Source organism: Bradyrhizobium sp. SZCCHNR1015, from assembly GCF_032489875.1.
In the GTDB taxonomy this organism is placed as follows: Bacteria; Pseudomonadota; Alphaproteobacteria; order Rhizobiales; family Xanthobacteraceae; genus Bradyrhizobium.
This window is the reverse complement of sequence record NZ_JAUEYW010000001.1, coordinates 681,286-737,609: the sequence shown is the minus strand read 5'-3', so window position 1 is coordinate 737,609 and position 56,324 is coordinate 681,286. Positions and strand designations below refer to the sequence as shown.

Sequence of the window (56,324 nt, the reverse complement as noted above, 5' to 3'; positions counted from 1 at the left end):
GCACGATGGCGCCGATCCCGTCCTCGCGCAGCGCCGCCCGGCATTCGCCGAGCAGCGTGCCGCGCACATTGGCCTCGGGCTTGTCGAGATCGAGCACGGCGACGTCGACCGCGCGCACCTTGCGGCAATGCTGCTCCATGCCGTAGTTGCGCACGAGGTGCTCCGCGATCACCTTGGTGCGCGACAGCGTGGTCACGATGCTGAAATGGGTGGCGACGAAGCTCGCCGCATGCATCGCGGCTTCCGCGATGCCGAGCACCGGCACGCCCGACAATTCGCGCGCGGCGAGCAGGCCGGGATCGCCGAAGCAGGCGATCACATGGGCGTGGCAGCCCTCGGCGTCGCCGGCTTCGACCTCCTTGAGCATGCCGACCGCGGCAATCGCCTCGTCGTAGTGCCCCTCGATCGAGGCGGCGCCGAACCGCGCGGTGCGGCCGACGATCCGCGTCGACGGGCTTGCGCTGGCCTGGGCCGCCTTGGCGATCAATTCGGTCATCGTCACCGTCATGTTCGGGTTGATGACGTTGATCACGGTCTCGCTGTGGCTCATCGTCGCGTCCGTCCGTTGTCGCATCCTGCCGTGTTCTAGCCGAGTTCCGCAGGCACGGTCGAGGGCCGTTCGCGACGCGGGAACGCGCAGACGTGAACGGGATTGAGCTTGCGAATTCTGCGATCGGATCCAGCTTGGAGTCCATTCCAGCCCGAGAGTCCCATGCTCCGTGTCGTCGTGCTCGTCCTGTTGATGGTGGCCGCTCCGGCCACCGCCGACGCGCGCCGCCAGCAGATCAATCCGGTGCCGTTCGCGCACACACCGTGCAGCGTGCTCGACGAGGGACCGTGCACGCCGTCGTTCTGCAGCGTCTACGGGCCGTGGCCGTGCATTCCCGAGATGAACTATCCCTATGGCCAGAACCTGCAACTGACCATCGAGAGCCGGCCCGCCAAGGACCAGGAAGCCAAATATCAGAAGCCGGATCACGATCTCGACACGATCGGCGATCTGTTCGCAGCGCTACGTGCATGCTGGACGCCGCCGCCGGAGGACAACGCCCGCGCCGGGATGCAGATGACGGTGCGCTTCAGCTTCAAGCGGACCGGCGAGATGATCGCGCCGCCGCGCGTGACCTTCGCAACATCAGGCGCCCCGGCCGACACGCGTGCGACCTATCTGAAGACGATCAATGCCTCGCTCGACGGCTGCCTGCCGCTGAAGTTCACAAAAGGGCTGGGCGGCGCGCTCGCCGGCCGGCCGATCGCGATCCGCTATGTCGAGAATCGTGATCTGAAGAACACGTCGGAGCGGTGATGGCTTCGCCCGCTGGGCACGACCTCTCGACCGCCCCGTGTCTCGCGCCCATCGTCATTCCAAGGCGACGCGTTAGCGTCGAACCCGGAATTTCGCGATTGCCTGCAAGAACGCAAGCCAATCTCGAGATTCCGGGTTCGGCTCTGCGAGCCGCCCCGGAATGACGGCTGAGGCGCTTGGCGCCTCACCTCGAAAATGCAGGCCACGTTGCGAGGCCGCCCCCGGAAATGATACCGGTGCCCACGCACAGGTCGCGTGCAAGCGAAGGGGGATGCCGTGGGACTTCTGGTGATGGTGGTGGGGCTGGTGCTGTTTCTCGGCGCCCATGTGTTCACGACCCGGCGCGAGGCGCGCGCGCAGGTCATCGCGCGGCTGGGCGAGGGCACGTACAAGCTGGTCTACACGGTCGTGGCCCTTGCCGGCCTCGTCCTGATCGTGTGGGGCTTTGCCGATTACCGCAGCGGCGGCTGGATCCAGGTCTGGACGCCGCCGAAGGCGCTCAAGCACATCAATCTCGCGCTGATGCTGCCGGCCGTCATCATGGTGGTCGCCGCCTACATCCGCGGCCGCATCTACACCGTGCTGAAGCACCCCATGCTGGCGGGCGTGAAGCTGTGGGCGTTCGGGCATCTGCTCGCCAATGGCGACCTCGGCGGCATCATCCTGTTCGGCTCGATCCTGGCCTGGGCGGTGTTCGACCGCATTTCGCTGAAGCGGCGCGCTGACGCCGGCGGCCCACCGATCCCGGTCGGCGGCGTCGGCAACGACGTGATCGCGGTGGTGGTCGGCATCGTCGTCTATCTGGCGCTGGCCTTCGCGTTCCATCCCGTCGTGCTCGGCATTCCGGTCATTGGGGGGTAGCGATGTCGGTGCAGTCGGCGGTCCGCCGAAAGACGGCTCCCGAGATCCGCGCCCGCAAGGGCGGCGAGCCGATCGTGATGCTGACGTCCTACCACGCCCATACCGCGGCGCTGGTCGATCGCCATTGCGATGTGATCCTGGTCGGCGATTCCCTTGGAAACGTGATGCACGGTTTCGAGACCACCGTGCCGGTGACCCTGGAGATGATGATCCTGCAGGGCCGCGCCGTGATGCGTGGTTCGCGCCAGGCGCTGGTGGTGGTCGACATGCCGTTCGGCTGCTACGAGGCGTCGAAGGAGCAGGCGTTTCATGCGGCGGTGCGGATCCTCAAGGAGACGCAATGCGGCGCGGTCAAGCTCGAGGGTGGGGCGCGGATGGCCGAGACGGTCGCCTTCCTCAGCGAGCGCGGCATCCCGGTGATGGGCCATGTCGGCCTGACGCCGCAATCGATCAACACGCTCGGCTCGTTCCGGGCGCAGGGCCGCGACGAGGCGGATTGGGCCGCGATCGAGAACGACGCTGCGGCGATCGCACAGGCCGGTGCGTTCTCAGTGGTGATCGAGGCCGTGGCCGAGCCGCTGGCGCGCAAGATCACGCAGCAGATCGCGATCCCCACCATCGGCATCGGCGCCAGCGCCGCCTGCGACGGCCAGGTGCTGGTGCTGGAGGACATGCTCGGCCTGTCGCCACGCGCGCCGAAATTCGTCCGCCGCTACGGCAATCTCGGTCCGGCGATCGACGAGGCGGTCGAGCGCTACGCGGCCGACGTGCGTAGCCGTGTGTTTCCGGCGGCGGAACATGTCTACGGCATGAAGTCCAAGACCTGACGGGCGCCTCTCGCTTGGTCGTCGCGTTGCAGCCGTGATGCGCGCGGCGGCACTGCGCTATCTCCGGCGCTGCCGGAGATAGCCAAGCGCATCGCCCGATGGTTATGCTTGGCTGGTCCGCATCGCGGCAAACAACGACAAAAAAGCCAAGCTCGGGGAAATGCCATGGACTGGTCGACCTATGTGACGCCGCCGATGCGGCGCGAAGCCCGTTTTGGCGATCGCGTGGTGCCGCTGTTCACGGAGCGGCCGGCGAACATCTGGGCCATGGTCGAGGAGGCCGCGGCGCGCAACGGCGACGGCGAGGCGCTGGTCTGCGGGGCCGTGCGGCTGTCATGGCGCGAGGTCGCCGAGGCCGCCGCGCGGATCGCCGGCGGGCTGCAGGCGAGGGGCCTGCGCCAGGGCGATCGGCTGGCGCTGCTGCTCGGCAACCGCATCGAGTTCGTGCTCACGCTGTTCGCTGCCGCCAAGCTCGGGCTGATCACGGTGCTGCTGTCGACGCGGCAGCAGACCCCGGAAATCGCCTATGTGCTGAAGGATTGCGGCGCCAAGCTGCTGCTGCACGAGGCGGCACTGGCGGACCGGTTGCCGGCTGCTGCAGAGACGCCGGAGCTGGCGGGGCGCATTGCCGTCGATGATCGTCCGGCGCGATCGGATTTTGCAGCGCTGGCCGATCATGCCGCGCACGAGGCTCGGGTCGAGGTGGCGGAAGAGGACACCGCGATGATCCTCTACACCTCCGGCACCACCGGTCGGCCGAAAGGCGCGATGCTCGCCCATTGCAACATCATCCACTCCTCGATGATCTACGAGGCCTGCCTGGGGCTGACGCCAGCCGACCGCTCGATCGCCGCGGTGCCGCTCGGCCATGTCACCGGCGTCGTCGCCAACATCACCAGCATGGCGCGCTGCGCCGGCACCTTGATCATCATGCCGGAGTTCAAGGCCGGCGAGTATCTGAAGCTCGCCGCGCGCGAGCGCGTGACCTACACGGTCATGGTCCCGGCGATGTACAATCTCTGCCTGCTGCAGCGCGACTTCGACAGCCACGATCTCTCGTCGTGGCGGATCGGCGGCTTCGGCGGCGCGCCGATGCCGGTCGCGACCATCGAGCGGCTGGCCGCCAAGATCCCGGGTCTGCGGCTGGTCAATGCCTATGGCTCGACCGAGACCACCTCGCCGGCAACGTTGATGCCCTCGGATCTGACCGCGCGCCATATCGACAGCGTCGGGCTGCCGTGTCCAGGGGCCAGCATCCTGGTCATGGACGGGGAGGGGCGGGAGCTGCCGCGCGGCGAGATCGGGGAGATCTGGATCGGCGGCGGCCAGGTCATCAGGGGCTACTGGAACAATCCCAAGGCCACGGCCGAGAGCTTCACCGCCGGCTATTGGCATTCCGGCGATCTCGGCTCCGTCGACGCCGACAATTTCGTCCGGGTGTTCGACCGGCAGAAGGACATGATCAACCGTGGCGGGCTGAAGATCTACTCGGCCGAGGTCGAATCGGTGTTGGCGAGCCATCCGGCGGTGGTCGAGAGCGCGATCGTCGCCCGGCCATGTCCCGTGCTCGGCGAGCGCGTGCACGCGGTGGTCGTGACCCGCGAGCCGATCAGCGCCGAGGCGCTGCGCAGCTGGTGTGCCGAGCGGGTCTCGGATTACAAGGTTCCGGAAACCCTGACCGTGACCGCGGACCCCCTGCCGCGCAACGCCAACGGCAAGGTGATGAAACGGCAGTTGCGCGAAGCCTTGACGGCGTGATAGCCGCGTTCGGACCCTGTGGCAGAACCGGGGAGTAACGCCTTGATTCGGCTGGACTCGCCTTGCCACCGCCATGCCGATGCGGTATCGGCGCCGGCGCGTGGGCAACGGGCCGCTCGCGCGGCCCTTCGAAGCCATGCGCGCGCGTTCGCAGCGAACCTGACTGGATGTCCTTAGGTGTCTGATTTTATTGATGAAGTAGACGAGGAGGTCCGCCGGGAACAGCTCAAGAAGCTGTGGGACCGCTACTCGATCTTGATCATCGCCCTGGCCGTGCTGATCATCGCCGGCGTTGGCGGCTGGCGCGGCTACCAATACCTGGAAGGCCAGAAGGCGGCCGAGGCGGGCTCGGCCTTCAACAAGGCCCTCGAGCTCTCCGAGCAGAACAAGCATGCCGAGGCGGAAAAGGCCTTTGCGGATGTCGCGGCCACGGCCCCATCGGGATACCGCACGTTGGCCCGCTTCCATCAGGCCGCAGAGGCCGCCATGCGCGACAAGGCGGCGGCCGTGAAGCTCTATGACGAGCTTGCTGCCGACCGCAGCATCGGGGCCGAGCAGCAGTCGATGGCGCGGCTGCGCGCGGCAGGCCTGCTGGCCGATACGGCGCCTTACGCGGACCTCAAGCAGCGCCTCGAAGGCGAAACGGCGCCTGGTGCGCCGTTCCGCCACGCGGCCCGCGAATTGCTGGCGCTGTCGGCGTGGAAGGCCAACGATGCCGCCGCGACCCGTCAATGGCTCGACATGATTGCGCTGGATGGTGAGACCCCGCCGGGCCTGCGCTCGCGCGCCGAAGCGCTGCAGGCGCTGTTGCCTGCAGTCGCCAAGAGCTGATCGCGGATCGCGCGACGGCGAAACCGAGTTGATTGGAACGACGATCATGCGCCGCGCCCAACGTGCCATTGCCCTCACGGTCCTCATTGCGCTTTCCGGCGTGCTGGGCGGCTGCGCGAGCGGGGGAAGCTTCGACCCCTCGGACATGCTCGACTTCCTCGACACCAAGAAGAAGCTGCCGGGCGACCGCAAGCCGGTGTTCCCGGAGGGCGTGCCGGGTCTCGAGCAGGGCGTGCCGAAGGAGCTCTACAAGGGCGCGCAGCAGCAGCCGATGACCGATCCAGGCGCCCAGGAGGCGATGCCGGCGCCCCCGGCCGAGGAGCCCAAGGGCAAGAAGGGCGCCAAGGGCCGGCAGCAGGCCGCCGTGAGCAACCCGACCACGGCCGATCCGCAGGACGGCGAGGCCGCTGCGGTCGAGCAGGGCGCCGCCGGCGTTCCGCCGGCGCCGAAGCCGAAGAAGATCGTGCGCCGCCGCACCACCGCACCGCCGGCGGATGACACGGCCCCGGCGCAGCCGCCGGCCGCCCAGAGCTCGGGCGGCGGCTTCCCGGCGCCGATGCCGAGCGGCTCCTTCAGCCGTTAATCTCAGTCGCGAATCGACTGATCGCCCGTTCGGTTTTGCGGCCGAATGCGCTAAAGCTGCGCGCTCACGCGCACGGATCATCATGCCTTTCACCATCGCCATCATCGGCCGGCCCAATGTCGGCAAGTCGACCCTGTTCAACCGTCTGGTCGGGCAGAAGCTGGCGCTCGTCGACGACATGCCGGGGGTCACGCGCGACCGCCGCGAGGGCGAAGCGAAGCTCGGCGATCTCCATTTCACGATCATCGACACGGCCGGCCTCGACGAGGGCCCGAAGGGCTCGCTGACCGCGCGCATGCAGGAGCAGACCGAGACCGCGATCGCGCTCGCCGATGCGCTGTTCTTCGTCATCGATGCCCGCATCGGCCTGACGCCCGCCGACCGCGCCTTCGCCGATTTCGCCCGCCGCGCCGACAAGCCGGTGCTGCTGCTCGCCAACAAGAGCGAGGGCAAGCATGGCGAGCTCGGCGCCATGGAGTCGTATGCGCTCGGTCTCGGCGATCCCATCCAGATCTCGGCCGAGCACGGCGAGGGCATGGGCGAGCTCTACGACGCCGTTAGCAAGCTCGTGCCGCCCACGGACAACGAGGACGACGAGCGCGAGGAGACCGACGAGGAGCGTGCCGCACGTCCGATCCGCGTCGCGATCGTCGGCCGTCCCAATGCCGGCAAGTCGACGCTGATCAATCATCTGCTCGGCGAGGAGCGGCTGCTGACCAGCCCCGAGGCCGGGACGACGCGCGATTCGATCGCGGTCGAGATTGAATGGAAGGGCCGCGGCTTCCGCATCTACGACACCGCAGGCCTGCGCCGGCGCTCGCGCATCGAGGAGAAGCTCGAGAAGCTGTCGGTGGCGGACGCGCTGCGGGCGGTGCGCTTCGCCGAGGTGGTCGTGCTGATGATGGATGCGCAGAACCGCTTCGAGGAGCAGGATCTGCGCATCGCCGACCTGATCGAGCGCGAGGGTCGCGCGCTCGTCATCGCGGTCAACAAATGGGACCTGATGGAGGCCAAGCCCGGCCAGATCTCGATGCTGCGCCGCGACGCCGACCATTGGCTGCCGCAGGTCGCGGGCGCGCCGATCGTGGCGGTGTCGGGCCTGATGGGCGAGGGCATCGACCGGCTGATGCAGGCGATCGTCGAGGCCTACGCGGTCTGGAACCGGCGCGTGCCGACCGCGGCGCTGAACCGCTGGTTCGAGGGGGCGATCGCCGACAATCCGCCGCCGGCGGTGTCGGGCCGCCGGCTCAAGCTGAACTACATCACCCAGACCAAGGCGCGGCCGCCGAGCTTCGTGCTGTTCTGCTCGCGCGCCGACGCGATCCCGCAATCCTACTTGCGGTATCTCATCAACTCGATGCGCGAGACCTTCGAGCTGCCGGGCACGCCGGTGCGCATCACCCTGCGCGAGAAGGCCAACCCGTTCGCGCACAAGCGCAAGCGGCCGAACTGATCAGTCGCGGGAGCGGAAGCGGTCCGGCCATGGAAGCAAGCCCGCCGAGCGTCGCGACCGAAAATGCGCCGGCCCCGCGCCGCGGCGCAGTCGCCTTCATCTTCGTCACCATCCTGCTCGACATGCTCGCGCTCGGGCTGATCATGCCGATCCTGCCGAAGCTGATCGAGAGCTTCGTCGGCAACGACACCGCGCAGGCGGCACGCATCTTCGGGCTGTTCGGCACCGCGTGGGCGCTGATGCAGTTCGTGTTTTCGCCGGTGCTCGGCAGCCTGTCCGACCGCTTCGGCCGGCGGCCGGTGATCCTGCTGTCGAACTTTGGCCTCGCCGCCGACTATGTGCTGATGGCGCTGGCGCCCTCGCTCGCCTGGCTGTTCGTCGGCCGGCTGATCTCCGGCGTCACCTCGGCGAGCATCTCGACCGCCTTCGCCTATATCGCCGACCTGACGCCGCCGGACCGCCGCGCCGCGATCTTCGGCCGCATCGGCGCGGCGTTCGGCGCGGGCTTCGTGCTCGGGCCTGCCACCGGCGGGCTGTTGGGCGACATCGATCCGCGGCTGCCGTTCTGGGCGGCCGCGGGGCTCAGCTTCGCCAACGCGCTCTACGGCTTCCTGGTGCTGCCGGAGTCGCTGAGGCCGGAGCGGCGCAGTCCATTCCGGTGGCGAACGGCCAATCCGCTCGGGGCGCTGCGGCTGCTGGCATCGGACCGCATCCTGGCCGGACTGTCGACCGTGAACTTCATCACCCAGCTCGCCCATGTCGTGCTGCCGTCGACCTTCGTACTGTACGCGACCTATCGCTACGGCTGGGACACGCGCACCGTCGGCCTCACATTGGCGATGGTCGGCGTCTGCGCGATGATCGTGCAGGGCGGCGCGGTCGGGCTGATCGTGCGCGTGTTCGGCGAGCGCGGCGCGCTGATGCTGGGGCTATCCGCGGGGCTGGTCGGCTTCTTCATTTTCGGCGTGGCGCCGACCGGACCGCTGAGCTGGCTGGGCATTCCCGTGATGGCGCTGTGGGGCGTCTCGGGCGCGGCGCTGCAGGCGCTGATGACCCGGCTGGTGGCGCCGGACAAGCAGGGCCAGCTCCAGGGCGCGACATCGAGCGTGCAGAGCGTGGCCCAGCTCACGGGGCCGTTCCTGTTCACGCTGAGCTTCGCCTATTTCATCGGGGCCACCGCGCCCGTGCATCTGCCCGGCGCGCCGTTCCTGCTGGCCTCGGGGCTGATGATCGTCGCGATCGTGATCGCGCTGCGGACGCTCGCGAAAGCGAAGGCCGCCTCCTGACATCATCCCGATGCGCGCGACGGCGCATCGGAAATGGGCGTGAGTCCGGACTGATGCTGGCGCGCCAGCCCGGACCGATGCGGGACGATTACTTCTTCACCAGCGGGCACTCGCTGGCCTCGAGCGGCTTGGCGGCGTCCTCGGCCGGGATCGTCGCGATCAGCTTGTAGTAGTCCCACGGATATTTGGACTCTTCCGGCTTCTTGACCTCGAACAGATAGGCCGGGATCAGGCGGCGTCCGTCGGCGCGCAGCGGGCCCTTGCCGAACAGCGGATCGTCGGTCGGGATCTCCTTCATCTTGGCCACGACCTTGGCGCCGTCATGCGGATTGCCGCCCATCGCGTCCAGCGCCTTGAGGTAATGCAGCGTGCCGGCATAGACGCCGGCGACCGTCATCGACGGCATCGTGCCCTTTGGCGACACCTTCTGGAAACGCTTGGACCATTCGCGGGTCTTGTCGTTGAGATCCCAGTAGAACGACTCGGTGAAGGTCAGGCCCTGCGCCACCTTCAGGCCCAGCGCATGCACGTCGTTGACGAACAGCAGCAGCGCGGCGAGCTTCTGGCCACCCTGGACGATACCGAATTCGGCGGCCTGCTTGATCGCGTTGGTGGTGTCGCCGCCGGCATTGGCAAGGCCGATGACCTTGGCCTTGGACGACTGCGCCTGCAGCAGGAAGGAGGAGAAGTCGGCGGTGTTGAGCGGGTGCTTGACGGAGCCGAGCACCTTGCCGCCATTGGCGGTGACGACCGCCGAGGTGTCGCGCTCCAGCGCATGGCCGAACGCGTAGTCGGCGGTGAGGAAGAACCAGCTGTCGCCGCCGGCCTTGGTCAGCGCCTTGCCGGTGCCGTTCGCCAGCATGTAGGTGTCGTAGGTGTAGGAGATGGTGTTGGCGTTGCAGGCCTTGCCGGTGAGGTCGGCGCTCGCGCCGCCGGAATTGATCAGGACCGAGTTCTTCTCCTTGACCAGATTGGAGATGGCCAGAGCAACGCCGGAATTCGGCGTGTCCATGATCACGTCGACCTTCTGGGTGTCGATCCACTGCCGGCCGATATTGACGCCGATGTCGGGCTTGTTCTGGTGGTCGCCGCTGATGACCTCGATGGTCCAGCCCTTGGCCTTCATGCCGGAATCTTCGACCGCCATGTTGACGGCTGCGACCGAGTTCGGTCCGCCGATGTCGGCATAGAGGCTGGACATGTCGTTGAGCACGCCGATCTTGACGACCTTGTCGTCGGCGAAGGCGGAGCCGGCAAAGCTGAGCGTGGTGGCGGCAAGCAGCGCGGCCATCCGCCGCGCCTGAGACGTCGTCATCAAAGTCCTCCCTGGTGTCGTGTCACGGCGAGGCTTCTTGGGCGCCCCTTGCCGTCTGTCTCCCTGGATAGCCGGTCTTGTGAGTTGCGGCAATGTGCCAAAAGGCGCGAGGCGCGCCCAAGGTTTGTGCGTTTCGCTTGAGCGTTAACGCTGGGCGTACAGGCCCTGCAAGAATACCGTTGCTCATCACGAGGCCCGTGACCGACGCCTTCCATGATCAGGTCATGCTCGGCTGAGCACGGCGCGGTAGCTCATGAGGGCTCGACGATGGGCGTCGAGCCGCGGGCCTTTCTGGTCTTGTCGCCGACCGGCGAGGGGGCTGCGGGCGGCCGCAGGAAGCGCGTCAGCATGATGCGCAGATGTGCGGTGCTCTTCTTGATGTCGACGTTCGGATTCCGGATCGGCAGCGCGCGTGCGCCGTCGACGATCGCGAACAGAATATTGGCGGTCGATTCGGGATCAAGGCGGGGATCGACGTCGCCGCGCAGCTGCGCCTTGATGAGAAAATCGACCAGCAGCGCCCGCATCGCGCGCGCATGGGCGTGGACGATGGCGGCAAAATCGGCATTGCGGCAGGCCTCGGCCAACGCCTCGGCGCTGAGGACCTGGGCCTGCGGCTGATGAATGCTGGTGCTCTCGAGCTCCTGCACCAGGGCGTCGATCACGTCGGGTGAGGCCAGGATCGCCTGGAGGCGCGCTGCGGCGTGGCTCAGGTTCTGGTCGACCAGCGCCTGGATCATCGCCTCCTTGCTGGGGAAGTAGTGGTAGAGGTGGCCTGGGCTGATCTTGGCGGCGGCGCAGATGTCGGTGGTGCTGGCGCCGTGAAAACCGTTCCGGACGAAGCACGACAACGCCGCCTGGAGAATCTCCCGGCGCTTCTGCTCGTGCTTGACCGGATCGACCTTTCTCATCACGCGCCTCTCATCACACGTCCTGTCGGGCCAACTCTCGCCACATTCGCCGTTTCCGCCAACTGCTTGTAATATAAAATAATATTTCGCGCCGCTCTAATCTAGAGAATTTGATCTAGTTTAGTTGGACAAGCGTTTCGGCTTGTGAGACTTAATTAGAGTGAGCTATCTATCAATGGGTCTCGCCGGTAAGATGCGCCTCGCCCCGCTGAAGTCGACGGCCCTGATTTCCCTGGCGCTGGCAACGGCCGGCTGCGCCACCGCTCCGCTGGAGCGGGCCGGCTCGCTCAAGAATTACGATCGTCTCGCCGACGCCAATGGCCTGGTGACGCGCGCGCAGATCAAGGCGAACAAGAAGGAGCTGCTCGAGGCCAGGACGATCCGGATCGAGCCGACCGCGTTTCCACCGCGTCCCGACATCGCCTTCGACGAGAACGAGCGCAAGCTGGTCGCCAACGCCATCAGCCGGGAAATGTGCCTGCGGCTCAGCGAGCGCTTCCGCATCGTTGCGCTCGGCGAGGAGGCGGATCTGACGATCAAGGCGACCGTCACTCACGCCACGGCGACCAACGCGACCGCCTCGGCCGCCTCGCAGGCGGCGTCGATCGCCAAGAGCGTCGCGCTGCCGGGCGTCCCGGTGCCGGTGCCACGGTTGCCGGTCGGGCTCGGCACGCTGTCCGTCGAGGCCGAGGCGCGCGATTTCGCCGGCTTCCAGAAGGCCGCGATGGTGTGGGCGCGCGGCGCCTCCTCGGTGTCGACCGCCCGCATGGCCAATGACGGCGACGCCTACGACCTCGCTTCGGAGTTCGGCGCCGATTTCGCCAGGCTGGTATCGACCGGCGAGTCGCCGTTCTCCGGCGTCCCGTCGCTGGCCTCGCTGCCTTCGGTGTCGAGCGTGCCCGCCAAGCTCGGCGGCGCTCCCAAATATGCCGCATGTGAGCAGTACGGACGCTTCCCCGGCCTGAAGGGCTTCGTCGGTGCCGGTCTGGGCCTGCCGCCGGGCTGGACCGACAAGGGGGCCGACGAGGTCAAGCCCGGCGTGCCGCCGCCGGCGCCGGAGATCGCAAGCGTGGAGCAGCAAGCGTCGCGATGAAGTCTGCCGCCTCCTTCCGCGCGATGGTTCCGCGTATCCTGCTCGCATGCGCCGCGTCGCTGCTGCTGGCGGCGTGCGCAGCCGTCATGCCGCGCAACGCGCTGCCGGAAGCGGCTGCCGTCAGCGCCGACCCGGTCGGCTTCCGCAACGTGCGCTACTGGGGTGACGAGCCGGCGCCGCGCTTTGCCGAGGCCGCGATGTCGCGCGCCTCGGCCGAAATCCCGATCTCGCGTCCGCTGAATTTCCTCGCGATCTCCGGTGGCGCCGAGAACGGTGCATTCGGCGCCGGGCTGCTGGCCGGCTGGGGCGAGTCCGGCAACCGGCCGTCGTTCGACATGGTGACGGGCGTCAGTTCCGGCGCGCTGATCGCGCCGTTCGTCTTCCTGGGGCGCGAGCACGATGACAAGCTGCGCGAGATCTTCACCGCCTACGAGCGTAAGGACATCTTCACGGTCAACATTCCCGGCCTGCTGCAGGGCTCGGCGCTGGCCGACAACACGCCGCTGTCGCGGCTGATCGAGAAATATGTCGATCGCGAGTTCCTGCGCGATGTCGCGCGCGAGAGCAGCAAGGGCAGGGTGCTGCTGGTCGGCACCACCAATCTCGACGCGCAGCGGCCGGTGCTGTGGGACATGGGCCGCATCGCTGCCGCCGACACGCCCGAGGCGATCGCGCTGTTCCGCCAGGTGCTGCTGGCGTCCGCGACCGTGCCGGGCGCTTTCGCCCCGGTTCGCATCAAGGTGCGGATCGGCGACAAGGATTACGACGAGCTGCATGTCGATGGCGGCGTCACCCGGCAGGTCTTCATCGGCCCGTCGGTGCTGCGTCTCGTCTCCGGCCGCGGCCCGCGCCGGAGCGTGAGCGGCGCGCATCTCTACGTCATCCGCAATGCCCGCATCGATCCGCAATGGGACAGCGTCGGCGCCGACGTGCTCTCGGTGACCCAGCGCTCGCTGTCGACCCTGATCAAGAACCAGGGCATCGGTGACATCTACCGCATCTACTCGGTGGCGAAATTCAACGGCATCGACTTCAACTTGGCCAGCGTGCCGGCCGATTTCCAGGCCAAGGCCGACGGCCCGTTCGATCGCACCTACATGACCGCGCTGTTCGATCGCGGTTACGACATGGGCCGTCGGGGCTATCCCTGGGTGAAGAGCCTGCCCGGGCTGCAATCCAACGAGCATGGCATCACGGCGCAGGGGACCACGCGCACCATGGCAGCGGCCGCGCGATGAGCTTCCGCCGGACCTGCTTACGATTGACGCGGCCCATGCCCTGGCGTTCAGTGCTCGGGAGCGCGGCGCTGTTGACGTCCGTGCTGCTCGGCGGCTGCGCGACCTCGGGCACGACGCCATCGTCCGACACGGCGCAGTACGGCAACACGTACAACTATCTCCCGGTGAACGACGTGCCGCATGACGAGCAGCGTCCGGTGCTGTCGGTGGAGCAGCAGGAAAAGCTGCGCAAGGAGCTGACGGCGGTGCGCGATCGTCAGGTGCCGGCCGCGGCGAAGCCCGTCCCCGCGAAGCCCGCTGCCGCAAAGCCTGCGGCGGCGAGTCCTGCTCCGAAATAGCTGCCGACGCAGATCGGCTCACAAGTGGTCGGGGCACGAACGGGTTGACGCGTCGTGCGTGAGAGGCGTGGTGCCGACCACGTCCGCCGCTGTCGTCCCGGCGAACGCCGGGACGGATACCGCGTGATGCGTGTTGGGAAAGACGGTCTGCGTCGTCATCGTCGCCCACCACGACCGCCGGTGGCTATCGGTCCGGCGTTCGCCGTACGGTGAGGGGAGCAACGATCTCACGCCGGCGGCTGAAAGCTCTTCAGCGTGCGGGTCTTGTACTCGTACAGTTTGCCGGTCTCGGTCCAGGACGGCAGGCACATCGGCACGATGAAGTCGGCGACCTGCTCGGGCGTCTCGAGCGTCATCGGGTCTTCGCCGGGGAAGACCGTGGCGCGCATGCGGGTGCGGATCGGGCCCGGGCTGAACAGGTTGACGCGCAGCGGCGTGCGCTCGGTCTCGTGCGCCCACACCCGCGCCAGCGTCTCCAGCGCGGCCTTGGTGACGGCGTAGGGGCCGAGATAGGCCTGGGCCTTGTGGGCGGCGCCTGAGGTGAGGAACACGGCGCGGCCGGCGTCGGAGGCCTTCAGCAGCGGCTCCATGCAGCGGATCAGCTGGAAGTTGGCTGAGAGGTTGACGGCGACGACGTCGTTCCACGGCTTCAGGTCGATATGGCCGAGCGGCGAGGACGGGCCGGGCACGGCGGCATTGCCGACGAGGATGTCGAGCTTGCCATGGCGCTCATGCAGCGCGGCGCCAAGACGGGCGATGCCGTCGCTGTCGGTCATGCTGAGCGGCACCAGGGTGGCGCCGTTGCCGGTCTCTTTCCGGATCTCGTCGTCGAGCTCCTCCAGCCCGCCCTGGGTGCGGGCGACCGCGACAACATGCGCGCCGGCGCGCGCCAGCGCGCGGGCGGTCGCATGGCCGATGCCGCGCGAGGCGCCGGTGACGAGGGCAATCCGGTTGGCGAGGGGAAGGGTGGTCATGGCCGCTATTCTCTCAGACGTCGTCCGGGCCAGGCGCACGATTGCGCGCCCGGAGCCGGGACCCGTACTCCTCGGCGGTTATGAGGGAGTTGGACCGTCGTGGCTAGTCCTAGCCGCCCAACGATCGCTGGTGGCTATGGTCCTGGCATTCGCAGAGACGACGGGCAACCGCGCATCGCCCCGGAACGACGGCGTGTGGAAAGAGCCTCAGCTCGCTTCCGCCAGCAGCGAGAGCTGCTGCTGGGGCGGCTCGACGAGTGACTGGTCGGTGAGATGGGTCGGATAGCTGCCGGTGAAGCAGTGGTCGGCATATTTCGGCGCTGCCGGGTCGCGGGCGGGCTCACCCATCGCGCGATACATGCCGTCGATCGACAGGAAGGCGAGCGAGTCCGCGCCGATCAGCTGGCGCATCTCCTCGAGCGAATGCGTCGCCGCGAGCAGGCCGCCGCGATCCGGCAGGTCGATGCCGTAATAGTCGGGGTAGAGGATCGGCGGCGAGGCCAGGCGGAAATGCACCTCGGTGGCGCCGGCGTCGCGCATCATGCGCACGATCTTGCGCGAGGTGGTGCCGCGCACGAGCGAGTCGTCGATCAGGATGATGCGTTTGCCTTCGATCGCGGCGCGGTTGGCCGAGTGCTTCATGCGCACGCCGGATTCGCGGATCGCCTGGGTCGGCTGGATGAAGGTGCGGCCGACATAGTGATTGCGGATGATGCCGAGCTCGAACGGCACGCCGGAATGCTGGCTGTAGCCGATCGCCGCCGGCACGCCGGAATCCGGCACCGGCACGACGACGTCGACCTCGGGATGGCTCTCGCGCGCGAGCTGGGCGCCGAACGCCTTGCGCACCTCGTAGACCGAGCGGCCGCCGACGACGGAATCGGGACGGGCGAAGTAGATGTATTCGAACACGCAGGGACGTGCCGGCTTCGGCGGGAACGGCTTGTGGCTGTGCGCGCCGGTCTCGTCGAAGATCACGACCTCGCCGGGTTCGATGTCGCGAATGTAGCGCGCGCCGATCATGTCGAGCGCACAGGTCTCCGAGGCCAGGATCGGGCAGCCTTCGAGCTCGCCATAGACCAACGGACGGATGCCCAGGGGATCGCGGGCGCCGATCAGCTTCTTGTTGGTCATGCAGACCAGCGAGTAGGCGCCTTCGAGCGCGCGCAGCGCCTCGATGAAGCGGTCGATGAAATTGGTGCGGCGGGAATGCGCCACCAGATGCAGGATCACCTCGGTGTCGCTGGTCGACTGCATGATGGCGCCGGCGCGCACCAGCTCGCGGCGGAGCGTGAGCCCGTTGGTGAGGTTGCCGTTGTGGCCGACCGCGAAGCCGCCGGCATTGAGCTCGGCGAACAGCGGCTGCACGTTGCGCAGGATCGTGGCGCCGGTGGTGGCATAGCGGACATGGCCGACCGCGGCGTTGCCGGGCAGGCGCTCGATCACCTCGCGGCGGGAGAAGGTGTCGCCGACCAGGCCCAGGCGGCGCTCGCTGTGGAAGCGCGCGCCGTCATAGGAGACGATGCCGGCGGCTTCCTGGCCGCGATGCTGGAGCGCATGCAGGCCCAGCGCAGTGATCGCGGCGGCATCGCTATGCCCATAAATGCCGAACACGCCGCACTCCTCGCGCAGCGTGTCTCCGTCCAGGTCTGGGTCTCTGAGGTAGGCTTGAGGTCCGAAGTCCAGATCCGCGTGAGTATCCGCTTGGGCTTCGCCGGAAGAATCGTGGTGCAGGTCCATCGCGCCTCTCTTCTGGGCTGAGCTCACTTGGCCGCGGGTTTCTCGATCAGCTTCTTCAAGCTGTCGCGGGCAGGCTTGCTGTACCCATCGCCGCCCGCTCCGGGCGACTCGGTGTCAGTCTGGTCGTCGTCCGGCTTGTTCTTCTTGAACTTCTTTAAAATGGTGTTCTCGGGATCATCAGGCAAGAGCGACATCAGCCAATCCCCGGTTCCCTGCAGGACGACGCGGGATTTGGCGCCGGTGACCCAGTCCGGGCGCTGCTTGTCCGGCACCAGCCAGCTGAAGAACAGGAACGCGACCACGACGATCAGCAGGCCGCGGCCCAGTCCGAACAGGAATCCGAGGGTGCGATCCAGCGCGCCGATGCGCGAATCGAGGATCATGTCGGAGATCTTGACCGTGATCACCGAGACGATGAGCAGGGTGCCCACGAAAGTACCGGCGACGACGACGACGCTGGCGACGGTATCGTTGTTGAAATAGGTCTTCGCGGTCGGCAGCAGCTTGGAGAATGAATAAAGCGTGACCAGGGCGGCCGCGCCCCAGGCCGCGATCGACAGCACCTCGCGCATGAAGCCGCGGACCATCGCGAGCAGCCCCGACACCAGCATCACGCCGAGCAGGATGAGATCGAGGATCGTTATCGGCATCGGCTGCTCAGGTCCGCTTCACAGGTCCAAGGTTCGCTTCGAATCGACGGAGGACCGCCCCTCCAGGTGGAGGACAGCGAGGTTCCCCGGCAAGTCCGGACGCTGCACGATCCCGTGTGGGCGACCGGTTGCGGCGTTGTATAGCGGCGAGTCACGCGAACGTCACGGTCCGGCTAGCCGTCCTGGCGGCGGAATCTCGCTGGTGTGGCATTTTTTTCGGCAGGGCGCGGTCCGCGGCGGCCGTGGTCGCCGTCATCGTCGCCCTGCCGGGTCGTCTCATGGCGGGCACGAGGCGTGCCGCGCGCGGCGATGTCGGCCACCAGGCTGGTCAACCCGCCGACGGTATTGAGGCTGAGCCCGGCGTCGCCGCCGGCCTCGCCGCGGGCGCGCTCCGGCAGCACCACGCGCAAAAAGCCGAGCTTGGCGGCCTCCTTCAGCCGTGCCGAGGTCTGCGCCACCGGTCGGACCGCGCCCGACAGCGAAATCTCGCCGAAATAGACCGCATCGGGCGGCAGCGGCGCGTTGACCAGTGACGAGACCAGAGCTGCGGCCGCGGCGAGATCCGCCGCCGGCTCGTTGATGCGCAGGCCGCCGGCGACGTTGAGATAGACGTCGTGGCCCGACAGCTTGACGCCGCAATGCGCCTCCAGCACGGCCAGCACCATCGACAGCCGGCTCGGATCCCAGCCGACCACGGCGCGGCGCGGCGTGCCGAGCGAGGTCGGCGCCACCAGGGCCTGGATTTCGACCAGCACGGGGCGGGTGCCCTCGATGCCGGCAAAGACCGCCGTGCCGGGGCTGCCGAGATCGCGCTCCGACAGGAACAGCTCGGACGGGTTGGTGACCTCGCGCAGACCCAATCCGGTCATTTCGAACACGCCGATCTCGTCCGTCGGGCCGAAGCGATTCTTGACCGAACGCAGGATGCGGAACTGCTGCGAGCCCTCGCCCTCGAACGACAGGACCGCATCCACCATGTGCTCGACGACCCGGGGGCCGGCGATCTGGCCGTCCTTGGTGACGTGGCCGACCAGGATGATGGCCGCGCCGGATTTCTTGGCGAACCTGATCAGCTTCTGCGCCGAGGCGCGCACCTGGGTCACCGTGCCCGGGGCCGATTCCACGGTGTCGGTCCACATCGTCTGGATCGAATCGATCACGATCAGCCGCGGCACGCCGCCCTCGGACAGGGTCGCGATGATGTCCTCGACCGAGGTCTCAGCCGCCAGTTGTACCGGCGCATCCGCAAGCCCGAGGCGCTCGGCGCGCAGCCGCACCTGGGCGACAGCTTCCTCGCCGGAAATGTAGACCGCGCGATGGCCCGCGCGCGCCAGCATCGAGGTCGCCTGGGTCAGAAGCGTCGATTTGCCGATGCCGGGATCGCCGCCGACCAGCAGCACCGAGCCGCGCACGAAGCCGCCGCCGGTGACGCGGTCGAGCTCGGTCATGCCCGACGACAGCCGCGGCGCGTCGATGGTCTTGCCGGTCAGCGATTCCAGCTGGAAGGTGCGGCCCTTGCGCTTGGAGCGCAGCGACACCGGCGCCGAGGTTGCCCCCGTCGTGTCTTCCTCCGCCAGCGTGTTCCACTCGCCGCAGGCCTCGCATTTGCCCTGCCAGCGCGAATAGGCCGCGCCGCAGTTCTGGCAGACGAAGGAGAGTGTGGTCTTGGCCATGAGGTGAGAATCGGTGCGGTCAGGAGTGGGTAGCGTTCCATAACATACTTAGGCCGGCGGCCAGCATGATGCCATCCATCACCACGCGGAACACGTCCGGCTTCATGTGCAGCACGAAGCGCTTGGCGACGAAGGCGCCGGCCATCAGCGAGCCGCCGGCGATCAAACCTTTCAGCAGGATGTCCGGCGTGAGCGCGCCGAAGCGCTGGAAGGTGATGGATTTGGACACGTAGAGCCCAAGCGAACTCGCGGCCTCCGTGGCGAGGAAGGCGCCTTTCGACAGCCCGTAGAACAGGAACAGCGGCACGCTCAGCGGCCCGGTCGAGACCACGATGCCGGTCAGATATCCGATCACGGCACCGCCGGTCGCGAGATGCCAGAGGTTGGCCTTGAGATCGTGCCGCGCCAGCCAGTGCCGCACCGGCACCATCGCCATCAGGAACAGCCCGATGGTGATGTCGACGGCGTGCGACGGCAGGATCAGCAAGGTGCGCGCGCCGAGTGCGGCGGCCGGAATCCCGGTGACCGAATAGGCCGCGCAGGCGCGCCAGTCGACCTCGCGCCACCACGCCAGGATGCGCGACAGGTTCGCCATCACGGCGGCGACCGCCATGATCGGCACGGCCTCCTTCGGCCCGTATTCATAGGTCAGCACCGGCATCAGCATGATCGACGAGCCGGTGCCGACGATACCGGACAAGGTGCCGGCCACGAGGCCGACCGCGAGCACGAAGAGGAAGCCCAAGAAGATCGTCTCCGCGCTCGGACGAGATCTCTCTCCGCGTCGTTGCGAGCGAAGCGAAGCAATCCAGGCTGTGCGTGCCCCTGGATTGCGTCGTCGCGGAGCCTGCCCTCGGGCTCGCCGCAGGCGAGACTCGAGGGGCTCCTCGCAATGACGGAGTCGGAGAGATGCGTCCCGTGGTTAACGGCTCGTTCGAGCCGACTCGAAATCGGCGATGATTGTGCGTCCGCATCATTAAAAGTTGAAGCGTATTTCCTCGCAGGTCCGCTGATGTTCTCGGACGATGACGATGAGCAAAACGCCAATGTCCTTGCAGATGCGGCCGTCCATGACGGCAACCGCCGATGCGGAGTTCCCCTGGTTCACGGCTGCGATGCTGGCCATGGAAGCCGGCGAGGTCATCCGGCTCCGGCTGGAGAAGTTCGCGCGCGGCGAAGCCGATGCGGGCGAGGAGGCTGAGCTGATGGTCAGCGAAAAGATCGCCGCAGCCCTGGAGGCGACGGCGAAGCTGATGGCCGGCGCGAGCCCGGCGGCAGTCGTCGATCTCTATCGGGGCTATGTCGCGGCCAACGCCGAGCGGCTGTCGGCCTAAGCCCTGCGCAGTCCGATTGCGTTGGACTGCGGATGTCGAGCCACCGAGCGTGGACGAGCTGGTCGAAACGCCGCCGGCTGGGCCGTTTCATGCGTTCAGGTGCGGTGTGTTGCCATTGTGATGAAGATCGGACACCTTCCCGAAACCACCGACTGCCGCTCAATTCTTTCGCCGGACCGATCGAGTGCGACTGCTCATACGCCTCATGCAACGCGTGCTGGTCGCCGGGCTGGGGATCTTCACGGTCTGGCTGATCGTCTTCGTGGTGTTCGAGACCGCGAACCGCAGGCTGCCTTGGATTGCCGCAGTCGGCGTCAGCTACGCGTTCGCGGCCTATGTCGTTCTGCCACGCGTGATCCGGTTGAGCCTCAGGATTCTTCAGAAGCGGCGAGTGCCCAGCTACACGATCACGGGGGATGGATTGCCCGGCGACCCCGTCAATCTCGCCCTGGTCGGGACGCTCCAACAGCTTCGCGCAAGCTTTGCTGCGGTCGGTTGGTCTGAAGCGGACCGATTGGGCCTGACGAGCTCCTGGGCCATGATCCGCGCCTTTGTCCTCGATGCGCCTTACCCCGCCGCTCCGTTCAGCACGCTCTATCTGTTCGGGCGCGGCCAGGATATCGGCTTTCAGAAAGCCATCGGCAACAGCCCGCGAAAGCGCCATCACGTCAGGTTCTGGGCTGTTGGCCTGGCACACGCAGAGCAAACTTGGAATGCAGGCGATTTCTGGTCCAACGCCGATCAGCCGGCGGTCGATGAATCCGCTCTGTGGGTCGGCGCCGGCACGAAGGACACCGGCCTGTCGTTCACCCGATTGACGTTTCAGGTCACGCACGCCACCGATCCGGATGTCAACGCCGAGCGGGACTACATCATGGCCGAACTGATCAGGACACGATCGATCGAGACCGTGGAGCTGTACAAGGCTGGTCAGAGCCTCCCCGAGCGGGTCAATCACTACGTGACGGACGGAGACATTGCGTTGGCGAGCCTGTTGGTCTCCACCGCAGACGACGACACATGATTTGCCGTCGTCTGTCTAATGGACACGCTGACGAGCCGCTTTCGATGTCGTCCGTTCTGCCCGGGGCCGGACCAGGAAGGCGGTTCCGAGCAGGACGAGCATCGCCACGGTGACGACCGTCAGGAACGCCTGATCGAAGGCGCGATGGGCGTGCGAGGTGACGATGGCAGCGAGCTCGGTCGGCAGCCGCTCGGCTGCGATCAGCGCCTCGTCGATGCTGTCGCGCGCAGCGGCGGGAATGCCGAGGCCGTCGGGCAGAACCATGAAGGCCGTATAGACCCCGGACAGGATGCTTCCGAAAATGCTGATGCCGATGGTGCCGCCGAGCTCGAACGACACTTCCTCGATCGACGCGGCCATGCCTTCGCGGCCTTCGGGCGCGTGATTCATCACGGCGTTGGAGGCGGCCGCGATGGATGCGCCGAGCCCGAGCCCGTTGATTGCGATGCAGATCAATTGCAGCACGAGGCTGGCGTTGTAGCAGAGCAGGTAGCCGGCCGCGCCGATGCCTGCGATCGCCAGCGCGCCGGACATCGTGGTGGCGGCTCCCACGCGACGGAGCATGAGGCTCGCGAGCGGCCCGCCGATGAATGCCCCCAGCGGGGCTGGCAGGATGTACAATGCCGCCTGCAGCGGCGAGTAGCCGAGGACGAGCTGCAGGCGCTGGCTGATCGCGAGCTCCGTGCCCGCAATGGCAAGTGAAGCCACGATCGCGGTGATCACGCTGAGCGTGAACTCGACGTTTCGGAACAGGGTGAAGTCGAGCAAAGGATCCTCGAGACGCAATTGACGGCGCACGAACACCGTCAACATGATGACTGTCGCGACGGCCGTGCCGGCAAGGACGACATAGGACGACTGGCGACTGCCGAGCTCCTCGACGACGTAGGCGAAGCCGATCAGTCCGGCCATCACCTGCACTGAACCGAGGAGGTCCCAGTCGCGCTCAGCACGATCTCGCGGCGCAGGAATCAGCAGCAGGCCGGCGGCCAGCGCCAGGACGACGAGCGGCACGTTGATCAGAAAGACCGAGCCCCACCAGAAATATTCCAGCAGGACGCCGCCGACCAAGGGGCCGACCGCCGCCCCGCTGGACGCAACGGCTCCCCAGATCGCGATGGCGAGCGCCCGTTCGTGGTCATCGGAGAAGGTGATGCGAATGATCGACAGCGTCGCCGGCATCATCAGCGCGGCGCCGATCGCGAGCAGGACGCGTCCGCCAACCAGGATCGTGGCGGTCGGCGAATAGGCGGCGACGACCGAGGCCAGTCCGAAGACGATGAGGCCGGCGACGAATGTCCTCTTGTGCCCGACGCGGTCGCCGAGCGAGCCGAAGCCGGGAAGCAGGCCGGCGACGACGAGCCCGTAGGCCATGACGATCCACAATTTCTCCGAGGCGGTTGCTCCGAGCTCATGGGTCAGGCTGGGCAGCGCCGTATAGAGCACAGTCATGTCGATGACGACGAGCGCCAGCGCGCCGGAGACGGTCAGGAGGATCAGCCAGCGAATGCGCTTCGGCATCGGCGAATCCGCCGGCGGAAGACTCTGGTCAGTCCGCGCATTCGCCATCTCGTGCACCGTCATCATTCCCGTTCAGAGTCCGTCGCGATGTGTGATCCGGCCGTTCATCATCGTCAGCTGAATATTGACCTTGCCGATCTCGTGCGGCCCGACATCGAACAGGTTCTTCTCGAGCACGATCAGATCGGCCAGCTTCCCGACCTTGATGGAACCGATCTTATCCTCCATGCGCAGCTGATAGGCCCCGTTGATCGTGTAGCCTCGAATGAGCTCCGGCAGGCTCAGGCGTTCGGTGGCGGGCGGATGGACCAGGCTGTCGGGCTTGCCCGGCTCCTGACGCGTATGGCCGGCCTGCACCGCCTCGAGCGGTTTGACGACGACCTTGGAGCCGGTCGCCAGGGCATCCATTCCGAACGACACCGTGACGCCTTGGTCGATGAACGTCTTGAAGCTGTACATGCGGCTCCAGCGCTCTTCGCCGTAGATCTCGCGGATGCGACGCTGGCTCGTATCCGGCACGCCCCACTGGATTTGGGTGTTCGCGATCACGCCGAGCTTTCTGAAGCGCGCAATGTCCGACGGCGCAGTGAGGAACGCGTGGCAGATGGTATGGCGGCGGTTGCCCGGGCCACGCTCGCCAAACGCGGCGTCGTATGCATCCAGGCTCATGCGGACTGCGGCGTCGCCGACGGTGTGAAGATGCGTGTCGATTCCCTCCGCATGTGCCTGGCGCAGGATCCGGTTCAACACGGGCGCGGGCAGCAACGGTTCGCCGCGCCAATCCGGACTTCCGGCATAGGGATCGAGCAGATAGGCGGTGCGGGTCAGCTCGGTGCCGTCGACGAGCAGCTTGAGCACCTCGGCCTTGACCAGCGGCGTGCGATAGCGCTTCCGGTACGCCCGAATGATCGGCAGCGGATCGACGTTGGGATCATTGTGATAGAGGCAGCCGATCACGCGTTGCAGCAGCTTGCCGCGCCTCTCGAGGTCGACCAGCATGTCGAAACCGTGATGCTGCTCGGTCGGCCAGGCGCTGAAGCCGGCATCGAAGAAGGTGGTGATGCCGGCGGCCGCCAGCTTGGGCTGCCATTCCTCGATGGCGGCGGCGGTCGACTTGAGACCGAACGGTTCGATGCCGTGCTTTTCGAGCGTCTTCAGCACCGCGAACAGCGCGGGCACTTCCAAAATGAAGCCGGTCGGCGCGCCATTTGGATCCTTTTCGTACCAGGAGGAGCCGGGTACGACGTCGCGTGGGGTGTCCTTCGTGATGCCGGCCATCTCCAGCAGCTTGGAATTGACCCAGTAGCTGTGCAGATCGCAACTGACGAGCAGGACCGGCCGGTCTGGGAAGATCGCGTCCAGCGGTTCCTTGCGCGGACCCGAGGCCGGAAACGCGCCCGCGATCCATCCGAAGCCGAGAATGAACTTCTCGTCGGAATGCGTCTTGGCGTAGTCGCGCAGGATCTCGTAGATGCGCTCGGGATCTTCCTCGTTAACCCAGGCGCCGCGAGCAAATGCCAGCGTGCAAAGATGCCAATGCGCTTCGACGAAGCCCGGCATCAGCATACGGCCATCGAGGTCGATGACCTCAGCCCCGCGTCTGGCAAACTTCATCGCTCCGGCATCGTCGCCGACATAGACGATCTTGTCTCCCTTGACGACGACCGCCGCCGCCCAGGGCTGCGAGTCTTCCACCGTATAGACGCGCCCGCCGCGAAACACGGTCGTGCGGCTGGAGGCGGCAAAAGCCTGAGCCGGCCCGGCGGCCGCGAATGCTGCGGCGGCAGCCGTGGTTGCAACCATCCGGCGACGGGTCAGTCCGCCGCCCTCCTTGTTCGACGCCGCAAACAGCGAACCGATGGCTGAGCCGCATGCGATGCACATTGTCCTGCTCCGAAAAGCCTGCGCTCCGCGTGAGCTGCATCATCTTCCAATCGAACGTTAAACTACGTCTCTCCGCGCCTTCCAGGATTGACCGCGATCAAGTCGGACTCAAGCGAGGGCGAGCGTGCGTACGCAAGCCGAAGTTCTGTTTGCTGATGGCGAAAATTCAAATCGAATCCCTTCGGACAGGATTGCACGCCGCCTTGCGACTCGCGGCGGCAGAGGCCGTTCGATCGGAGCAGAATCATTTTGGAAACAGGAAAGCCAGACTCGCCCGAAGCTGCCAATGTGATGCCTGGTCCGGCTTCAACAAGTTGTAGTAGACGCCCACCTCGGCATTGATCGGCTGCCTATCGACCATGAAGAGCTTGCCCACGCCGACGCCGATCGGGACGACCCAGCGATCATTGCCCTTCGCGAGCCAGTTCGCCGTGATGATGGGACTCGAGCTGACGTAGGACCCGTCGGAGAAGTTGTAGGTCACGAAGTACTGCAGCATCATCTGGTTCACCGGCGCGCGGTCGCTCGGACCGGCAAACGACCAGATGTTGTTGGCGAGCACCCCGAGCACCCACGGACCCGGCATGGTCAGCGCGACGAGGGTCGGACCTGCGCTCCATTTTCCCGAACCGAGGGCGGGATCGGTCGCCGACGGATAGGAAAAGGTCGGGCCGACACCCCAGATGAGGGCGCCCGAATGCGACGGGGTGAGCGCGAAGATCTGGTTGATGTCGCCGACCCCGCCGATCCGGCCCTGCTCAGGGGAGAAGCGCACCTGGGCGATGCCGGGAATGGTCGTGCGCGTCACCAGATTCCAGTCGGCATTGAGCTCGAACGGGATGACCGGCTCGATCTTGAAGACGTCGGCCGTCTGCCGGTACGGGCCCGTATTCGGCATCGCGATGTTCTCAAGGCCGACGCTGATCGTGTCCGCGATCGGGTTCTGCGCCGCCTTGGCCAGATCTTCGAGCGACGGCGTCCTGGCCTGCTGTGCCAGGGCGCCGGAGTCATGGCAGAGCGCCGCGATCAGGAGCGACAGAACCGCACGTCGAAAAGCTCTCGGAATCCTTGTCGACCTCGCTGTCGAAGCGCTGCTCTGGCAGCCATTGTCTCGCGTCCGCACCGTATGGCCCCGCTTGCATCAGGTGAAGGTCGGGAAACGCTCGCCCGCGAACAGGGAGCGCCGAAGACGGGACCAGTTGGACGCGAACTGGAACGTGTCGAGATCGGTGTAGGTCTGGCCGATCACCTGCATGCCCGCGGGCATGCGGTCCTCGACCAAGCCGAGCGGGACCTCGACGACGGGATAGCGGTTGAGCAGGTTCCAGTGCCACGTCAGCGCCAGGTTCAGGCCGGTGCCCACCCACGGGTCCACCTTGTTGTCCTTGCTCTTGAACATGTCGGCCCCGACAAGAGGCGTTGCCATGGTCGGCATGAGCAGAATGCGGTAGCCCTTCCCGAACACGCGCTGCTGGACTTGGCGGTGCAGCCGCTGCAGCAGCTCCTCGGCGTCTTCGGCCTGGCGCGGTCCGACCGGGCCGACCTGGTCGAGCATTTCGGTCATGTAGGGCGAGAGCTGATCGCGATGCGCATTCGAGATCTCGATCGCGGTGCCGATGGACGTCGACATCAGCCCACGGATGAAGACCATCTTGTGGGCTTTCGTGAAGCCGCAATCGACCTCGTCCACCGTGCAACCCGCGGCGCGCAGCGCCGCGATGCCTCCCAGCATCGCAGCCTTCACGGAGGGTATGACCTCCGCAATGCCGGCGCCCCAATCGACGGCGATGCGCCATCCGGAAAGGCGCGGATAACGAGTGGGATAGTCGAGGCGAGGGCGCATCGCGGCCATCACCCGCTCGGACGGACCGACGATCGCGTTCTGGAGGCGGACGAGATCGTCGAAGCGCCGCGCCATCGGGCCCGAGGTCGAGAACGGGATTTCCCCGCCGGCCACGCGTCCGAACGGCGGCCTGAAGCCATAGAGACCACATTGTGAGGCGGGAATTCGGATCGAGCCGCCCATGTCGGAGCCGAGGGCGAGCGTCGTGAAGCCCGCGGCCAGCGCCGCGCCGGACCCCGCCGACGACCCGCCCGGAGAATATTCGAGATTCCATGGATTGCGCGTCGTGCCCCAGGCGCGGGTGGATGCGCCGAGGAAAAGATAGAATTCCGGCACGGTCGTCTGGAACGGCATCACGGCGCCAGCCGCCTCGAGCGAGTCGATGATGGCCGCGTTCTCCGTTGCCGGCGGCGAGTCCTTGTAGATGAGCGAGCCCTGTGTCGTCCGCCAGCCGGGCCTGGAGAATTCGTCCTTGATGGCCACCGTGATCCCTTCCAGCGGCCTCGGATTGCCGCGCCGATAACGGTCTTCGGACTGCTTGGCCTCCTTCATCGCCTGGTCGAAGTGCTCGTAGGTGATGCAATTGACCTTCGGGTTGTAGGCTTCGATCCGCTTGATCTGCGCCTTCAGGAGATCGACCGGCGACGCCTTGCGGGCCCGGAACATGGCGGTGAGATCGGCGACCGATGCGTAGCAGAGCGGATCGGCGGACTCGGCCTGCGCGGCCGGCAAACCGAGTTCGGATGCGACCAACGCCGCTCCCGCGCCTTTGATGAGCATTCGTCTGTCGATCATACACGCCTCCGCATTTCCGGGAATCGGTCCGAGTATTTCGATTGGATCGTGAGGTGACGATCCGAGAAAAACGTGCCCGCTCTGCGGGAAAGACACTATTCCCGATTCCGCGGATCGTATGAACTCGGGGGAACTACGTAGTCCATTGCGTGCGAAGCGTTCGCATGAGCTGCGCGTGTTCGAGACGAATAGGTTAGAATGATTGTCAATTCGGAATAACTCCGCGACTTCGAAGCGGAATCGCCATTCGAAGCAAGCAGGGCCGCATCACGTTGTGAGGGACGCCGGCCTGCGCATCGTGCAGTTCGCGATCAGGTCGCGAACTCATCCGATCTGCTCAGCTCATGGCAACGAAATCGATGTAACCTGCAAGTGCGCGATTCGCGCGGCTCTGCGAGCGTGACCCCTGATCTGGCTGCATCCGTGGAGCAACCGGCGGTCCCGCTTCGCTCGGCAACGTGCTCTCATGATCTTGCTGCTGGCCGTGATGCTCCTACCGAAGTGCGACGGCAAACCGACGGAGTGAAGAATGTTCACACTGGTACATGCAGGGACTTGGCTCGTCGTCGGCTTGATTGGTGGCGGCCTTGCCGGAATCCTGGTGAAGCGCCGCCGGGCAGGTTCGGGCTCCTCACCAACATCGGATTGGGGTGCGTCGGCGCCCTCATCGGCGGTGTCCTGTTCAACATGTTCGGGTTGTTTCCAGGCATGGGCAGCATCGTCATTTCGCTGCGCGATGTCGTCGCGGCGTTCGTCGGCTCGCTCGTCCTGCTGGCGGCAATCTGGCTGTGGGGCGTAGCGCGCGAACCGAGTCCGCGCTGAGCCGGCGGGGCTGTCAGCCCGAGTGACGCGCGGTCTCCGCGCGCCAGTCGCGCGGGCGCATGCCGAAACGCTGCTTGAAGCGGCGCGTGAAGTGCGACAGATCCGAAAAGCCCCAGTCGAAGGCGATACGGCCGATGTCGCCGCCACGGGCGGGATCGCGCAGATCGCGCGCTGCGCCATCGAGCCGGCGCTCCATCACCAACTCGGAGAAGCTGGTGCCGGCGCGGGCCAGCAGCTTGTGCACATAGCGCTCGCTGATCCCGACGACAGATGCGATGGTCGCCACCGTCAGGCCGGGCTCGCGCACCCGCTCGTGAATGGCGCGGCGCAGCGCCAAGGTCGTCGCATCGGCAAACGAGGTGGTCGCATGCGTCTCGCGGCGGCCGCGACGCGCCAGGCTCAGCGCCACCAGATCGAGCAGCACGCCGAACAGCGCCGACGCATCGTCCGGCGCGAGCCGCAGCGCGTTGGCGTTGAGGGAGCGCGCCGTCTCCACGATCAGTGCGCCGACGCACGGGTCGTCGGACAGCCGCGTCGGCGCGATGTCCGGCACCGCCGGCAGGCGGCCGAACAGCGCATCGGCTGGGACGCGGAACGAGATCACGCCGAGCGACGGCCCGCGATCGTGCTGAAGCACGAAGGTGCGGTCGCTGTCGAAGATACCGACCTGACCGGCGGACAGGCTGACATCGCATTCGTCCTGCAGGATGGTGCAGCGGCCGGCGAGCTTGAGGTTGAGATAGAAGCAGCGCTGGGTGGAAGCGGCGATGTCCGTGCGCGAGCGACGTACGATGTGCTCGGGAAAGCTGACGCGGTTGATGGCGCCGCTCCCGACGCTGATGCTCTGCACCTCCGCGGCGAATCCGATGCCGCGCGCCGGCTCCGGCGTCAGGTTCATGAAGGCCTGGCAGATCGCCTCGCGGTAATACGAGAACTGCTCCTCCGGCCGCACCGCTGCCGTATTCCAGCTCCGCTGCCGTTCCGGCTCGGCGCCCATCGGTTCACTCCGAGACCAATCGGGTTCAGTTGCAGCCAAGCGCCGCGGGCGCGGTCCGGCCCATAGTCCTTGCACCGCCTTCCATCGTGCAAAGGAACGTGATCATGTCAACCTACGTCCTGGTCCATGGCGCCTGGCATACCGGCGCCGAGCTCGAACCGGTCGCAGTGCCTATTCGCGCCGCCGGCCACACGGTGCATCTGCCGACCATCCGCGGCAACCGCCCCGGCGACGCCAAGACCACCGGACTCGACGAGGCGATCGCCTCGATCTGCGACTACTTCACCGAGCACGACATCACCGACGCCGTGCTGATGGGGCACTCCTATGGCGGCATGGTCATCACCGGCGTCGCCGACCGCATCGCTCAGCGCATCCGCCGCCTGGTCTACTGGAACGCGTTCGTGCCCAACGACGGCGAGTGCCTCAACGACATGGTGCCACCGCACTATGTTGCGCTGTTCGACGCGGTGGCGGTGGAGCGCGGCGACGGCTCGGTGGTGCTGCCGTTCCCGGTCTGGCGCGAGGCCTTCATCAACGACGCCGATCTCGCCACCGCGACGCGCACCTATGAGATGCTCAATCCGCATCCCAACAAGACCTTCACCGACAAGATCACGCTGCGCACCAATCCCGCCGAGATGGCAATCGCGAAATCCTACATCAACTGCACCGAGGACACGGCGCTGCCGCACAGCCTGCCATGGCACCCGCGCCTGTCCGGCAAGCTCGGCCTGTTCCGGCTGGTCCAGGTGCCCGGCAGCCATGAGCTGTGCTTCTCCGATCCCGGCCGGCTCGCGCAGGCGATCATGGATGCGGGCCGGGACTGACGGGGCGCCGTCACGCTCTCGGTGTGACGCCACGCGGTGATGATTCCAGGTTGTGATCGGCGTCACATTCGCCGGGAGCGCGATCGGTCAGACTGATCTCCGATGAAGGCAGCCCGGCGGGGCATCCATCCTCGCCGCACCATCGGAGAAACGCGTCATGGCCCAGCTCCATCTGACGTCCCCTCGGGGTCTTGCATCCAAGACATCAGCCGCGAAAGCGCCCGCGCGGCCGGCCGCGACCAGGGCCGGCTGGCTCGCGATGGCCGCCGGCGTGATCACGACCGTGTTCGCTGCGATCGGCGCGGTGAACAGCGTCATTCCCGCGGCGTCGAACGTCGGCGCGGCCGTGCTCGACGCGCTGAATGTGCCGGCCTGCCTGTCCTATGCCGATCGCTATGACGGCACGCAGAGCAGCTTCCGCAAGGAAGGCCAGCTCTGGCGCGAATATCCGCGCGGCTCGGAGACCTTCAGCTACGAGTTCAGGGAGATCCGGCGCACGCGCCAGGAGATCATGCTGTGGAACGTGACGCCGCGCCCGAACGTGCCCGACGCCGCGAGCCTCGTCGTACACCTGCCGGTGTGCGGCGGCATGGCGGTGCTGACCGAGGGCCTGCCGGAGCGGGCGACCAACCTGCAGCAGACCTGGCCGGACCGCGGCTGAAGCTCCGACGCGCGCGACCTTCGGACTATGTCAGCACGATCCACGCCGGCGCGTGATCGCTCGCGCCGTCCTCGCCGCGAATGGCGCGGTCGACGCCGGCCTTGGCAAGGCGCGGCGCGAGTTGCGGGCTCAGCAGCAGATGATCGAGCCGCAGGCCGGCATCGCGCGGCCAGCGGTTGCGCTTGTAGTCCCAGAACGTGAACATCGGCGCCTTCGGATGCAGCGTGCGGATCGCATCGCACCAGCCTTGATCGACCAGCGCGTGAAAGGCGGCGCGGCTCTTCGGCTGGATCAGCGCGTCCTTGTCCCAGGACTTTGTCGGATAGATGTCGAGCGTATCAGGCGCCACATTGTAGTCGCCGGCGAGCACGACCGGCAGGTCGTCCTTGATGAACTTGGCCGCGTGCCTGTGCAGCCGCTTGAACCAGGCGAGCTTGTGGTCGAATTTCGGCCCCGGCTGCGGATTGCCGTTCGGCAGATACAGACAGCCGACGACGATGCCACGCACCGCGGCCTCGATGTAGCGGGCGTCGCGATCCCTGGGATCGCCGGGCAGGGTGGTGCGCGTCAGCACTGGCTCGGCCTTCCGCGCCAGGATCGCGACCCCGTTCCAGGTCTTCTGCCCCTGCCACACCGCGCCATAGCCGGCCTTGGCGATCGCATCGACGGGGAAATCGACCTCGGTGCATTTCAGCTCCTGCAGGCAGACGATGTCGGGTTTGGCCGCGCGCAGCCAGCGCAGCAGATTCGGGAGCCGCCGACGGACATTGTTGATGTTGAAGGTCGCGATCTTCATGATGCCCGTTGCCGCGGGGATGGTCCGGATGACCAAGCTCGCAATCGCCTTTTGGTTCACGCTGCAGCATCGATGCAGCCAAGGCTGCCTATGAAAGCCCGGCCCATCAGGCTGCCACGCGCTTCTCGGCGGCGCGAGTCGAGAGGGCGCACGTGTCTATTTAGGTCGCGACGTCACCAGCGCGCGGATCTTGTCCGCATCCTCCGGCGTCGCGGGATTGTAGATCACCATGGTGAGGTCGGGCCGGCCATCGACGGCGAAGCCCGAGAATTCCAGCGAGAGCGGCCCGGCGAAGGGATGGTGCAGGACCTTCACGCCATCGCCATGCCGCCCTTGCACATCATTGTCGCGCCACATCGCCGCGAAGTCCGGGCTGGTCGCGCAGAGCTCGTCGACCAGCGATTGGACATTGCGGGCCGCGCCGGCGCGCGCCACGTCGGCGCGGAAGGACGCGACCACATAGCGCGCCACGGCCTGCCAGTTGGACTGTGCGGCGCGGACGCGGCTGTCGTGGAACATCATGCGCAGAACGTTGCGCTGGCCCTCGGGCAGGGTGCTGTAGTCGGTGAGAACGACCGTGGCGGCCCTGTTCCAGGCGACGATGTCCCATGTCGCCGTGCGAACGAAGGCGGGGCTGTATTCCAGCGTGTCGAGCACGCGTTGCAGGCGGGGTGAGATGCCGTCGATGGCGTGATAGCGGGCTTCGGGCGGCCGGCCGAGACCGAGCAGGAACAGATGCTCGCGCTCGACGTCGGTCAGCATCATGGCGCGCGCGATGCGGTCCAGCACGTCGGCGGAGGGCGCGCCGCCGCGCCCTTGCTCCAGCCAGGTGTACCAGGTGGCGCTCACATTGGCGCGTTGCGCCACCTCTTCGCGCCGCAGCCCCGGCGTTCGCCGCCGCTGCAGCGGCAGGCCGAACGCGGTCGGATCGAGCTTGGCGCGGCGATCCCGGAGATAGGTCCCGAGCGAGTTGCTGTCCGTCATCCTGTTAGCGATTATACCCGTATAATGTCACGACTTTACCCGCATGAGCAGCGTAGCAATATCCCGGCGATCTGAACAGGGAGTGTGTCTCATGCGTGTCTTCGTCACCGGCGCCGCCGGCTTCATCGGCTCCGAAACCACCAAAGAGCTGATCGCTGCCGGGCATCAGGTCATCGGCCTCGCGCGCTCCGAAGAGAACGTCCGCACGCTCGAGCAACTGGGCGCGCAGGTTCATCGCGGATCGCTGCAGGACCTCGACAGCCTCAAGCGCGGCGCGAAGGACGCCGACGGCGTGATCCATCTGGCCTTCATCCATGACTTCGCGAAGTTCGCGGAGAACGGTGCGATCGACAAGGCTGCCATCGAAGCCATGGGCGAGGTGCTGGTGGGCTCGAACAAGCCGTTCATCGTCACCTCCGGAACGGGGCTCGTGGCGGCCAATGTGGTGGTCACCGAAGACATGCGGCGCGAGTCCAGCGCGCATGTCCCGCGCGTGTCCGAGCAGACGGGTCTCGCCTATGCGTCGCGTGGCGTGCGCGCGATGGTGATCCGCCTGCCGCAGGTGCACGGCGCACCAGGAAAAGCCGGGCTGATTTCCTATCTGGTCGAGCTCGCACGGCAGAAGGGCCGCGCCGCCTATGTCGGCGCGGGCGCCGAGCGCTGGGCCGCGGCGCATCGATCGGATGTCGTCCGCCTCTACCGGCTCGCCCTGGAGAAAGGTACGGCCGACGCGATCTACCACGCCGTCGGCGAGGAGGGCGTCCCCATGCGCGAGGTCATCGAGGCGGTCGGCCGCGCGCTGAACGTGCCGGTCGTCTCGATCAGAAAGGAGGAGGCTGGTGACTACTACGGGCCGCTGGCGATGTTCGCGGGCCTGGACATGCCGGCCTCCAGCGCCCTGACACAGCAGCGCCTGGGCTGGACGCCCGAGGGCATCGGCCTGATCGCCGACATCGGCCAGCCGGACTACTTCAAGCCGAGCTCTCGGAGTTGAAGGATTGCCTGGAGCGGATCGTCTCAAATTTCATGCTTGTCACCGGAGTTGCGCAGTCGAGTTCAATCCGTTGCAAGCGCCGCCGTCGCGGCCGCGATGACTTCGTCCTGTAGCGGCGAGGCGCCGAGCGCGCGGGCCATGACGACAGTACCGATCAGCATCGTCAGTGTGCGGATCGCTTCCGCGCGCGCGTCATGCTCTGCAACGCCGCGCGCAATCAGGCCGGCTGCAACGCGCGTGATCAACTGCTCGGCGCCGACGGTGAATTCCGTGCCGAGCACGTCCGGCATCCGCCCGGCGTCGGCACCGAAGCCCGCCGCGGGACAGCCCATCCCGGGATGGGCGATGTGCTCGCGCGACAGGTAGCGCGCCACGTAGGCGGCGAGCGCCGCTTCGGCGCCGCCTGTGTCCATGTCGCGGTCGATGCCGCCGGCCATCGCGGCGAAGGCGTGCCGCGTGGCGGCAGCGAGCATGTCGTTCTTCGACGCGAAGTGCCGGTAGAAGCCACCCTGCGTCATGCCGGCGGCGGCCATCACGTCAGCGATGCTGGCCCCCGCGACTCCGCGCTCGCGCAGCAGGCGCGCCGCCGTATCGACGATTTTCGCTTTGCTCTCAGCGGTTTGTTCCCTGGTCTTGCGCATGTGATCGAACCTGTCTCGTGTCGCTTGACAATTTAGCGGTCGTTCGACATCTTTGCAATTAGAGTTCGATCGAAATCTAAATAGGAGCTGACCATGACCAGCCCATCCCTGCGTCCCCTGACCGAGGCCGAGCGCCTCCGCCGGGCCTATGGCACCTATGCGGTCGTGACCGGCGCCTCCGATGGGATCGGCCGCGCGGTGGCTATGCGGCTGGCGGAGGCCGGCTTCGGCCTCGTACTGGTCGCGCGGCGCCGCGCCGTGCTGGAGGCGCTCGCCGCTGAGCTCGAACCGCGCACGCCCATCCGCCCGGTCGTGATCACAGCCGATCTCTCGGTGCCGGACGATGTCGACCGGATCGCGCGAGAGACCGCTGATATCGATGTCGGCCTGCTGGTCGCGGCCGCCGGCTTCGGCACTTCGGGGCCGTTCGTCGACGGCGATCTCGCAGCCGAGCTGAACATGATCGACGTCAATTGCCGCGCGCTGGCGCAGCTCACGCATCTGTTCGGGCGCCGCTTCGCCGCGCGCCGGCGCGGCGGCATCGTGCTGATGAGCTCGCTCGTCGCCTTCCAGGGCGTGGCGCGCGTCGCCAACTACGCGGCGACCAAGGCCTTCGTGCAGAGTCTCGCCGAAGGTCTCGCGCCGGAGCTCAAGCCGTTCGGCGTCGACGTGCTGGCCTCGGCGCCGGGGCCGGTGATGAGCGGCTTCGGGCAGCGCGCCCACATGACGATCCGCAGCGGCCAGACACCGGACGAGGTCGCCGTCGGCACGCTCAACATGCTCGGACGGCGCACCACGGTGCGGCCCGGCTTCCTCGCCAAGGCCCTGGAGGCGAGCCTGATGCTGCTGCCGCGCTCGGCCCGTGCCGCGATGCTGGCACGCGTGATGGCCGGCATGACGCAGGCGGCGTGAGCCGATCCTTCCCGAAGCCCGGAGTGCGCTGCCATGATGACCGACACGCCGTCCCCCGTCGCCGTCCCATCGCCTCCGCCGTCGCGGCTTTCGGCATCGGAACTGCTCGATCTTGCGCGCACCTGCGGCGCCGATGATTGCGGCCTTGCCTCGATCGACGATCCCAGCCTTGCCGAGGATCGGCCGCATATTCTCGCAGCCTTTCCCAAGACGCGCACGCTCTTGGTGCTGGTCGGACGGATGCATCGCGAGCCGGTCCGCTCGCCGGCGCGCTCGGTCGCCAATCTCGAATTTCACCGGTCGGGCGACCACATCGACGAGGTCGCGCGCGGCATCGTCCGCGTGCTGGAGGACCGCGGCATCCGCGCGCTCAATCCGGCGATGGCGTTTCCGATGGAGATGGACCGTTTTCCGGAGCGCGGCTGGATCGTGTCGCACAAGCGCGCCGCCGAGGCCGCCGGGCTCGGCCGCATGGGTATCCATCGCAGCGTCATCCATCCGCGCTTCGGCAGCTTCATCCTGCTCGGCACGGTGTTGATCGCTGCCGAGGTCGATGCGGTCGCTGCTCCGCTCGACCACAATCCATGCCTCGAATGCAAGCTGTGCGTCGCCGCCTGTCCGGTCGGGGCGATCAAGCCCGACGGAGCCTTCGACTTCTCCGCCTGCCTCACCCACAATTATCAGCAATTCATGGGCGGCTTCGTCAACTTCGTCGAGGACATCGCCGAGTCGCGCTCGGCCAACGATCTCCGCAGCCGCGTGAGCTACGCCGAGACGGTGACGCGCTGGCAGAGCCTGTCCTACGGGCCGAACTACAACGCCGCCTATTGCCTCGCCGTCTGCCCCGCCGGCCACGACGTCATCGGCCCCTATCTCGCCGACCGCAAGCAGCACGTCGCAGACGTGCTGGAGCCGCTGACGCGCAGGACCGAGCCGGTCTATGTCGTGCCCGGCAGCGACGCCGCCGACTACGTCGCGCGGCGCTTTCAGCACAAGACGATCCGCTTCGTGCGGGCGAGCGTCCGTGCGACCTCGATCCGCGGCTTCCTCGACGGCATGCGGCTGACCTTCCAGCCCGGCAAATCCAAGGGCCTGACGGCGATCTATCACTTCACCTTCACCGGCCAAGAGACGGCCGAAGCCACCGTCACCATCCGCGACCGCCGGCTGACCGTGCAGCCGGGCCATGTCGGCAAGGCCGACCTCCGCATCACCGCCGACGCCAAGGCGTGGCTGCGCTTCCTCGCCAAGGAGATCTCGGTCGCACGCCTGGTCCTCACCCGCTCGCTGCGGCTGAAAGGCCCGGTCCGCCTGATGGCGGCGTTCGGCAAGTGCTTTCCATCGTAGCGTCAACCGGGACTCGGGCCCTTGGCGCGGAGAGTTTTATGCACTGTCACCGAATTTGTGACTCTACCGGCTTGCCGAGCGCTGGGCCGCGGCTACAGCAGCGGGCGCTATCGCAGCCGTGTGCCGATATCCATCCGCCAGTCATTGCGAGCGGAGCGAAGCAATCCAGGGTGGCATGTGGGACTCTGGATTGCGTCGCTTCGCCGCTGCGCTCGTCATGACGATGTGGCGCGCGCGGGCGCCTGAGGCGGAGGCGCTTCCTCTCACCAAAATATGGCCCCTAGCTACATGTGCTCATTGTGCAGATTCTCGTTGTCATCCAGCCGACTTTTTAATGATTAGATCATAGCCTCGACCCTGGTCCGCCGAGCGGAGACCATGCGTGGAGGTTGGGTGTGAATGACGATGTGCCTTGGTACGTAAGTCTGATCATAGCCTGGTTGCCACTGATCATGTTCGTCTTCGCCGTTGCATGGAGCACCCGTCGGATTCAGAGGTCTCTGACGGCCGGCGATGGTCGCTCGCTGGCGCAGATCGTCGGTGATCTGGCGGATGAGATGAAGCGGGCGAATGACAGAAGATTGTAGCCGGTCGCACGGCTCATCTGAACGCCGGGCTGTCTCGTAGACAATTGCAGAGAAGAGGCTGGGTATGACCAATGATGTGCCATGGTACGTAAGCCTGATTGTCTCCTGGCTTCCCTTCATCATATTCATCGCCGCGATTCTCTGGAGTTCGCGGCAGCTGCGGAAGTCGCTCACTGCCAGTGATGGCCGCTCCATGGCGCAGGTTGTCGACGATCTGGCGCGAGAGATGAAGCGCGCCAACGACATCCGTCATGACCAGGCACCCTAGCCAGCGCGTAGCCTGGCCCTAACGGGCGCGCCGAAACGCGGCAGAAGGTCCAACAGCGTGAGAACACTGACCGTCGCAATGGCGCGCTCATCGGGCCTACTTGCTTATATCGTCGACGAAGAAGGCAGGAAGAACGTCCTGCCTGATCGCATCGGCGTCCGAGCACCGCAGGCCGCTGCGTTCTTGATTGTATAGAATTGCATAGAGAGCGCCCGAGGCTGTCGGGTTCAAAGCCGACGGCTTATACGCAGCCTGTCCTGATCGCTTGAGCTCAAACCAGGTCAAGAACATCCGAACGAGATGAGCCAGATCGGACGACTCGTCCTGCGGCACGCGATCGGGCGTGGGATATAGCCGTGCCATTTCGCCGATTTTGCCCATCACATCCGGATTTCTCCTGACGGCTTGAAGGCACTCGACGAGAAAGCTGAGTTTGGGCACCTGCAACTCCGAAACGGGTCGCATGAGCTCCCGGGCATCTCCACCTCTCGCCCTCCATTCAGCCTCCATGGCCCAGAGCTCCTCGAGCCAATCGAAATACCGGCCGTTCGCGTCAGTCCATGCCTTGTACGTCTCACTCATGTCCCCGCTCCCCGGGTCGATGTCTTTCTAACCGCTATTGGCTCATCGATCCGATGGCTGTCATTGCAGCGCGCAAGAGGAGTGAAGCTCTCTCGTCGTCATTGCCTTTCCATGGGAGTTGGCGCCGCACTGGCCTTCAGGTCAATTCAACCTCCGCCGGCTTGGTTCGACGCCGCCGCGGTGTGAGCGGCGATCAGCATTTGCTCGACGATCGCATCGAACTCATCCTTCGCGATCGGATCGGTTGCAGCCATTTCGTCGTACGATTTTCGGTAAGGCTTCCACCAATGGTGGTGAAGCCCTGCCCGGTGGAGAATCCGAGCCGCTGCCTCGACTTCTGCCAATGTCGGACGCCACACGGTACATCACCCTATCAGCCGCGCTGGCGTATTCATACCAGGCGAGCAGGGGACGTGTCCCGCATAGGGTGGCGCGCTGCGGCGACCTGGGAAACGAACCGCAAGTCCATCGGGCTAAAAATCTGCGCCAAAACACGAATTCCGTCAACGATCTCAACGCGACTCACCCTGTCCAGTCCTCTCGCGAAAAATATCTGACTTCCGTTTATCAGAAAAATATGGTTCACTCCCTCCGTCCCGCCTCGGCACGAGGGGCGTATCGCGATCGTCATGACACGCGGGGTGGGATGTGGTGGGCGCTTCGGGTCGCAGCATGGCTTGACGTCGTGCGGACGAACGACACGGGGCGCACGTCGAAAACGTATGGTCCTGGCATCTCGACGCTGATGCTACGCTGGCGGTGATGATCCGCCGGTCACGGGGGCAAGACAGCCGATCCCCGGGGAGAGTACGCATAAGGCGTAAAGCCATCGCGCGGGGAATGCCGGTTGACCGGCTGAACCTGTGGTGACTGCCGCCTGCTTTTTTTCTGCAGGCGGGCCATGGGTGAGGCCTTCACCCGGCATTCCCTGCGCCCTCGTCTTTCGAAGAGGGTAAAAACGAGATGCAAGCCTCGGGCGTGACATGCCGCGAGAACGATAACTCATGTCAGCTCGCAATGACGAGGTGGCAGCAGCGGTGTGGACGTCAGACAGAGAGCGTTGCTGCGCGCGATCAGCTCTCCGCTGGCGCCGCACCACCTTTGTAGATCCGGTGATAGCGCCGGCCGAGATTGGTCAGGACCTCGTAGCCGATGGTGCCGAAATGATGCGCGAGCTCGTCGACGGTGATGCCTTCGCCGAGCAGCGTCGCGAAGTGGCCGCGGCGTGCGGCCTTCGGCGGCAGGTCGGTCACGTCGACCGCGATCAAATCCATCGAGATACGCCCCGCGATCGGGCAGCGCTGGCCGGCGATGATGACGTCGGCGCCGCGGGTGCCGTCATTCGAAGAGGCGGCGCGGAAGTAGCCGTCGGCATAGCCGGCCGAGAGGATCGCAAGCTTGGTCGGCCGGCGCGCGCTCCAGGTGCCGCCATAGCCGACCGTGTCGCCGCGCGCGAGGTCGCGCAGCTGCACGATGCGCGCCTTGATCTCGGCGACCGGCTGCATCGGGTTGTCGGCCTCGGGCGTGGGGTTGACGCCATAGAGTGCCGCGCCGGGACGCACCATGTCGAACTGGAAGGAGGCGCCGAGGAAGATGCCGGAGGAGGCGGCGAGCGCTGCGGGCACGCCGGTGAAGACGCCGGCGACCTCGCGGAACGCCGCGAGCTGGCGCGCGTTCGACGGGCTGTTGATCTGCTCGGCGGAGGCGAGATGGCTCATCACCAGCGTGATGCCATGGTCGCCGCTCTGGATGCGCGGGATCATGCTCTGCGCATCGATCAGGCTGAGGCCGAGCCGGTTCATGCCGGTGTCGACATGGATGGCCGCGCCACCCTTCCAGCCGGTGCGGCGGCAGAACATGTCCCATTCGGCGAGCTCGTTGAGATCGCCGATGACGGGGCGGCAGTTGATGGCGGCGTAGTCGTCGCCGGTGTTCTGGAAGAAGCCGTCGAGCACGTAGAGCGCGGCCGAGTCGGGCAGGGCGGCGCGGGCGACCCTGGCCTCGGCGAGGGTGGCGACGAAGAAGGTCTTGCAGCCGGCGGCGGCGAGCGTGCGCGCCACCTGGGGAATGCCGCAGCCATAGGCGTCGGCCTTGATCACGCCGGCGCATTCGGCCGGCACCGCGGTCTTTTCCAGCTTGCGCCAATTGGCGGCGAGCGCGTCGAGATCGATGGTCAGCACGCCGGTGGCGCTGGCCGGGACAGCGTCATCGACCGCCGAGACAGGCTGTTCGGCGGGTTTCTGTTCGGGAACACTCATGGGGCGCTTTTACGCGCCACGGCGTCACGGTTCAACCGCGTCAGGTCAATAGTCGTGATGCTGCGGCGGCAGACCGTCATGCGCGAGATCGCCGAACCGGGTGACCGAGGCGTCGAAGTGCAGCTCGACCGTGCCGGTCGGGCCGTGACGCTGCTTGCCGATGATCACCTCGGCCTTGCCCAGCGCCAGATCCATTTCCATCTGCCACTTCTGGTGCTCCTCGGTGCCGGGGCGCGGCTCCTTGGCGGCGAGGTAGTACTCGCCGCGATACACGAACAGCACCACGTCGGCGTCCTGCTCGATCGAGCCGGATTCACGCAGGTCCGACAGTTGCGGCCGCTTGTCCTCGCGGTTCTCGACCTGGCGCGACAGCTGCGACAGCGCGATGATGGGAACGCTGAGCTCCTTGGCCAGCGCCTTCAGGCTGGTGGTGATCTCGGTGATTTCCTGGACGCGGTTGTCGTTGCCGCGCTTGCCCGAGCCCGACAGCAGCTGGATGTAGTCGATCACCAGGAGGTCGAGGCCCTTCTGGCGCTTGAGGCGGCGGGCGCGCGCCATCACCTGCGCGATCGAGATGCCGCCGGTTTCGTCGACATAGAACGGCAGCGACTGCAGCTCGATCGAGCACTCGCGCAGCTTCTCGAAATCGGCCTCGGTAATGCCGCCGCGGCGGATGTGGCTCGAGGGAATGCCGGAGCGCTCGGCGATGATACGGGTGGCGAGCTGCTCGCCGCTCATTTCGCACGAGAAGAACCCGACGACGCCGCCCTGGGCGGCGCGATAGGTGCCGTCGGGCTGCAATTCGGGAACATAGGCCTGGGCGACGTTATAGGCGATGTTGGTCGCGAGCGAGGTCTTGCCCATGCCGGGACGGCCGGCGAGGATGATCAAGTCCGAATGCTGCAGGCCGCCCATCTTGGCGTCGAGATCGCGCAGGCCGGTGGAGATGCCGGACAGCTTGCCGTCGCGCTGAAACGCCTTGGCGGCCATGTCGAGCGCGGTCGTCAGCGCCTGCGAGAATTTCTGGAACCCGCCGTCGTAGCGGCCGGACTCGGCCAGCTCGTACAGCCTTCGCTCGGCGTCCTCGATCTGATTGCGCGGCGCGAAGTCGACCGGCGCGTCATAGGCGACGTTGACCATGTCCTCGCCGATGCCGATCAGGTCGCGGCGCAAGGAGAGGTCGTAGATGGTGCGGCCATAGTCCTGGGCGTTGATGATCGTGGTCGCCTCGGCCGCGAGCCGCGCCAGATATTGCCCGACCGTCATGCCGCCGATGTCGACGTCGGCCGGCAGGAATGTCTTCAGGGTCACGGGCGTCGCGACCTTGCCCATCCGGATCAGGCTCGACGCGGTCTCGAACACGGTCTGATGCAGCGGCTCGAAGAAATGCTTCGGCTCGAGGAAGTCCGAGACGCGATAGAACGCGTCGTTGTTGACGAGGATCGCGCCGAGCAGACCCTGTTCCGCCTCGATGTTGTGAGGAGCGCTGCGATAGGCCGGCGTTGCTGCGTCAGCCGGCGCCAGCTTGTGAACGTTCGAATCGGTGAGTGCCATGACCGCGTGTTTAGCAGCTTTGAAGGGGAGGGGATAAAGCGCCAGTCGCGCGCCAAGCGGAAGCGAAAGCTGAGCGCAATTCACCGTCGGGTAAATCTGGTGGATGAATCCGGACTCGCCAGATGCCGCGCTTGACGGAACCGACAGGACTCAAGGCCGCGCGAGCGCGAGCGATATGCCGGTGCACTCAACCGGCGCGATCGTTCGACATGTCCGCGAGGCGGGAACGAGAGTCGGTACGGCGGGGCGTGCGAGGGCCGCGCGTGGATCCGCGCCCGGCGTCAGACCAGCAGCAGATAGAGGAGGGCGATCAGGGATGCCCCTACGCCCGCGGCGATCAGCGCGTAGTCGGTGCTGAAGTCGGTCTGGGGTTCCAACATGGCTCTGGCGGGGCTCTGGGACACGCCGGGACACTACGGCCGGGCTTACCCGGGGTCTGTGAGCCAGTTCACAGACCGCACGATTTGTTTGAAAATTTGAGTCGGATGGGCGTGATCTCACGCTTGGGACGCGATCCGTTATCTACGCATCTCAAGATTGAAGTCGGGCCCGCCGCGCGGCCGCGCGAATCCGGGCGTCCGTCTCTGCAGGACCATTGCACTGACGCCGCCTTCCGCCTTCGTCGCGGGCCGCGCGCGCTACTCACCCGCCATCTGCAGCGCCGGGCGGCTGCCGCGCTCGCGCGCCCGCAGCCGCGTCTCCTCGCGGTGGACGTAGTCACGCGTCATCGGCACGACGCCCTGGCGCTTCGTCAGCTGGATCTGGACATTCATCAGGTTCTGCTTGCGGAACCCCATTTCCGCGGCCGCCAGGTAGAACTCCCACATCCGCGCGAAGCGCTCGTCATAGAGCTGCACGGCCTCGTCGCGCCGGGCCATGAAGCGTTCACGCCACGCCTTCAGGGTCTCCGCGTAGTGCAGGCGCAGGATCTCGATGTCGCAGACGAGGAGCCCGGCGCGCTCGATCGCCGGCAGAACCTCCGAGAGGGCTGGGACGTAGCCGCCGGGGAAGATGTATTTGGCGATCCAGGGGTTGGTCGCATCAGGGCCCTCGGAGCGTCCGATCGAATGCAGCAGCATGACGCCGTCGTCCGCGAGCAGCTCGGCGCAGCGGCGAAAGAAGGTGTCGTAGAAGGCGACCCCGACATGCTCGAACATGCCGACCGAGACGATGCGCTCGAACGTACCTGGCACGTCGCGGTAATCCTGCAGCAGGAAGCGGGCGGCATGGGACAGGTGCCGTTCGGCCGCGCGGGCCTCGGCGACCTGCAACTGCTCGGCCGACAAGGTCACGCCGGTGACGTCGGCATCACACATCTCAGCCAGGTAGAGTCCGAGCCCGCCCCAGCCGCAGCCGATGTCGAGGATGCGATGGCGGCGGCGGATCAGCAGCTTGGCCGCCAGATGACGTTTCTTGGCGAGCTGGGCATCGTCCAGCGTCGCATCCGGCGTCTCGAAATAGGCGCAAGAATATTGCCGGTCGGCATCGAGGAACAGCGAATACAGCCGCCCGTCGAGATCGTAATGATGGGCGACGTTGCGGCGCGCGCGTGCCCGGATGTTGAGCTGGTGCAGGTGCCGGACGAGGTAGCGCAGCCACCATTGCGTCTTGGCCCAGTCGGGCACCGCGGCCGGCTGGCTCATCACGATCGACAGCAGATCCGCGATCGATCCTCGTTCGACGACGAACGAGCCGTCCATATAGACCTCGCCGAGCGCGAGCTCGGGATTGGCCAGAATCCGGCGTTCGGCTTCACGAGTCAGAAATCGTGCCGCCACGGGGACACCGGTTCCATCCCCGCAGCTGAACGACGTGCCGCTGGCCGTCGTAAAGCTGATCGACCCACGGCAAATGAAGCCACTCAACAGACTTCGCAGCAAACGGTCCATCCACACCACCCAACGAGCTATTCCCGTGAGTTGCTGACTTTCCCGGCCGTCGCACTCGACGCGTTGAGAACCGATTGGTTCCCAATCATCACGTTGTTATGTTACCCAGCGGGCACACGCCGATGCCACTGCCATGAACACAAAGCCGATATTCAGAACGGTCATTGTCATTGATCGATGGACATCTCGGCGCAGGAACATCTGTGCGCTTTCATTCGCTCCGCAATCCGTTAAAAAGGCCGCGGCCGCCGGCCTTTTGGCCGGTGTCCGGCATCTGACCGCCGGACGAGGTCTGAAGGGATCGCCGTCGACGGCGTGGAGCGACCGCAATGTCCGCTGTCACGTTCGGCTGATAGCGAGAGGAAACACGGCAGCGGATGTCGCGCGGGGCGGCGCCGTGTGGGCGAAACCATAGCTGGAGAATGAGAATGGTGGGCCGAGCGCTCAATTTGGCGGCGGTGGTGGCGGTGTTCTGCATGGGCTTTGCGGGGGCCGCCGTTGCGCAGGAAAATCTCGATGCGGGCAAGAGTCCTGCGCAGATCTTCAACGGGACCTGCGTGGTGTGCCACAAGTCGCCGCGCGGTCTGGCCAAGAACACCTCGGCCGGCTCGCTGCCCGGGTTTCTGCGCCAGCATTACACGACGAGCCCCGAGATGGCCGGCGTGCTCGCCAATTACCTGATTGCGAACGGCGCCGCTGATGCGCGATCCACGGGCCATTCCGGCAAGGAGACGCGATCCGAGCGTCGCGCCCGGTCGGCCACCACCGAGCCGTCCGAGGCGAAGCCGGCCACCGCTGACGATGCGGCCGAGCCGCGTCGTCGGGGTCATCATTCCAGGCGCTCCGCGCCGGCTGAGGCCAAGCCCGATGCGGCAGCGGAGCCCGCGGCTGCACCGGCCGACGGCGAGGGCAGTGCGCCCGCAAAGAAGGGCCGGCTCGGCAAGCGCAAGAAGCCGGCCCAGGAGGGCGCGGCCGCGGATGAGACGCGCAGCGAGCCGACCGGTGCGACCCAGCCGTCGCCGTCGCGCGAGGACAGCGCCGCCGGCTCCGAGCCGCCGCGGGTTGAGCCGGCAAGATCGAGCGACGCCGCCCCGGCGCTGCGCGCCGATCCGGTCCCGCCGGTGACGCCGGCGCCGGCCACGACCCAGTCGGTGCCGTCGGATCCCTCGGTTCCGTCCTCGCCCTCGCGGTGAGACGGCAATAAAAAAGCCCGGCTCGTTGAGCCGGGCTTTTCCGCAGATGGGCTGGCGCGCTTACTGCTGCGCAGGCTCGCCGGCAGCGCCCTCGTCCTGGGCCTCCGGATCGAAGAACTCGCCGGCGGCGGCGATCGCTTCGGCGGCGGCGTCGCGGTCCTCCTGGCGGGTCGAGATGTCCTCGCCGCGCTTGATGCGCTCGGCCTCGTCGGCGCTGCGGGCGACCGTCACGGTCACCGAGGTCTCGACCTCCGGATGGATCGCGATGGTGATCGTCTGCTTGCCGATCGTCTTGATCGGGGCGTCGAGCCAGACCTGCGGCCGGCTGACGGTGATGCCGTCGGCGGCGAGGGCGGCGACGATGTCGCGCACCGAGACCGAGCCGAACAGCTGGCCGGATTCGGAGGCCTGGCGGATGATGACGATGTCGCGGCCGTCGATCTTCTCGGCGACCTTGGACGCCTCGCCCTTGGCCTTGATGTTGTTGGCCTCGAGCTCGGCCTTCATGCCCTCATACTTGGCCTTGTTCTCGGCGGTGGCCCGCAGTGCCTTCTTGCGCTTGAGCAGGAAGTTGCGGGCGAACCCGTCCTTGACCTTCACGATCTCGCCCATCTGGCCGAGCTTGGCGACACGTTCCAGCAGAATGACTTCCATCGATGTTCTCCTTGTGATGTTTGAAGCGGTTGGTTGAGGTGAAGCTTCTACGGCACCGGCAACGGCGGCGGCTGCCGCGGGCCGAAGCGGTGGCGGAGGTCGAAGGCGGCGTCGGCGAGGCCGAGGACGATCATCGCCAGCATCGGGATCGGCCAGATGAAGGTCAGCATCAGCGCGTAGGCGAGGCCGAGCCAGAGCGGCCGGGTGCGCAGCGGCAGGGTCAGCGTATGCAGGACCGCGAAGCCGGTGAGCGCATAGGCGGTCAGCAGCGCTGCGGCGGCGATTCGCGCGAGCATGCCGATCAGCCCGCCCGGGAAGCAGAAGGCGATGATCGCAAACAGCGCCGGCAGCGTCATCAGCGGCAGCTTGGTGTCGCGCAGGCGTGGCCATGGGCGCATCAGCCGGCCGGAGATCGCCGTGATCTTTGCAGCCGCCAGGACGTTGAGCGACAGGATCGTGGTCATGATCACCGCGGCCATGGGCGGCGCCATGAAGACCAGGAGCTCGACCAGCTGGGGAATGTCGACCGCGTCGGTCGACGCGACGGTATTGCCGAGCACGCGCGACAGCAGCCGCCTGAGACCCTGATTGGTGGCCGTCATGTCGGTGCCGAAGGAGAATGCGGCAATCAGCGCGGCGATCACCGCGATCCACAGCAGGATGTTGCCGGGCGGATACCATTCGATGCCATCCTGGCCGGATGGGCTGGTCGTCGGCCGGCCGAGCAGGACGAGGTGGCCGAGCCACCAGGCCGGCAGCGTCACAGAGACTGCAAAGGCGAGCGCGCGATCGAAGCCGAAGATGGCCAGCACGCAAGCGGTTGCCACAAGACCGCCGATGACAGCGCAAAGCCGGCCCCAGGCGATTGCGGCGACCAGCAGCGGCACGGGCGCGAGCAGCGCAAGCACGAGCGCCGTCATTACGCCCGACGCCGTCGAGGCGAACATGACGGCGGAGGCAGCGCCTGCTGCGAGCGCGATGAGAAGCGTTCCGATCATCAGCTGTCCCGCTCCCTTCGAGCGGTTAGAGGCGCCTTCGCCCCAACCATCGGCGACCGGACGACCCGGAAGCCTTATGAGAATTCAACGGAAGGAGCCGGCGGCGCGGGGCCGCCGGTCCGAGGTCCGCAATCAGCGGATGACGTAGGGCAGCAGGCCGAGGAAGCGGGCGCGCTTGATGGCGCGCGCGAGCTCGCGCTGCTTCTTGGCGGACACGGCGGTGATGCGGCTAGGCACGATCTTGCCGCGCTCGGACACGTAGCGCATCAGCAGCTTGGAGTCCTTGTAATCGATCTTCGGCGCGTTCGGCCCGGAGAACGGGCAGGTCTTGCGGCGGCGGAAGAACGGGCGACGTGCGGGGGCTTCAGCCATTGATCTTACTCCTCGTCCGTCGTTTCTTCGTCACGGGGCCGGCGCGGGCCACGATCGCCACGGTCTCCGCGATCGCCACGGAAGCCGCCGCCATCGCGCTCACCACGGAAGCCGCCGCCGCGGTCGTCGCGCTCACGGTCGCGATCGGCCTTGCGCATCATCGCCGACGGGCCTTCCTCGAGCTCCTCGACGCGGACGCTGAGGTAGCGGATCACGTCCTCGCTGATCCGCTCCTGGCGCTCGATCTCGGCGATCGCCGCGGACGGCGCGTCGATGTTGAGCAGCACGAAGTGCGCCTTGCGATTCTTGTTCATGCGGTAGGTGAGGGAGCGAACGCCCCAATTCTCGGTCTTCGTGACCTTACCGCCGAGACCCTCGACGATACCGGTCATCTGAGCCGTCAGTTCTTCCACCTGCTGGGTGCTCGCGTCCTGACGCGCGAGGAAAACATGCTCGTAAAGCGGCATGGCTGTCCTTTCCAAGTTGGCGCAAATCCCGGCGTCAAGCCCTTCGAGCCCTTGTGGAAAGGACTCGCAGACGTCAGCTCAGAAGGCGGGAACACGGGACGACGGGCCGACTGGCCCTGCCACATCAAATCGCCTGGACAGCTTGGAGAGGGTACATCCCCAAGGTTGAGCAAGGTGAATTTGCTGGGACCGTCCGTTCAGCTCCCGGCTCGGGATCCACGGATGGCGGGCCTTATACCGATTTTCGGCGCCAAGGCAAGGGAAAGTGGTCGAAATGCGCCCGTCACGCGCTTGACATCCCGGCCTTTGCCAGTGTCTTTCCGGCCAAAGTTACTCAATTCCAGGGATTTTGGAACGTTCAGGGGGCGGCCATGACGGCAGCATTCACTTTTCCGGGGCAGGGGTCCCAGGCCGTCGGCATGGGCAAGGCGCTCGCGGACGCCTTCCCGGTGGCCCGCGCCGTGTTCGAGGAGGTCGACGCTGCCCTCGGCGAGAAGCTGACGACCATCATTTGGGAAGGTCCGGCCGAGACCCTGCAGCTGACCGAAAATGCCCAGCCCGCCCTGATGGCGGTGTCGATGGCGACCTTGCGGGTGCTGGAGGCCGAGGCGGGGTTCTCGGTCGGGCGGGACGCGGCCTTCGTCGCGGGTCACTCGCTGGGCGAATATTCGGCACTGGCGGCCGCCGGCAGCCTGACCATCGCCGACACCGCCCGCCTGCTGCGGACGCGCGGTCTCGCGATGCAGAAGGCCGTTCCGGTCGGCGTCGGCGCCATGGCCGCGCTGCTCGGGATGGATTACGAGGCAGCCGTGGCGGTCGCCGAAGAGGCGGCTCAGGGCGAGGTCTGCCAGGCCGCCAACGACAATGGCGGCGGTCAGGTGGTGGTGTCCGGCAACAAGGCCGCCGTCGATCGCGCCGTCGAGATCGCGCGCGCCAAGGGCGCCAAGCGCGCCATGCTGCTGCCGGTCTCCGCGCCGTTCCACTGCAAGCTGATGCAGCCGGCGGCCGACGTCATGGCGGAGGCGCTCTCCAAGGTCACCATCAAGGCGCCGGCCTCGCCGCTGGTCTCGAACGTGCTCGCGGCCCCGATCAGTGATCCCGACGAGATTCGCCGTCGCCTGGTCGAGCAGGTCACGGGTACGGTGCGCTGGCGCGAATCGATCGCCTACATGGCGAGCCAGGGCGTGACGCGCTTCCTGGAGATCGGCGCGGGCAAGGTGCTCAGCGGCCTGGTCAAGCGGATCGCGGATGGTGCAGTCGGTGTCGCCGTCGGCGGACCGGCGGACATTGCGGCCGCCAAGGATGCGCTGGCCGCGGTCAAAACGTCGTAGAGCGTCGCGTATAGCGGCATTGAGGAGAGTTTGATGTTCGATCTGAGTGGCAGGACCGCGCTGGTCACCGGCGCGACCGGCGGCATCGGCAATGCGATCGCCAAGGCCTTGCATTCCCAGGGAGCGACCGTGGCCGTTTCCGGCACCCGGCGCGAGGTGCTCGAGACCCTCGCGGGCGAGCTGGGCAGCCGTGTGCATGTGCTGCCTTGCAATCTGTCTGACGCGGCCGAGGTCGAGGCGCTGGTGCCGGCCGCCGAGCAGGCGATGGGGCAGGTCGACATTCTCGTCGCCAACGCCGGCATCACCCGCGACAACCTGTTCGTGCAGCTCCGCGACGAGGATTGGGACGAGGTGATCAAGGTCAACCTGACCGCGACATTCCGCCTCTCGCGTGCCGCCACCAAGCTGATGATGCGCAAGCGCTTCGGCCGCATCATCGCGATCACCTCGATCGTCGGCGTCACCGGCAATCCGGGGCAGGGCAATTACACGGCGTCCAAGGCCGGCATCATCGGCATGATCAAGACGCTCGGCGCCGAGTACGCCAAGCGCGGCGTGACCGCCAACTGCATCGCACCGGGCTTCATCAAGACACCGATGACCGACGCTCTGAACGAGAAGCAGCGCGAGTCGATCCTCGCCAAGGTGCCGGCGGCGCGGCTGGGCACGCCAGAGGACATTGCTGCAGCTGCGGTGTACCTCGCCTCCAACGAGGCGGCGTATGTCACGGGCCAGACCATCCACGTCAACGGCGGCATGGCGATGATCTAGGCCCTGCCGCGGCTCGGAATGCGGCGAAAAGACGTCGCGACCAGCATACCGGGCCGTGTGGTCAACGATTCGCGTGTATGGTAACCGGGCAGCTGATGGGGGCACGAAGAACGCCATTGCAGGATTTCCAAACCCTGTATATTGGCGGGGCGAGCTGCCATCGTTCGCCGGGCCTCCGTCGGCTGGCGCTGCTGATCCGGGTTCCTGTTTGAGCGCTCTGGATCGGAGGCGTACCGGCCTCATGGAGAGTGTGGATTGGAGTTTGTGAGTGGCCCCGTTTCCGAAGTTTTCGGACCGCAAGTCGTCCGCCAAATTTCGGTAAAGGGGCGCTGCGGGGCAAATCTGGTTTTGCGCGATCGCGAAGGAAGTTTAGCGGCCGGGGTGATGCGGATCATCCGGGGGTCGGGTCTTAAAGGAACAAGCACGAGGTTGAACGATGAGTGAGATTGGCGAGCGGGTTAAGAAGATCGTGGTCGAACACCTTGGTGTCGAGCCCGAGAAAGTGGTCGACAACGCGAGCTTCATTGACGACCTCGGTGCTGACAGCCTCGACACGGTCGAGCTCGTCATGGCCTTCGAGGAAGAGTTTGGTTGCGAGATTCCGGACGACGCCGCCGAGACGATTCTGACCGTCGGCGACGCCACCAAGTTCCTCGAGAAGAACGCCAAGAGCTGACGCTCCGGCGAAGTTGCGCGAAACCGGCCGATCCGTCTTGTGCGGTCGACCGGTTTCTTGCTGTTGGCGGCGTCGTGATGAGCCGTCATCTGGCGGCCGGCGACAGACGATTCGGTCGCGCTGCCTGGCCAGACCGTGTTACTCGAACAATTGACCCGAGATGCGGCGACGGCCGTCAGCCGATCCACAAGCGCTCAAAATCGGGTCTGGAGAAACGAACATGAGGCGGGTTGTCGTCACTGGCCTTGGCATGGTTTCGCCGCTTGGCTGTGGTGTGGAAACGACCTGGCAGCGCATCCTTCAGGGCAAGAGCGGTGCGCGCTTGATCGAGTCGTTCGAGGTCTCTGATCTTCCCGCCAAGGTGGCCTGTCAGGTGCCGCGCGGCGATGGCTCCGACGGCACCTTCAATGCCGACCAGTGGATGGAGCCCAAGGACCAGCGCAAGGTCGACGATTTCATCATTTTCGCGATGGCTGCGGCGCGTCAGGCGCTCGATGACGCCAACTGGCATCCCGCGACGGAAGAGGACCGCTGCGCCACCGGCACGCTGATCGGGTCCGGCATCGGTGGCCTCTCGGGCATTGCCGACACGGCGATCCTGCTGAAGGAGCGCGGTCCGCGCAAAGTGTCGCCCTTCTTCATTCCCGGACGTCTGATCAATCTCGCCTCGGGCTATGTCTCGATCGAGCACGGGCTCAAGGGCCCCAATCATTCGGTCGTCACCGCCTGCTCGACCGGCGCGCATGCGATCGGCGACGCCAGCCGCCTGATCGCGCTCGGCGATGCCGATGTCATGGTCGCCGGCGGCACCGAATCGCCGATTTGCCGAATCGGCATGGCCGGGTTCTGCGCGGCCCGCGCACTGTCGACCGGATTCAACGAGACGCCCGAGCGCGCGTCGCGTCCTTACGACAAGGACCGCGATGGCTTCGTGATGGGCGAGGGCGCCGGCGTGGTCGTGCTCGAGGAGTATGAGCACGCCAAGGCACGCGGCGCGCGGATCTACGCCGAGGTCTGCGGCTACGGACTGTCCGGCGACGCCTATCACATCACATCGCCATCGCCGGATGGCGACGGCGGCTTTCGCAGCATGAGTGCGGCGCTGAAGCGCGCCGGCATCACGGCCGCCGACCTCGACTACATCAACGCGCACGGCACCTCGACTCAAGTCGGCGACGAGATCGAACTCGGTGCGGTCGAGCGCCTGCTTGGTAATGCCGCTTCGAAGATCTCGATGTCGTCGACCAAATCGTCGATCGGCCATTTGCTCGGCGCGGCCGGCGCCGTCGAAGCCATCTTCAGCATTCTCGCGATTCGGGATAACATCGCGCCGCCGACGATCAATCTGGAGAATCCGTCGGTGGAAACCGCGATCGATCTCGTGCCGCATGCACCTCGCAAACGCGAGATCAACGTGGCGCTGTCGAACTCCTTTGGTTTCGGCGGCACCAACGCGTCGGTGGTTTTGCGGCGCGTGGTGACCTAGTGCGGAAGGACGGAATGCCGCTCGGGCCGATTGTCGCTTGGTCACGCGGATATCCGACTGCAGCCACACTAGAACCCAAGACTTCGCGTGTCTTTAACTTCGCGTGTCTTTCGCAGGTCGGCCTTCGGCGCCGATGCGGTAAGTGGATGCGCATGGCGGTGAGGCCCGGCGAAAACACCTTTTCGCCGTATTCGATGACGAGATGACGAATCGTTAAATTGGGCGTGGACTTCAGGTCGCTTGCGTTGGGGAGCGCACGGCCACGACGAGAGCGACAGGACTGAAGGTTGCATCGATGAGTGAACGGCCGCCCATCTCGCCCCGCAGCCCGCGCGCAGCGCTGGAGCCGGAACGCGTGCCGCCGCCGCCGCGCCGCTCCGACCGCGCCCGTAATCCGTTCGTGGTGGTCGGCAATGCGATCATCACCTTGCTCATCCTGGCCATGCTCGGCGTGGGCGCGGCCTACTATTATGGACGGCAGATCCTCGAAGCGGCAGGACCGCTGCAGGAGGACAAGGTCGTCAACATCCCGCAGCGCGCGGGCAAACGCGATATTGCCGACGTGCTCGCGCGTGAAGGTGTGATCGACGTCAATCCGTGGATCTTCATCGGTGGGGTCTATGCGCTGAAGGCCAGTTCCGACCTCAAGCCGGGCGAGTATGCGTTCCAGAAGAATGCATCGTTGCGCGACGTGATCGGCGTCATCGTCGAAGGCAAGGTCGTGCAGCATTCGGTGACCGTGCCCGAAGGCCTGACGTCAGAGCAGATCGTGGCGCGTCTGTCCGAGAACGAGATCTTCACCGGCAGCGTCCGCGAGATTCCGCGCGAAGGCACGTTGTTGCCGGAGACCTACAAGTTCCCGCGCGGGACCAGCCGCGATCAGGTCGTGCAGCGCATGCAGCAGGCGCAGAAGCGCGTGTTGGCCGAGATCTGGGAACGGCGTAGTCCGGATCTGCCGGTCAGGACGCCGGAGCAGCTGGTGACGCTGGCTTCGATCGTCGAGAAGGAGACCGGCAAGCCCGACGAGCGCAGCCGGGTGGCCGCAGTATTCGTCAACCGGCTGAAGCAGCGGATCAAGCTGCAGTCCGATCCGACCATCATCTATGGTCTGGTCGGCGGCAAGGGCACACTGGGCCGTCCGATCAAGCGCAGCGAGATCACCCAACCGTCGCCCTACAACACCTATGTGATCGAGGGCCTGCCGCCGGGACCGATCTCGAATCCGGGACGCGCCTCGCTGGAGGCGACGGCCAATCCGGCGCGCACGCGCGATCTCTATTTCGTCGCCGACGGCACCGGCGGCCACGCGTTCACCGAGACCTACGACCTGCACCAGAAGAACGTCGCCAAGCTCAGGGCGATGGAGCGGCAGACCCAGAACGACACCGTCGAGCCCGACGAGGCGCCGCCGGCCGTTGCCGGCGGAGCGGTGGATCCGGCGGCCGGGGCAGCCGCGCCACGGGCGCCGGCCGGTGCGAAGAGGCCGCCCGCCAACCGCGCCAACGGCGGTGTTGCACCCGGCAACGGGGCGCGGCAGGGCGCTGCGCAGCCGACCCCGCCGGTCGTTCAGCAATAATTTCCCACGCATGTCGGCCGCGCAGAACCGGGCTTAACATTTGCCCAAAAGGCCGTAAGGTTCGCGCACTTTTGGCGGAGCGAGTCTGTCCCGCCATTCCCGATATGCCGGAGACATGGACGAAATGGCGCTGTCGAGCATGACCGGCTTTGCCCGTAGCCACGGGGCAAGCGGTCCCTACTCGTTCGAGTGGGAGTTGAAATCGGTCAATGCCAAGGGATTGGACGTCCGGGTGCGGCTGCCGCAGGGCTGGGACGAGGTCGAGGCCTTCGCCAAGAAGCGCGCCACCGAGGTGCTGTCGCGCGGCACCGTCTACGCCAATCTCACCGTCAAGCGCACCGAGACCGGGTCGACGGTACGAATCAACGAGGATGTGCTGGCGGCCGTCGTGAAGGTGGCGAGCCAGCTCGCGGGCCGGATCGACGCGGTCGCGCCCAGCATCGATGGGCTGCTGTCGATCAAGGGCGTGATCGAGGTGGCGGAGCCGGAGACCGACGAGGCCGAGGACAAGGCCGCCAAGGAGGCGGCGATCGCGGCGTTCGAGACCGCGCTGAAACATCTCGTGCAGATGCGTCGGCGTGAGGGCGACACGCTCGGACAGATCCTCAACCAGCGCGTCGACGAGATCGAGGCACTGGCGAAGAGGGCCGAAACATCGCCGGGCCGCAAGCCAGAGGCCATCAAGGCGCGACTCGCCGAGCAGGTCGCGGCCCTGCTCGACACGTCGGACCGCTTCGATCCTGACCGCCTGGCGCAGGAGGCGCTGCTGATCGCGGCCAAGGCCGACGTGCGCGAGGAACTCGATCGCATCGCCTCCCACATCGCGCAGGCGCGCGAGATGCTCGGCAAGGGCGGGCCCGTCGGCCGCCGGCTCGACTTCCTCGCCCAGGAATTCCATCGCGAGGTCAACACCACCTGCTCGAAGTCGAACGACATCGAGCTGACGAACATCGGCCTGGAGCTGAAGACCGTGGTCGAGCAGTTCCGCGAACAGGTTCAGAATCTGGAGTGATCCATGGCGGCTCACGACGGAAGCTTCGATGGGGTCGAGCGGCGCGGCCTGATGTTCGTGCTGTCATCCCCTTCGGGGGCGGGTAAGACGACGCTGTCGCGCCTGCTGATCGAGCGCATGTCGGGTCTGCGGATGTCGGTCTCGGCGACGACGCGCTCGATGCGGCCAGGTGAGGTCGACGGCCGCGACTATCACTTCGTCGACCGCGCGCGCTTCGAGCACATGGCCAAGCGCAACGAGCTGCTCGAATGGGCCACCGTGTTCGACAACCGCTATGGCACGCCGCGCGCGCCGGTCGAAGCGGCGTTGTCGGCGGGCCAGGACGTGCTGTTCGACATCGACTGGCAGGGCACGCAGCAACTGCGCGAGAAGGCGCGGCAGGACGTCGTCAGCGTGTTCATCCTGCCGCCGTCCGCCGCCGATCTGGAGAAGCGTCTCCACACCCGCGCGCAGGACTCCGATGAGGTCATCCGCGGGCGCATGAGCCGCGCCAGCCACGAGATGAGCCACTGGGCGGAGTACGACTACATCGTCATCAACCGCAACGTCGACGACGCGTTTGCCGAGGTGCAGTCGATCCTCAAGGCCGAGCGCCTGAAGCGCGAGCGCCGCACCGGCCTGACGACCTTCGTGCGCGAGCTGCAGCGCCAGCTCGAGGGCTGAAACGCCTTCCGTCTACGCCCGCCGGCCGAGGCGCGCCAGGATGTCCTGGATGCCGTCGAGCTCATCATCGTGCTGAATGTTGCGCGGCCGCGGGCGCAGCGCCGGAGGCCGCGGAATAAAGTCGAGCGGCGGGGTCGCCGGGTCCTCGAACTGGCTCGGCACGAACAGGGGTCGCTGCTGCGGCGGCCGCTGCGGTTGCTGCGGCGCCTGCGGCCTGTCGATGATCGGTGGCGCGGCGGGGATCGACGACCGCGATTCCAGGAGACTCATCAGTCGGGCCGCGGGATCATCATGCATATGCGCGACGTCCTGCGGAGCCTCGACGGAGAACTCCTCCTGCTGCGGCTCCGCCTCCAGCTCGTCTTCGGGCAATGAAAAGCGCGACTGCAGAAGGTTGATCAGCGCCGCCGCGGGATCGTCGAGCTCGTCGTCTTCGGCGGCAGAGGCCTCCGACATCATCCCGGGTCCGGCCCTCGCGATGTCATCGTCAGGCTGAGGGGCCGGCTGTCGTGCCGCATGCGCGCGAAGCGTCTCGATCAGCGCGGCCGCTGGATCGGCTGGTGCCGTTGACGGCGCGCGCGGGGGCGCGGGCTGATTGGGCATCGCGGGAACGGGCTGAGCGGCCGGCTGGCCGCCACGCAATTGGTTCGTCAGGGGTTGCGACGCCTGCGTGGTCCGGTGTGCAGCGTCCGCCTGCGCTGGCGGAGCCGTCTCAGCGAGGGCCGCTGCAGCCGGACCGTCGCCAGCCTCGCCGGGTTGCGGGGTACGCCGCTTGGCCGCGCGCGACACCAGCAGCGCGGCAATCACCTTGGCGGCGTCGATCGGCGCGCCGGCAGCGGGGGACGTGGCATCGCTGTTGCGGGCCCTGCGCAGCGCCGACACGATTTCGCTGACGTCGACAGGGGCGGGTGGGGCGGCGGTCGCGGCAGCCTGCGTCGGTGGCGGGGCCGATGGCGGCATTGGTGCGCCCACCTGGATACGGGCGGGATTCGCTGGTTCAACCCGCTGCGCCGCCGGCCAGGGCTCGGCGGGTGCCGTCGGTGCCGCATAGGTCGGCGAGCGCGGCGAGGCGTCTGCAGCAGCAGCGCTCGCCTGGGCTGCTGCAATCTTGGCGGCAGCGGCCTGCGCCGCGGCCATCTGGGCAGCCGTCAGTTGTGCCTGCGCCGGAGCAGCAGGCGATGGGGCAGTTGCGGCAACCGGCATTGGCTGCGCGTTGGTCGCAGCGGTCTGTGCCCCGGAAGGCTCGGCCCGGCGTACTGCTGCGCGATCGACCAGCTCATCGACCGCCTGCCATACCGCGTCGGTGGACTGCGATCGTTGCATCGCCGCAGCCGCGTCCCGGTCGCGTCGGCGTGCGGCTACGGCCGGGTGATCCTGCTGCTGGGGAGACGGCGCCGGCCGCTGCGGACGGGGCTCGACCTGGTCCGGCGAAGCCGCCAGCCGCGCGCTCGCGAGGTCGAGCGCCGAAGCCGGCTGAGAGCCGCGGCTGCCGCCTGAATGGGAGGGTGCTGCCGGCATGCTGCCGCGGCCCGCACGCATCCCGCCCTGCGGCGCCTTGGACCGTGGTTTGATGCGACTACGGCGCATCCGGACTGCGTCCGCATGCCAGCTGCCATTGCGCCGTTGCCGCCGTCCCATCCGGGCGAGCCGATAGAGCGCGCTCGCCAGCAGTCCTGAAATCGCGAGTGCGCCGATGACCACGAGCATGAGCACGTGGATGGGCGCCTCTGGCTTGCTCGGCTTCGGTGCGATGATCGGCCCGTCG

General features: G+C 66.6%; 54 protein-coding genes (2 of these 54 only partly in view). 28 read left to right on the top strand and 26 right to left on the bottom strand.

The features are described 5' to 3' along the window. A protein-coding gene (locus QX128_RS03405; protein ID WP_316236656.1) for an aspartate/glutamate racemase family protein crosses the window boundary here: on the bottom strand, positions 1 to 550 show its 5' portion. 179 nt of this gene lie to the left of the window's left edge; the window shows 550 of its 729 coding nt (coding positions 1-550); the start codon lies at positions 548 to 550; its stop codon lies off the left edge, out of view. Positions 551 to 712: 162 nt separating this feature from the next. Between QX128_RS03405 and QX128_RS03400 the strand changes: the two genes are divergently transcribed. The 8 genes from QX128_RS03400 to QX128_RS03365 all read left to right on the top strand — a co-directional run bounded on the left by QX128_RS03400 (position 713) and on the right by QX128_RS03365 (position 8,905). Further along, on the top strand, positions 713 to 1,306 hold the full coding sequence (locus QX128_RS03400) for a hypothetical protein (protein WP_315800340.1): 594 nt from the start codon (positions 713 to 715) through the stop codon (positions 1,304 to 1,306). A 276-nt stretch (positions 1,307 to 1,582) separates the two neighbouring features. Continuing rightward, entirely contained in the window at positions 1,583 to 2,167 is a 585-nt protein-coding gene (locus QX128_RS03395) for an NnrU family protein (protein ID WP_315800339.1), read from the top strand. Positions 2,168 to 2,169: 2 nt separating this feature from the next. Next, positions 2,170 to 2,994: a 3-methyl-2-oxobutanoate hydroxymethyltransferase gene (panB, locus tag QX128_RS03390; protein WP_316236655.1), complete on the top strand. Its 825-nt coding sequence runs from the start codon at positions 2,170 to 2,172 to the stop codon at positions 2,992 to 2,994. A gap of 165 nt (positions 2,995 to 3,159) precedes the next feature. Next, positions 3,160 to 4,752, top strand: coding sequence for a class I adenylate-forming enzyme family protein (locus QX128_RS03385; RefSeq protein WP_316180974.1), 1,593 nt, complete (start codon positions 3,160 to 3,162; stop codon positions 4,750 to 4,752). Between the two features lie 177 nt (positions 4,753 to 4,929). Further along, on the top strand, positions 4,930 to 5,583 hold the full coding sequence (locus tag QX128_RS03380) for a tetratricopeptide repeat protein (protein ID WP_316180972.1): 654 nt from the start codon (positions 4,930 to 4,932) through the stop codon (positions 5,581 to 5,583). A gap of 46 nt (positions 5,584 to 5,629) precedes the next feature. After that, on the top strand, positions 5,630 to 6,166 hold the full coding sequence (locus QX128_RS03375) for a hypothetical protein (protein WP_315800335.1): 537 nt from the start codon (positions 5,630 to 5,632) through the stop codon (positions 6,164 to 6,166). Between the two features lie 82 nt (positions 6,167 to 6,248). Next, positions 6,249 to 7,619 (top strand): ribosome biogenesis GTPase Der, encoded by a 1,371-nt coding sequence (gene der / locus QX128_RS03370; RefSeq protein ID WP_316236654.1) that lies wholly within the window; start codon positions 6,249 to 6,251, stop codon positions 7,617 to 7,619. Between the two features lie 29 nt (positions 7,620 to 7,648). Next, a complete protein-coding gene (locus tag QX128_RS03365) occupies positions 7,649 to 8,905 on the top strand; it encodes a TCR/Tet family MFS transporter (RefSeq protein ID WP_315800333.1) in 1,257 nt (418 codons plus the stop codon). An 88-nt stretch (positions 8,906 to 8,993) separates the two neighbouring features. Here the strand turns inward: QX128_RS03365 and QX128_RS03360 are convergent, their stop codons facing one another. After that, a complete protein-coding gene (locus QX128_RS03360; protein WP_315800332.1) occupies positions 8,994 to 10,220 on the bottom strand; it encodes an ABC transporter substrate-binding protein in 1,227 nt (408 codons plus the stop codon). A 251-nt stretch (positions 10,221 to 10,471) separates the two neighbouring features. Next, on the bottom strand, positions 10,472 to 11,131 hold the full coding sequence (locus QX128_RS03355) for a TetR/AcrR family transcriptional regulator (protein WP_316236653.1): 660 nt from the start codon (positions 11,129 to 11,131) through the stop codon (positions 10,472 to 10,474). A gap of 160 nt (positions 11,132 to 11,291) precedes the next feature. On the opposite strand from QX128_RS03355, the gene QX128_RS03350 reads away from it, so the two are divergent. Genes QX128_RS03350 through QX128_RS03340 form a run of 3 tightly spaced genes read left to right on the top strand, consistent with a single transcriptional unit; the run spans position 11,292 to position 13,800 of the window. Further along, positions 11,292 to 12,224, top strand: coding sequence for a DUF3313 family protein (locus tag QX128_RS03350; protein ID WP_315800330.1), 933 nt, complete (start codon positions 11,292 to 11,294; stop codon positions 12,222 to 12,224). Continuing rightward, complete coding sequence (locus QX128_RS03345; protein WP_316236652.1) at positions 12,221 to 13,462, top strand: patatin-like phospholipase family protein; 1,242 nt, start codon at positions 12,221 to 12,223, stop codon at positions 13,460 to 13,462. The genes QX128_RS03350 and QX128_RS03345 overlap by 4 nt, the downstream gene beginning before the upstream one ends. Positions 13,463 to 13,497: 35 nt before the next feature. Next, the gene (locus QX128_RS03340) at positions 13,498 to 13,800 is read left to right on the top strand and encodes a hypothetical protein (RefSeq protein WP_316180963.1); all 303 of its coding nucleotides are present in this window, start codon (positions 13,498 to 13,500) and stop codon (positions 13,798 to 13,800) included. Positions 13,801 to 14,027: 227 nt separating this feature from the next. Here the strand turns inward: QX128_RS03340 and QX128_RS03335 are convergent, their stop codons facing one another. The 5 genes from QX128_RS03335 to QX128_RS03315 all read right to left on the bottom strand — a co-directional run bounded on the left by QX128_RS03335 (position 14,028) and on the right by QX128_RS03315 (position 19,582). Then, entirely contained in the window at positions 14,028 to 14,774 is a 747-nt protein-coding gene (locus QX128_RS03335) for an SDR family NAD(P)-dependent oxidoreductase (protein ID WP_316180961.1), read from the bottom strand. A 207-nt stretch (positions 14,775 to 14,981) separates the two neighbouring features. Next, the gene (gene purF / locus QX128_RS03330) at positions 14,982 to 16,514 is read right to left on the bottom strand and encodes an amidophosphoribosyltransferase (protein ID WP_316180960.1); all 1,533 of its coding nucleotides are present in this window, start codon (positions 16,512 to 16,514) and stop codon (positions 14,982 to 14,984) included. Between the two features lie 23 nt (positions 16,515 to 16,537). After that, on the bottom strand, positions 16,538 to 17,164 hold the full coding sequence (locus QX128_RS03325) for a CvpA family protein (RefSeq protein WP_315712460.1): 627 nt from the start codon (positions 17,162 to 17,164) through the stop codon (positions 16,538 to 16,540). 173 nt (positions 17,165 to 17,337) lie between these two features. Next, on the bottom strand, positions 17,338 to 18,837 hold the full coding sequence (gene radA, locus QX128_RS03320; protein ID WP_316180959.1) for a DNA repair protein RadA: 1,500 nt from the start codon (positions 18,835 to 18,837) through the stop codon (positions 17,338 to 17,340). Between the two features lie 19 nt (positions 18,838 to 18,856). Beyond that, a complete protein-coding gene (locus QX128_RS03315; protein WP_316180958.1) occupies positions 18,857 to 19,582 on the bottom strand; it encodes a sulfite exporter TauE/SafE family protein in 726 nt (241 codons plus the stop codon). Positions 19,583 to 19,868: 286 nt separating this feature from the next. Between QX128_RS03315 and QX128_RS03310 the strand changes: the two genes are divergently transcribed. Both QX128_RS03310 and QX128_RS03305 read left to right on the top strand, forming a co-directional pair. Then, positions 19,869 to 20,171: a hypothetical protein gene (locus QX128_RS03310; protein ID WP_316180957.1), complete on the top strand. Its 303-nt coding sequence runs from the start codon at positions 19,869 to 19,871 to the stop codon at positions 20,169 to 20,171. A gap of 205 nt (positions 20,172 to 20,376) precedes the next feature. Continuing rightward, on the top strand, positions 20,377 to 21,195 hold the full coding sequence (locus QX128_RS03305; RefSeq protein WP_316180955.1) for an LssY C-terminal domain-containing protein: 819 nt from the start codon (positions 20,377 to 20,379) through the stop codon (positions 21,193 to 21,195). Positions 21,196 to 21,210: 15 nt separating this feature from the next. On the opposite strand, the gene QX128_RS03300 is transcribed toward QX128_RS03305, so the two are convergent. From QX128_RS03300 to QX128_RS03280, 5 genes are all read right to left on the bottom strand, one after another. Then, entirely contained in the window at positions 21,211 to 22,716 is a 1,506-nt protein-coding gene (locus tag QX128_RS03300; protein WP_316180953.1) for an MFS transporter, read from the bottom strand. A gap of 72 nt (positions 22,717 to 22,788) precedes the next feature. After that, positions 22,789 to 24,600 carry an amidohydrolase gene (locus tag QX128_RS03295; RefSeq protein ID WP_316236651.1) on the bottom strand — a complete coding sequence of 604 codons (1,812 nt, stop codon included), beginning with the start codon at positions 24,598 to 24,600 and terminating at the stop codon, positions 22,789 to 22,791. A 244-nt stretch (positions 24,601 to 24,844) separates the two neighbouring features. Continuing rightward, positions 24,845 to 25,723, bottom strand: coding sequence for a hypothetical protein (locus tag QX128_RS03290; RefSeq protein ID WP_316180949.1), 879 nt, complete (start codon positions 25,721 to 25,723; stop codon positions 24,845 to 24,847). A gap of 18 nt (positions 25,724 to 25,741) precedes the next feature. Continuing rightward, complete coding sequence (locus QX128_RS03285) at positions 25,742 to 27,238, bottom strand: amidase (RefSeq protein WP_316180948.1); 1,497 nt, start codon at positions 27,236 to 27,238, stop codon at positions 25,742 to 25,744. Between the two features lie 835 nt (positions 27,239 to 28,073). After that, on the bottom strand, positions 28,074 to 29,057 hold the full coding sequence (locus QX128_RS03280) for a helix-turn-helix domain-containing protein (protein WP_316180946.1): 984 nt from the start codon (positions 29,055 to 29,057) through the stop codon (positions 28,074 to 28,076). Between the two features lie 104 nt (positions 29,058 to 29,161). Between QX128_RS03280 and QX128_RS03275 the strand changes: the two genes are divergently transcribed. Beyond that, on the top strand, positions 29,162 to 29,887 hold the full coding sequence (locus QX128_RS03275; RefSeq protein WP_316180944.1) for an alpha/beta hydrolase: 726 nt from the start codon (positions 29,162 to 29,164) through the stop codon (positions 29,885 to 29,887). 157 nt (positions 29,888 to 30,044) lie between these two features. Beyond that, positions 30,045 to 30,548 (top strand): hypothetical protein, encoded by a 504-nt coding sequence (locus QX128_RS03270; RefSeq protein WP_315800314.1) that lies wholly within the window; start codon positions 30,045 to 30,047, stop codon positions 30,546 to 30,548. 25 nt (positions 30,549 to 30,573) lie between these two features. Here QX128_RS03270 and xth read toward each other — a convergent pair whose 3' ends face one another. Both xth and QX128_RS03260 read right to left on the bottom strand, forming a co-directional pair. After that, positions 30,574 to 31,344: an exodeoxyribonuclease III gene (xth, locus tag QX128_RS03265; RefSeq protein ID WP_316236718.1), complete on the bottom strand. Its 771-nt coding sequence runs from the start codon at positions 31,342 to 31,344 to the stop codon at positions 30,574 to 30,576. A 156-nt stretch (positions 31,345 to 31,500) separates the two neighbouring features. After that, the gene (locus QX128_RS03260) at positions 31,501 to 32,328 is read right to left on the bottom strand and encodes a helix-turn-helix transcriptional regulator (protein WP_316236650.1); all 828 of its coding nucleotides are present in this window, start codon (positions 32,326 to 32,328) and stop codon (positions 31,501 to 31,503) included. A 91-nt stretch (positions 32,329 to 32,419) separates the two neighbouring features. Here QX128_RS03260 and QX128_RS03255 point away from each other — a divergent pair, with 91 nt between their 5' ends. Next, positions 32,420 to 33,322, top strand: coding sequence for an SDR family oxidoreductase (locus tag QX128_RS03255; RefSeq protein ID WP_316236649.1), 903 nt, complete (start codon positions 32,420 to 32,422; stop codon positions 33,320 to 33,322). A 62-nt stretch (positions 33,323 to 33,384) separates the two neighbouring features. Here QX128_RS03255 and QX128_RS03250 read toward each other — a convergent pair whose 3' ends face one another. After that, a complete protein-coding gene (locus QX128_RS03250) occupies positions 33,385 to 33,963 on the bottom strand; it encodes a TetR/AcrR family transcriptional regulator (RefSeq protein ID WP_315800311.1) in 579 nt (192 codons plus the stop codon). Between the two features lie 93 nt (positions 33,964 to 34,056). On the opposite strand from QX128_RS03250, the gene QX128_RS03245 reads away from it, so the two are divergent. From QX128_RS03245 to QX128_RS03230, 4 genes are all read left to right on the top strand, one after another. Next, positions 34,057 to 34,875, top strand: a complete 819-nt coding sequence (locus QX128_RS03245) for an SDR family NAD(P)-dependent oxidoreductase (protein WP_316236648.1) — start codon at positions 34,057 to 34,059, stop codon at positions 34,873 to 34,875. Between the two features lie 33 nt (positions 34,876 to 34,908). Further along, positions 34,909 to 36,222, top strand: a complete 1,314-nt coding sequence (locus QX128_RS03240; RefSeq protein ID WP_316236647.1) for an SCP2 sterol-binding domain-containing protein — start codon at positions 34,909 to 34,911, stop codon at positions 36,220 to 36,222. Between the two features lie 395 nt (positions 36,223 to 36,617). After that, positions 36,618 to 36,809, top strand: a complete 192-nt coding sequence (locus QX128_RS03235; RefSeq protein ID WP_316236646.1) for a hypothetical protein — start codon at positions 36,618 to 36,620, stop codon at positions 36,807 to 36,809. A 64-nt stretch (positions 36,810 to 36,873) separates the two neighbouring features. Next, positions 36,874 to 37,077, top strand: coding sequence for a hypothetical protein (locus QX128_RS03230; RefSeq protein ID WP_316236645.1), 204 nt, complete (start codon positions 36,874 to 36,876; stop codon positions 37,075 to 37,077). 96 nt (positions 37,078 to 37,173) lie between these two features. On the opposite strand, the gene QX128_RS03225 is transcribed toward QX128_RS03230, so the two are convergent. The 5 genes from QX128_RS03225 to QX128_RS03205 all read right to left on the bottom strand — a co-directional run bounded on the left by QX128_RS03225 (position 37,174) and on the right by QX128_RS03205 (position 43,360). After that, positions 37,174 to 37,659, bottom strand: a complete 486-nt coding sequence (locus QX128_RS03225; protein WP_316236644.1) for a hypothetical protein — start codon at positions 37,657 to 37,659, stop codon at positions 37,174 to 37,176. A 146-nt stretch (positions 37,660 to 37,805) separates the two neighbouring features. After that, complete coding sequence (locus QX128_RS03220) at positions 37,806 to 38,003, bottom strand: hypothetical protein (protein ID WP_316236643.1); 198 nt, start codon at positions 38,001 to 38,003, stop codon at positions 37,806 to 37,808. Positions 38,004 to 38,732: 729 nt separating this feature from the next. Beyond that, positions 38,733 to 39,917, bottom strand: coding sequence for an alanine racemase (gene alr / locus QX128_RS03215; protein WP_316236642.1), 1,185 nt, complete (start codon positions 39,915 to 39,917; stop codon positions 38,733 to 38,735). Positions 39,918 to 39,962: 45 nt separating this feature from the next. Then, a complete protein-coding gene (locus tag QX128_RS03210) occupies positions 39,963 to 41,471 on the bottom strand; it encodes a replicative DNA helicase (RefSeq protein ID WP_315755750.1) in 1,509 nt (502 codons plus the stop codon). Positions 41,472 to 42,109: 638 nt separating this feature from the next. Next, entirely contained in the window at positions 42,110 to 43,360 is a 1,251-nt protein-coding gene (locus QX128_RS03205) for a cyclopropane-fatty-acyl-phospholipid synthase family protein (RefSeq protein ID WP_315800306.1), read from the bottom strand. Positions 43,361 to 43,788: 428 nt separating this feature from the next. Between QX128_RS03205 and QX128_RS03200 the strand changes: the two genes are divergently transcribed. Continuing rightward, positions 43,789 to 44,553 carry a hypothetical protein gene (locus QX128_RS03200; protein ID WP_316180925.1) on the top strand — a complete coding sequence of 255 codons (765 nt, stop codon included), beginning with the start codon at positions 43,789 to 43,791 and terminating at the stop codon, positions 44,551 to 44,553. Positions 44,554 to 44,613: 60 nt separating this feature from the next. On the opposite strand, the gene rplI is transcribed toward QX128_RS03200, so the two are convergent. From rplI to rpsF, 4 genes are all read right to left on the bottom strand, one after another. Continuing rightward, positions 44,614 to 45,207 carry a 50S ribosomal protein L9 gene (gene rplI / locus QX128_RS03195; RefSeq protein ID WP_315800304.1) on the bottom strand — a complete coding sequence of 198 codons (594 nt, stop codon included), beginning with the start codon at positions 45,205 to 45,207 and terminating at the stop codon, positions 44,614 to 44,616. A gap of 47 nt (positions 45,208 to 45,254) precedes the next feature. Next, positions 45,255 to 46,205, bottom strand: a complete 951-nt coding sequence (locus QX128_RS03190; protein WP_316236641.1) for a hypothetical protein — start codon at positions 46,203 to 46,205, stop codon at positions 45,255 to 45,257. A gap of 132 nt (positions 46,206 to 46,337) precedes the next feature. Beyond that, complete coding sequence (rpsR, locus tag QX128_RS03185) at positions 46,338 to 46,577, bottom strand: 30S ribosomal protein S18 (protein WP_008963441.1); 240 nt, start codon at positions 46,575 to 46,577, stop codon at positions 46,338 to 46,340. A 5-nt stretch (positions 46,578 to 46,582) separates the two neighbouring features. Further along, positions 46,583 to 47,044: a 30S ribosomal protein S6 gene (gene rpsF, locus QX128_RS03180; RefSeq protein ID WP_315800302.1), complete on the bottom strand. Its 462-nt coding sequence runs from the start codon at positions 47,042 to 47,044 to the stop codon at positions 46,583 to 46,585. 371 nt (positions 47,045 to 47,415) lie between these two features. Here rpsF and fabD point away from each other — a divergent pair, with 371 nt between their 5' ends. The 7 genes from fabD to gmk all read left to right on the top strand — a co-directional run bounded on the left by fabD (position 47,416) and on the right by gmk (position 54,559). After that, a complete protein-coding gene (gene fabD / locus QX128_RS03175; RefSeq protein WP_315800301.1) occupies positions 47,416 to 48,375 on the top strand; it encodes an ACP S-malonyltransferase in 960 nt (319 codons plus the stop codon). A 33-nt stretch (positions 48,376 to 48,408) separates the two neighbouring features. Continuing rightward, a complete protein-coding gene (fabG, locus tag QX128_RS03170; protein WP_315800300.1) occupies positions 48,409 to 49,146 on the top strand; it encodes a 3-oxoacyl-[acyl-carrier-protein] reductase in 738 nt (245 codons plus the stop codon). A gap of 436 nt (positions 49,147 to 49,582) precedes the next feature. After that, positions 49,583 to 49,822 (top strand): acyl carrier protein, encoded by a 240-nt coding sequence (locus QX128_RS03165; protein WP_006610957.1) that lies wholly within the window; start codon positions 49,583 to 49,585, stop codon positions 49,820 to 49,822. 220 nt (positions 49,823 to 50,042) lie between these two features. Continuing rightward, positions 50,043 to 51,308 carry a beta-ketoacyl-ACP synthase II gene (gene fabF / locus QX128_RS03160; protein ID WP_315800299.1) on the top strand — a complete coding sequence of 422 codons (1,266 nt, stop codon included), beginning with the start codon at positions 50,043 to 50,045 and terminating at the stop codon, positions 51,306 to 51,308. A 295-nt stretch (positions 51,309 to 51,603) separates the two neighbouring features. Continuing rightward, entirely contained in the window at positions 51,604 to 52,884 is a 1,281-nt protein-coding gene (mltG, locus tag QX128_RS03155; RefSeq protein ID WP_316215640.1) for an endolytic transglycosylase MltG, read from the top strand. Between the two features lie 124 nt (positions 52,885 to 53,008). Next, complete coding sequence (locus QX128_RS03150; protein ID WP_316236717.1) at positions 53,009 to 53,896, top strand: YicC/YloC family endoribonuclease; 888 nt, start codon at positions 53,009 to 53,011, stop codon at positions 53,894 to 53,896. A 3-nt stretch (positions 53,897 to 53,899) separates the two neighbouring features. Next, complete coding sequence (gmk, locus tag QX128_RS03145) at positions 53,900 to 54,559, top strand: guanylate kinase (RefSeq protein WP_316236640.1); 660 nt, start codon at positions 53,900 to 53,902, stop codon at positions 54,557 to 54,559. A gap of 12 nt (positions 54,560 to 54,571) precedes the next feature. Here the strand turns inward: gmk and QX128_RS03140 are convergent, their stop codons facing one another. Next, on the bottom strand, positions 54,572 to 56,324 hold the 3' portion of the coding sequence (locus tag QX128_RS03140) for a hypothetical protein (protein ID WP_316236639.1). It continues 518 nt past the right edge of the window; only the last 1,753 of its 2,271 coding nucleotides appear in the window; its start codon lies off the right edge, out of view; its stop codon occupies positions 54,572 to 54,574.

Coding starts and splice junctions, on each gene's coding strand:
- rplI (WP_315800304.1), bottom strand. CDS start 45,207: ATGGAAGTCATTCTGCTGGAACGTGTCGCCAAGCTCGGCCAGATGGGC.
- QX128_RS03245 (WP_316236648.1), top strand. CDS start 34,057: ATGACCAGCCCATCCCTGCGTCCCCTGACCGAGGCCGAGCGCCTCCGC.
- panB (WP_316236655.1), top strand. CDS start 2,170: ATGTCGGTGCAGTCGGCGGTCCGCCGAAAGACGGCTCCCGAGATCCGC.
- fabD (WP_315800301.1), top strand. CDS start 47,416: ATGACGGCAGCATTCACTTTTCCGGGGCAGGGGTCCCAGGCCGTCGGC.
- QX128_RS03400 (WP_315800340.1), top strand. CDS start 713: ATGCTCCGTGTCGTCGTGCTCGTCCTGTTGATGGTGGCCGCTCCGGCC.
- QX128_RS03275 (WP_316180944.1), top strand. CDS start 29,162: ATGTCAACCTACGTCCTGGTCCATGGCGCCTGGCATACCGGCGCCGAG.
- QX128_RS03310 (WP_316180957.1), top strand. CDS start 19,869: ATGAGCAAAACGCCAATGTCCTTGCAGATGCGGCCGTCCATGACGGCA.
- QX128_RS03240 (WP_316236647.1), top strand. CDS start 34,909: ATGATGACCGACACGCCGTCCCCCGTCGCCGTCCCATCGCCTCCGCCG.
- purF (WP_316180960.1), bottom strand. CDS start 16,514: ATGGACCTGCACCACGATTCTTCCGGCGAAGCCCAAGCGGATACTCAC.
- rpsF (WP_315800302.1), bottom strand. CDS start 47,044: ATGCCGCTTTACGAGCATGTTTTCCTCGCGCGTCAGGACGCGAGCACC.
- QX128_RS03295 (WP_316236651.1), bottom strand. CDS start 24,600: ATGTGCATCGCATGCGGCTCAGCCATCGGTTCGCTGTTTGCGGCGTCG.
- QX128_RS03365 (WP_315800333.1), top strand. CDS start 7,649: ATGGAAGCAAGCCCGCCGAGCGTCGCGACCGAAAATGCGCCGGCCCCG.
- mltG (WP_316215640.1), top strand. CDS start 51,604: ATGAGTGAACGGCCGCCCATCTCGCCCCGCAGCCCGCGCGCAGCGCTG.
- fabF (WP_315800299.1), top strand. CDS start 50,043: ATGAGGCGGGTTGTCGTCACTGGCCTTGGCATGGTTTCGCCGCTTGGC.
- QX128_RS03200 (WP_316180925.1), top strand. CDS start 43,789: ATGGTGGGCCGAGCGCTCAATTTGGCGGCGGTGGTGGCGGTGTTCTGC.
- QX128_RS03205 (WP_315800306.1), bottom strand. CDS start 43,360: ATGGACCGTTTGCTGCGAAGTCTGTTGAGTGGCTTCATTTGCCGTGGG.
- QX128_RS03385 (WP_316180974.1), top strand. CDS start 3,160: ATGGACTGGTCGACCTATGTGACGCCGCCGATGCGGCGCGAAGCCCGT.
- QX128_RS03305 (WP_316180955.1), top strand. CDS start 20,377: ATGCAACGCGTGCTGGTCGCCGGGCTGGGGATCTTCACGGTCTGGCTG.
- rpsR (WP_008963441.1), bottom strand. CDS start 46,577: ATGGCTGAAGCCCCCGCACGTCGCCCGTTCTTCCGCCGCCGCAAGACC.
- QX128_RS03280 (WP_316180946.1), bottom strand. CDS start 29,057: ATGGGCGCCGAGCCGGAACGGCAGCGGAGCTGGAATACGGCAGCGGTG.
- der (WP_316236654.1), top strand. CDS start 6,249: ATGCCTTTCACCATCGCCATCATCGGCCGGCCCAATGTCGGCAAGTCG.
- QX128_RS03325 (WP_315712460.1), bottom strand. CDS start 17,164: ATGCCGATAACGATCCTCGATCTCATCCTGCTCGGCGTGATGCTGGTG.
- QX128_RS03285 (WP_316180948.1), bottom strand. CDS start 27,238: ATGATCGACAGACGAATGCTCATCAAAGGCGCGGGAGCGGCGTTGGTC.
- QX128_RS03255 (WP_316236649.1), top strand. CDS start 32,420: ATGCGTGTCTTCGTCACCGGCGCCGCCGGCTTCATCGGCTCCGAAACC.
- QX128_RS03250 (WP_315800311.1), bottom strand. CDS start 33,963: ATGCGCAAGACCAGGGAACAAACCGCTGAGAGCAAAGCGAAAATCGTC.
- xth (WP_316236718.1), bottom strand. CDS start 31,344: ATGAAGATCGCGACCTTCAACATCAACAATGTCCGTCGGCGGCTCCCG.
- QX128_RS03165 (WP_006610957.1), top strand. CDS start 49,583: ATGAGTGAGATTGGCGAGCGGGTTAAGAAGATCGTGGTCGAACACCTT.
- alr (WP_316236642.1), bottom strand. CDS start 39,917: ATGAGTGTTCCCGAACAGAAACCCGCCGAACAGCCTGTCTCGGCGGTC.
- QX128_RS03355 (WP_316236653.1), bottom strand. CDS start 11,131: ATGAGAAAGGTCGATCCGGTCAAGCACGAGCAGAAGCGCCGGGAGATT.
- QX128_RS03150 (WP_316236717.1), top strand. CDS start 53,009: ATGGCGCTGTCGAGCATGACCGGCTTTGCCCGTAGCCACGGGGCAAGC.
- radA (WP_316180959.1), bottom strand. CDS start 18,837: ATGGCCAAGACCACACTCTCCTTCGTCTGCCAGAACTGCGGCGCGGCC.
- QX128_RS03225 (WP_316236644.1), bottom strand. CDS start 37,659: ATGAGTGAGACGTACAAGGCATGGACTGACGCGAACGGCCGGTATTTC.
- QX128_RS03340 (WP_316180963.1), top strand. CDS start 13,498: ATGCCCTGGCGTTCAGTGCTCGGGAGCGCGGCGCTGTTGACGTCCGTG.
- QX128_RS03230 (WP_316236645.1), top strand. CDS start 36,874: ATGACCAATGATGTGCCATGGTACGTAAGCCTGATTGTCTCCTGGCTT.
- QX128_RS03360 (WP_315800332.1), bottom strand. CDS start 10,220: ATGACGACGTCTCAGGCGCGGCGGATGGCCGCGCTGCTTGCCGCCACC.
- gmk (WP_316236640.1), top strand. CDS start 53,900: ATGGCGGCTCACGACGGAAGCTTCGATGGGGTCGAGCGGCGCGGCCTG.
- QX128_RS03335 (WP_316180961.1), bottom strand. CDS start 14,774: ATGACCACCCTTCCCCTCGCCAACCGGATTGCCCTCGTCACCGGCGCC.
- QX128_RS03260 (WP_316236650.1), bottom strand. CDS start 32,328: ATGACGGACAGCAACTCGCTCGGGACCTATCTCCGGGATCGCCGCGCC.
- QX128_RS03345 (WP_316236652.1), top strand. CDS start 12,221: ATGAAGTCTGCCGCCTCCTTCCGCGCGATGGTTCCGCGTATCCTGCTC.
- QX128_RS03300 (WP_316180953.1), bottom strand. CDS start 22,716: ATGCCGAAGCGCATTCGCTGGCTGATCCTCCTGACCGTCTCCGGCGCG.
- QX128_RS03190 (WP_316236641.1), bottom strand. CDS start 46,205: ATGATCGGAACGCTTCTCATCGCGCTCGCAGCAGGCGCTGCCTCCGCC.
- fabG (WP_315800300.1), top strand. CDS start 48,409: ATGTTCGATCTGAGTGGCAGGACCGCGCTGGTCACCGGCGCGACCGGC.
- QX128_RS03210 (WP_315755750.1), bottom strand. CDS start 41,471: ATGGCACTCACCGATTCGAACGTTCACAAGCTGGCGCCGGCTGACGCA.
- QX128_RS03270 (WP_315800314.1), top strand. CDS start 30,045: ATGGCCCAGCTCCATCTGACGTCCCCTCGGGGTCTTGCATCCAAGACA.
- QX128_RS03375 (WP_315800335.1), top strand. CDS start 5,630: ATGCGCCGCGCCCAACGTGCCATTGCCCTCACGGTCCTCATTGCGCTT.